Annotated in this window: 50 protein-coding genes, 1 pseudogene and 1 riboswitch; of the genes and pseudogenes, 15 read left to right on the top strand and 36 right to left on the bottom strand. The window is 70.8% G+C overall.

All coding sequences use genetic code 11. The annotated features are described in order from the left end of the window. The 4 genes and pseudogenes from G3I19_RS05745 to G3I19_RS05730 all read right to left on the bottom strand — a co-directional run. A pseudogene (locus G3I19_RS05745) lies at positions 1-254 on the bottom strand (hypothetical protein); the annotation flags it as partial. After that, positions 251-1,000 carry a PIG-L deacetylase family protein gene (locus G3I19_RS05740; protein ID WP_164260159.1) on the bottom strand — a complete coding sequence of 250 codons (750 nt, stop codon included), beginning with the start codon at positions 998-1,000 and terminating at the stop codon, positions 251-253. The gene G3I19_RS05740 and the pseudogene G3I19_RS05745, both read right to left, overlap by 4 nt. A gap of 59 nt (positions 1,001-1,059) precedes the next feature. Next, positions 1,060-1,710 (bottom strand): GntR family transcriptional regulator, encoded by a 651-nt coding sequence (locus G3I19_RS05735; protein ID WP_164260157.1) that lies wholly within the window; start codon positions 1,708-1,710, stop codon positions 1,060-1,062. Positions 1,711-2,288: 578 nt separating this feature from the next. Further along, complete coding sequence (locus G3I19_RS05730; RefSeq protein WP_164260155.1) at positions 2,289-2,732, bottom strand: MarR family transcriptional regulator; 444 nt, start codon at positions 2,730-2,732, stop codon at positions 2,289-2,291. 327 nt (positions 2,733-3,059) lie between these two features. Between G3I19_RS05730 and G3I19_RS05725 the strand changes: the two genes are divergently transcribed. From G3I19_RS05725 to G3I19_RS05710, 4 genes are all read left to right on the top strand, one after another. Then, a complete protein-coding gene (locus tag G3I19_RS05725; protein WP_203599214.1) occupies positions 3,060-3,833 on the top strand; it encodes an SDR family oxidoreductase in 774 nt (257 codons plus the stop codon). A 36-nt stretch (positions 3,834-3,869) separates the two neighbouring features. Then, positions 3,870-4,754, top strand: a complete 885-nt coding sequence (locus G3I19_RS05720) for an NAD(P)H-binding protein (protein WP_164260153.1) — start codon at positions 3,870-3,872, stop codon at positions 4,752-4,754. A 281-nt stretch (positions 4,755-5,035) separates the two neighbouring features. Continuing rightward, positions 5,036-5,317, top strand: coding sequence for a hypothetical protein (locus tag G3I19_RS36805; RefSeq protein WP_203599213.1), 282 nt, complete (start codon positions 5,036-5,038; stop codon positions 5,315-5,317). Between the two features lie 184 nt (positions 5,318-5,501). Then, entirely contained in the window at positions 5,502-6,257 is a 756-nt protein-coding gene (locus G3I19_RS05710) for an SDR family oxidoreductase (RefSeq protein WP_164260151.1), read from the top strand. A 395-nt stretch (positions 6,258-6,652) separates the two neighbouring features. Here the strand turns inward: G3I19_RS05710 and G3I19_RS05705 are convergent, their stop codons facing one another. Further along, a complete protein-coding gene (locus G3I19_RS05705; RefSeq protein ID WP_164260149.1) occupies positions 6,653-7,981 on the bottom strand; it encodes a TRAM domain-containing protein in 1,329 nt (442 codons plus the stop codon). A gap of 126 nt (positions 7,982-8,107) precedes the next feature. Beyond that, positions 8,108-10,240 (bottom strand): APC family permease, encoded by a 2,133-nt coding sequence (locus tag G3I19_RS05700; protein WP_164260148.1) that lies wholly within the window; start codon positions 10,238-10,240, stop codon positions 8,108-8,110. Positions 10,241-10,474: 234 nt separating this feature from the next. Here G3I19_RS05700 and G3I19_RS05695 point away from each other — a divergent pair, with 234 nt between their 5' ends. Further along, a complete protein-coding gene (locus G3I19_RS05695; RefSeq protein WP_164260146.1) occupies positions 10,475-11,143 on the top strand; it encodes a TrkA family potassium uptake protein in 669 nt (222 codons plus the stop codon). Continuing rightward, positions 11,143-11,820: a TrkA family potassium uptake protein gene (locus tag G3I19_RS05690; RefSeq protein WP_164260144.1), complete on the top strand. Its 678-nt coding sequence runs from the start codon at positions 11,143-11,145 to the stop codon at positions 11,818-11,820. The genes G3I19_RS05695 and G3I19_RS05690 overlap by 1 nt, the downstream gene beginning before the upstream one ends. A gap of 112 nt (positions 11,821-11,932) precedes the next feature. Here the strand turns inward: G3I19_RS05690 and G3I19_RS05685 are convergent, their stop codons facing one another. From G3I19_RS05685 to G3I19_RS05635, 12 genes are all read right to left on the bottom strand, one after another. Next, positions 11,933-12,682: a DUF3159 domain-containing protein gene (locus G3I19_RS05685; RefSeq protein WP_164260142.1), complete on the bottom strand. Its 750-nt coding sequence runs from the start codon at positions 12,680-12,682 to the stop codon at positions 11,933-11,935. Positions 12,683-12,685: 3 nt separating this feature from the next. Next, complete coding sequence (locus G3I19_RS05680) at positions 12,686-13,036, bottom strand: OB-fold nucleic acid binding domain-containing protein (protein WP_203599219.1); 351 nt, start codon at positions 13,034-13,036, stop codon at positions 12,686-12,688. 70 nt (positions 13,037-13,106) lie between these two features. After that, on the bottom strand, positions 13,107-13,805 hold the full coding sequence (locus G3I19_RS05675) for a response regulator (RefSeq protein ID WP_164260138.1): 699 nt from the start codon (positions 13,803-13,805) through the stop codon (positions 13,107-13,109). After that, a complete protein-coding gene (locus G3I19_RS05670) occupies positions 13,802-16,378 on the bottom strand; it encodes a sensor histidine kinase KdpD (RefSeq protein ID WP_164260136.1) in 2,577 nt (858 codons plus the stop codon). The genes G3I19_RS05675 and G3I19_RS05670 overlap by 4 nt, the downstream gene beginning before the upstream one ends. Positions 16,379-16,569: 191 nt before the next feature. Next, a complete protein-coding gene (locus G3I19_RS05665) occupies positions 16,570-17,235 on the bottom strand; it encodes a potassium-transporting ATPase subunit C (RefSeq protein WP_164260134.1) in 666 nt (221 codons plus the stop codon). A gap of 5 nt (positions 17,236-17,240) precedes the next feature. Beyond that, positions 17,241-19,337: a potassium-transporting ATPase subunit KdpB gene (gene kdpB / locus G3I19_RS05660; RefSeq protein WP_164260133.1), complete on the bottom strand. Its 2,097-nt coding sequence runs from the start codon at positions 19,335-19,337 to the stop codon at positions 17,241-17,243. Next, entirely contained in the window at positions 19,334-21,013 is a 1,680-nt protein-coding gene (gene kdpA / locus G3I19_RS05655; protein ID WP_164260131.1) for a potassium-transporting ATPase subunit KdpA, read from the bottom strand. The genes kdpB and kdpA overlap by 4 nt, the downstream gene beginning before the upstream one ends. A 5-nt stretch (positions 21,014-21,018) precedes the next feature. Continuing rightward, complete coding sequence (gene kdpF, locus G3I19_RS05650) at positions 21,019-21,102, bottom strand: K(+)-transporting ATPase subunit F (protein WP_164260163.1); 84 nt, start codon at positions 21,100-21,102, stop codon at positions 21,019-21,021. 11 nt (positions 21,103-21,113) lie between these two features. After that, positions 21,114-21,248 carry a hypothetical protein gene (locus G3I19_RS38020; RefSeq protein WP_275402695.1) on the bottom strand — a complete coding sequence of 45 codons (135 nt, stop codon included), beginning with the start codon at positions 21,246-21,248 and terminating at the stop codon, positions 21,114-21,116. Between the two features lie 225 nt (positions 21,249-21,473). Beyond that, a complete protein-coding gene (locus G3I19_RS05645) occupies positions 21,474-22,244 on the bottom strand; it encodes a DUF3710 domain-containing protein (RefSeq protein WP_164260129.1) in 771 nt (256 codons plus the stop codon). 1 nt (position 22,245) lies between these two features. Then, positions 22,246-22,761, bottom strand: coding sequence for a dUTP diphosphatase (dut, locus tag G3I19_RS05640; protein WP_164260127.1), 516 nt, complete (start codon positions 22,759-22,761; stop codon positions 22,246-22,248). Beyond that, a complete protein-coding gene (locus G3I19_RS05635) occupies positions 22,758-23,342 on the bottom strand; it encodes a PaaI family thioesterase (RefSeq protein ID WP_164260125.1) in 585 nt (194 codons plus the stop codon). The genes dut and G3I19_RS05635 overlap by 4 nt, the downstream gene beginning before the upstream one ends. A gap of 58 nt (positions 23,343-23,400) precedes the next feature. On the opposite strand from G3I19_RS05635, the gene G3I19_RS05630 reads away from it, so the two are divergent. Beyond that, positions 23,401-23,853: a DUF3093 domain-containing protein gene (locus G3I19_RS05630; RefSeq protein WP_164260123.1), complete on the top strand. Its 453-nt coding sequence runs from the start codon at positions 23,401-23,403 to the stop codon at positions 23,851-23,853. A gap of 100 nt (positions 23,854-23,953) precedes the next feature. Here G3I19_RS05630 and G3I19_RS05625 read toward each other — a convergent pair whose 3' ends face one another. From G3I19_RS05625 to G3I19_RS05610, 4 genes are all read right to left on the bottom strand, one after another. Next, positions 23,954-24,970 (bottom strand): hypothetical protein, encoded by a 1,017-nt coding sequence (locus G3I19_RS05625; protein WP_164260121.1) that lies wholly within the window; start codon positions 24,968-24,970, stop codon positions 23,954-23,956. A gap of 11 nt (positions 24,971-24,981) precedes the next feature. After that, positions 24,982-25,278, bottom strand: a complete 297-nt coding sequence (locus G3I19_RS05620) for a DUF4193 domain-containing protein (protein ID WP_164260119.1) — start codon at positions 25,276-25,278, stop codon at positions 24,982-24,984. 395 nt (positions 25,279-25,673) lie between these two features. Further along, on the bottom strand, positions 25,674-26,906 hold the full coding sequence (locus tag G3I19_RS05615; protein ID WP_164260117.1) for an ATP-binding protein: 1,233 nt from the start codon (positions 26,904-26,906) through the stop codon (positions 25,674-25,676). A gap of 7 nt (positions 26,907-26,913) precedes the next feature. Next, positions 26,914-27,567 carry a response regulator transcription factor gene (locus tag G3I19_RS05610; RefSeq protein WP_164260115.1) on the bottom strand — a complete coding sequence of 218 codons (654 nt, stop codon included), beginning with the start codon at positions 27,565-27,567 and terminating at the stop codon, positions 26,914-26,916. 309 nt (positions 27,568-27,876) lie between these two features. Here G3I19_RS05610 and G3I19_RS05605 point away from each other — a divergent pair, with 309 nt between their 5' ends. Continuing rightward, positions 27,877-28,086 carry a hypothetical protein gene (locus G3I19_RS05605; RefSeq protein WP_164260113.1) on the top strand — a complete coding sequence of 70 codons (210 nt, stop codon included), beginning with the start codon at positions 27,877-27,879 and terminating at the stop codon, positions 28,084-28,086. A 132-nt stretch (positions 28,087-28,218) separates the two neighbouring features. On the opposite strand, the gene G3I19_RS05600 is transcribed toward G3I19_RS05605, so the two are convergent. Then, complete coding sequence (locus tag G3I19_RS05600) at positions 28,219-29,019, bottom strand: inositol monophosphatase family protein (RefSeq protein ID WP_164260111.1); 801 nt, start codon at positions 29,017-29,019, stop codon at positions 28,219-28,221. 56 nt (positions 29,020-29,075) lie between these two features. After that, complete coding sequence (locus tag G3I19_RS05595) at positions 29,076-30,188, bottom strand: ferrochelatase (RefSeq protein WP_164260109.1); 1,113 nt, start codon at positions 30,186-30,188, stop codon at positions 29,076-29,078. 159 nt (positions 30,189-30,347) lie between these two features. On the opposite strand from G3I19_RS05595, the gene G3I19_RS05590 reads away from it, so the two are divergent. Both G3I19_RS05590 and G3I19_RS05585 read left to right on the top strand, forming a co-directional pair. Next, positions 30,348-31,625, top strand: a complete 1,278-nt coding sequence (locus G3I19_RS05590; RefSeq protein WP_164260107.1) for an MFS transporter — start codon at positions 30,348-30,350, stop codon at positions 31,623-31,625. Then, positions 31,552-32,904 (top strand): D-arabinono-1,4-lactone oxidase, encoded by a 1,353-nt coding sequence (locus G3I19_RS05585; protein WP_164260105.1) that lies wholly within the window; start codon positions 31,552-31,554, stop codon positions 32,902-32,904. Before G3I19_RS05590 ends, G3I19_RS05585 begins: the two co-directional genes overlap by 74 nt. 128 nt (positions 32,905-33,032) lie before the next feature. Here G3I19_RS05585 and G3I19_RS05580 read toward each other — a convergent pair whose 3' ends face one another. Beyond that, positions 33,033-34,022: a hypothetical protein gene (locus G3I19_RS05580; RefSeq protein WP_239073989.1), complete on the bottom strand. Its 990-nt coding sequence runs from the start codon at positions 34,020-34,022 to the stop codon at positions 33,033-33,035. 476 nt (positions 34,023-34,498) lie between these two features. Between G3I19_RS05580 and sepH the strand changes: the two genes are divergently transcribed. Next, the gene (gene sepH, locus G3I19_RS05575; RefSeq protein ID WP_164260103.1) at positions 34,499-35,557 is read left to right on the top strand and encodes a septation protein SepH; all 1,059 of its coding nucleotides are present in this window, start codon (positions 34,499-34,501) and stop codon (positions 35,555-35,557) included. 55 nt (positions 35,558-35,612) lie between these two features. Here the strand turns inward: sepH and G3I19_RS05570 are convergent, their stop codons facing one another. Beyond that, positions 35,613-36,449: a sulfurtransferase gene (locus tag G3I19_RS05570; protein WP_164260101.1), complete on the bottom strand. Its 837-nt coding sequence runs from the start codon at positions 36,447-36,449 to the stop codon at positions 35,613-35,615. A gap of 205 nt (positions 36,450-36,654) precedes the next feature. Here G3I19_RS05570 and G3I19_RS05565 point away from each other — a divergent pair, with 205 nt between their 5' ends. Next, positions 36,655-37,428, top strand: a complete 774-nt coding sequence (locus tag G3I19_RS05565) for a VOC family protein (protein ID WP_164260099.1) — start codon at positions 36,655-36,657, stop codon at positions 37,426-37,428. A gap of 134 nt (positions 37,429-37,562) precedes the next feature. Here the strand turns inward: G3I19_RS05565 and G3I19_RS05560 are convergent, their stop codons facing one another. From G3I19_RS05560 to G3I19_RS05545, 4 genes are all read right to left on the bottom strand, one after another. Continuing rightward, positions 37,563-38,213: a thymidine kinase gene (locus G3I19_RS05560; RefSeq protein ID WP_164260098.1), complete on the bottom strand. Its 651-nt coding sequence runs from the start codon at positions 38,211-38,213 to the stop codon at positions 37,563-37,565. Between the two features lie 70 nt (positions 38,214-38,283). Then, positions 38,284-39,480 (bottom strand): nucleotide pyrophosphatase/phosphodiesterase family protein, encoded by a 1,197-nt coding sequence (locus G3I19_RS05555; RefSeq protein ID WP_164260096.1) that lies wholly within the window; start codon positions 39,478-39,480, stop codon positions 38,284-38,286. Then, positions 39,480-40,067 (bottom strand): DUF5998 family protein, encoded by a 588-nt coding sequence (locus tag G3I19_RS05550; RefSeq protein WP_164260094.1) that lies wholly within the window; start codon positions 40,065-40,067, stop codon positions 39,480-39,482. Before G3I19_RS05550 ends, G3I19_RS05555 begins: the two co-directional genes overlap by 1 nt. A 79-nt stretch (positions 40,068-40,146) precedes the next feature. Beyond that, a complete protein-coding gene (locus G3I19_RS05545) occupies positions 40,147-43,182 on the bottom strand; it encodes a bifunctional GNAT family N-acetyltransferase/acetate--CoA ligase family protein (RefSeq protein WP_164260092.1) in 3,036 nt (1,011 codons plus the stop codon). Positions 43,183-43,310: 128 nt separating this feature from the next. On the opposite strand from G3I19_RS05545, the gene G3I19_RS05540 reads away from it, so the two are divergent. Then, on the top strand, positions 43,311-43,592 hold the full coding sequence (locus G3I19_RS05540; RefSeq protein ID WP_164260090.1) for an HPr family phosphocarrier protein: 282 nt from the start codon (positions 43,311-43,313) through the stop codon (positions 43,590-43,592). A gap of 199 nt (positions 43,593-43,791) precedes the next feature. Here G3I19_RS05540 and G3I19_RS05535 read toward each other — a convergent pair whose 3' ends face one another. The 4 genes from G3I19_RS05535 to G3I19_RS05520 form a co-directional block, all read right to left on the bottom strand. Further along, positions 43,792-44,469, bottom strand: a complete 678-nt coding sequence (locus tag G3I19_RS05535) for a GntR family transcriptional regulator (protein WP_164260088.1) — start codon at positions 44,467-44,469, stop codon at positions 43,792-43,794. Between the two features lie 175 nt (positions 44,470-44,644). After that, entirely contained in the window at positions 44,645-45,418 is a 774-nt protein-coding gene (locus G3I19_RS05530) for a M23 family metallopeptidase (protein WP_164260086.1), read from the bottom strand. Positions 45,419-45,430: 12 nt separating this feature from the next. After that, a riboswitch (cyclic di-AMP (ydaO/yuaA leader) is annotated at positions 45,431-45,590 on the bottom strand. A 216-nt stretch (positions 45,591-45,806) separates the two neighbouring features. Next, on the bottom strand, positions 45,807-47,174 hold the full coding sequence (locus tag G3I19_RS05525; protein WP_203599215.1) for a pitrilysin family protein: 1,368 nt from the start codon (positions 47,172-47,174) through the stop codon (positions 45,807-45,809). Positions 47,175-47,194: 20 nt separating this feature from the next. After that, positions 47,195-48,580, bottom strand: a complete 1,386-nt coding sequence (locus G3I19_RS05520) for a pitrilysin family protein (RefSeq protein WP_164260082.1) — start codon at positions 48,578-48,580, stop codon at positions 47,195-47,197. Positions 48,581-48,761: 181 nt separating this feature from the next. Here G3I19_RS05520 and G3I19_RS05515 point away from each other — a divergent pair, with 181 nt between their 5' ends. Further along, positions 48,762-51,209: a DNA topoisomerase IV subunit A gene (locus tag G3I19_RS05515; protein WP_164260079.1), complete on the top strand. Its 2,448-nt coding sequence runs from the start codon at positions 48,762-48,764 to the stop codon at positions 51,207-51,209. Positions 51,210-51,217: 8 nt separating this feature from the next. On the opposite strand, the gene G3I19_RS05510 is transcribed toward G3I19_RS05515, so the two are convergent. Then, complete coding sequence (locus tag G3I19_RS05510) at positions 51,218-52,369, bottom strand: CobW family GTP-binding protein (protein WP_164260077.1); 1,152 nt, start codon at positions 52,367-52,369, stop codon at positions 51,218-51,220. A 41-nt stretch (positions 52,370-52,410) separates the two neighbouring features. Next, positions 52,411-53,550, bottom strand: coding sequence for a citrate synthase/methylcitrate synthase (locus G3I19_RS05505; RefSeq protein ID WP_164260075.1), 1,140 nt, complete (start codon positions 53,548-53,550; stop codon positions 52,411-52,413). Positions 53,551-53,682: 132 nt separating this feature from the next. On the opposite strand from G3I19_RS05505, the gene G3I19_RS05500 reads away from it, so the two are divergent. Continuing rightward, the coding region (locus G3I19_RS05500; protein WP_164260073.1) for a citrate/2-methylcitrate synthase at positions 53,683-54,515 on the top strand (833 nt) is incomplete at its 3' end.

Genomic DNA, 54,515 nt, shown 5'->3' with positions numbered 1-54,515 from the left:
TGCGGGGCGGCCCGGATTGCGGTGCCGACGGCCACACCCCGTGCCGCGTGGGCCATCAGGCTGCCGCCAGGCCGCCGCCGTACGGTCACCGCCGTGCCCACGGTCCGTACGTCCCGCTGGGCCGGGCGCGGCCCGGGGCCGGAGTTCCCGGTGCGGCCCATCGCGTCGGGCACCGTGGCAGTGCCGTGGCCGGGCCGTGCTTCCACGTCCTTCGCGGCCGCTTTCGGCGGCCCGGTGACCGAGCCGCCGCTCATGCCAGCTCCACGGCGACCTGCGGGTAGGGACGCATGTACGCCTCGGCCCAAGTGGTGTGCGGCAGACCGAGGTTGGGACCCGCATTGCGCTTGAGCTGGACGCCGCGCCGCCGGCCGAGATCCGTGTAGTACTCCCACAGGTGCTGCTGGGCGGCCAGGCACTCCATGGCCTTGCGCTTGGTCTCCCAGACCTCGGTGATGTCGAGCAGGACCTCGGGCCTGAAGCCGCACATCTCGGGCTGGTGCGGCTCGAAGAGGAACACCGGCGGGGCTCCGATGATCTCGCCCTCGGCCGGGTAGCCGACCGCCTGGGCGAGAACGCGCGCGTCGAGGGCCATGCGGGCAGCGGCCGGATGGTCACCGTTGTACGGGTCGTCGAGGGGATGGGTGAGGACGACGTCGGGCTGCACGGCACGGCAGAGCGCGACCAGACGGTCGGTCAGTTCGGGCGTGGCGGTCAGCGGGTAGTCTCCGGCGTCGAAGAAGACCACCTCAGCGCCGAGCGTCGCGGCGGCCCGCTCGGCCTCGCCGCGTCGCATGTCCTTGATCTCGTCGAGGGATTTGCCCTCGCGCCACGCCTTCGCCGACTCACCGCGCTCACCGAAGGTCAGGCACGCGACGGTGACGCTCTCACCACGGGAGGCGGCCAGGGCGATGGCTCCGCCGGCACGCCAGACGAAGTCTCCGGCGTGGGCGGTGACGACCAGTGTCGACCGCGGAGCAGTGGGCTCTTTGCCAGGTGTCATGGACTGGGTCTCCTCGCTGGACAGGAAGGTCGGCCCACCACTGCGGACGGCGTTACCCGTTACTCGCGCAACGCGTCGATCACGCCCGACAGGTGGGCACGGACGGCCGCTTCGGCCGCCTGCGGGTCCCTGGCCGTGATCGTGTCGATCATGGCCAGGTGTTCACCCAGTGACTGCTGCGGCCGCCCCGGTCGCAGCGCGAGCTGGAAACGATGGCGCACCAGCTGCGCGTTGAGCCGCTCCAGCAGCTCCACGGCCACCGGCTGGCCGGAGAACTCCCGGATCAGGGAGTGCAGTTGGTGGTTGAGCTCGGAGTACGTCACCGGCTCGCCCTCGGCGACGGCCTTGGTCATCGCCGCGCCCACACCGGCCAGCTCGGCCAGCTGCTCGTCGCTGGCCGCGACAGCCGCCTTGGCCGCGCACAGCCCTTCCAGAGCCATGCGGCACTCGGTGATGGCGACGGCTTCCTCGACCGTCACGACCCGCACGCGCGACCCGCGGTTACGGATGCGCTCGACCAGCCCCTCGGCCGCCAGATCGATCAACGCCGCCCGGACACTGGCCCGCGTCACACCGAACCGCTCGGCCAGCTCGTTCTCCACCAGCCGCTGGGCCGGCGCCATGTCGCCACGCAGGATCGCCTGCCTGAGCTGCGCCAGAGCCTGCTGTTTCGCCTGCTCTCCGGTGCCTGAACGGGATCGGTCCGGCATCGTCGCCCTCCCTGGGTGAGTGCTTGCCGAACCTAAATCTAGGGCAAGAGGATTGTCAACAATTTTGTCCAAGATACTGACTGAACGCCGGACCGTGAGCGCCGCCCGCCCGAGCACCTGGACCGGCCGGTCGCCATCCCCGTACGCCGCCGGCATCCGCTCACCGACAGCCGGATCATGCGGCACAGGACACCGACGACGGAGACCATGTGCACGCCGGCCACCCACAGGAACGGGCCCCCCGAAACCGGCCGCGCGATCAACCCTGGCCACGGGGTCGCAGGTCAGGCCCCGGTCTCCCCGGCCCCCCACAAGGTCGCGACCACTGCGGCCAGCGCCCACACCTCATCTCCCTGATCTTCCAGTAGGGCCACTGGATCACTCTGCTCCACGTCGTCGTTCACGCCTCACTCTGATTCCGAAAGATCGCGTTGCACGTCGTTCGCGCGGCCCATCGTCCAAATAACTGACGAACAAGTCAATTACATTGACCATAGAAGACGGCGTCGAAGCCCGTCGGCGGCCCTGGCGGCTCGGAGTGAACGGGGATCGGGGCGGATGACTCGGTACGGCCGGGTCTACCGCGCGTAGCGGTCGGTGATCTCGCGGAGTTGATCCAGGATCTGCTGCAACAACGCGAAGTTGCGGGTGCCCAGGTAGGTCTTCCACTCCGAGAGGATCTCGTCGAGTGTCGCCGAGGCCACCTCGACCGCCCGCCTGCCGCGTTCCTCGATCACGATCAACCGGGCACGGCCGTCCGTAGGGTCGGGGACCCGGCGGACATAACCCAGGCGTTCCAGTTGGTCGACCAGCACACCGGCGCCCTGCTTGCTCATTTGCGCCTGTTCAGCGAGGTCAGTGAGGCGCGAACCGTCCGGGGCGACGCGTTGGAACACCCGGCACTGGGCGAGGGTCCAGTCGTCGAACCCCGCCCCCTGCAGGGCACGGAACATCCGGTCCTCGGCGTACCGGTACGGGATGAACAACGCCACCCCTAGATCAACCCGCTGCTCGTCGTCCATACAGCCCTCGGCTCCGTCGCCCACCTGACCCAACGAGGTTCACACCGTACGTCAATGCCGCCGAACCGGATCGCCATCGGCCCCGGCCGCGATGGCGTGCATGCGGCTCCGGTCCCACCGCGTTCCGCACGCGCCGTCCACCCGCGGCGGCCTTACATCGGGCGCTGTTGCCGTCGACGTTGCCACATGAGTACAGTAGTCAATGTTCCTGACTAGTTGAGAGGGTGGCTCGACGAAGGACGGGCAGTGAGACCCAGGAACTGTGCACATCCGCCCGTTCACATCCGCAGAACACAGCGAGAACCCAGAGAGAGCGCAGGTAGCGCGATGACATCGACATCGAGCCTGGCAGGCAAGCGGGTCCTGATCACCGGAGGCAGCAGCGGAATCGGCGCCGCGGTCGTCCGGCGGCTCGCCGCCCAGGGAGCCACGGTCGCCGTCAACTATCGGTCCGATCAGGAGGCGGCCGAGGCGCTCGTCGGCGAACTCCGCGACAGTGGCTGTGCCGCGTCGGCCTTCCCGGCCGATATCGGCGAGAGGACACAGACCCACGAGCTCGTCGGCGCGGTGGTGTCCGAGTTCGGTGGCCTGGACCTGCTGGTCAGCAATGCCGGGATCGAGCACTTCGGAGCGCTGGAAACCATCACTCAGGCCGACTTCGACCGCCTTTTTCAGACCAACGTGGCCGGGCAGCTGTTCATCACCCAGGCTGCGGTGGCCGCGATGACCGACGGCGGCCGGATCGTGCTCAGCTCCTCGGTCAGTGCGCGCCTGGCGGTCCGTCAGCACGCCCTGTACGCGGCAAGCAAGGCCGCCATTCCGGCCATGGTGCGCAATCTCGCTCCCGAGCTGGCCGAGCGGAACATCGCCATCAACGCGGTCGCCCCCGGCGCCACCGCCACGCGTATGGCCGGCTATGCCCCCAACTACGTCCATCCCGCCCTGGCCGATGTGCCCTTTCCCGCACTCATGCGCTCCATGAGCGCACTGGGCCGGTTGGCCCAACCTGACGAAATCGCCGCCACGGTCACGTTTCTGCTCTCCCCCGAAGCGTCCTTCATCACCGGCACCACCATCGAAGCCGACGGCGGCTGGAACTAGACACGGCACACCGCACCTGTGTCGAAGGGAAACACCATGTCCACTGTCATCACCGGAGCCTCAGGTCATCTCGGCCGGCTCGTCGTCGATCAACTCCTCGCTGCCGGGACGCCGCCGGAGCAGGTCGTGGCCACCGGCCGGGACACCGGCAAGCTCGCCGGCCTCGCGCGGATCGGGGTCACGGTGCGGCGCGCGGACTTCGCCGACCCGGGCAGTCTCGACGAGGCTTTCGCGGGAGCCGACACGATGCTGCTGGTTTCCACGACGACGGTCGGCGAGCGGTTCGACCACGCCCGCAACGCCATCGACGCGGCGCGCCGGGCGGGTGTCTCCCGCATCGTGTACACCAGCATCCTCAACGCCTCGACCGCGCGAATGACGCTGGCTGACGAACATCGCCGTACCGAGGAGTATCTGCGGGCCGGCGGTTCGGGGTTCGTCATCCTGCGCAACGGGTGGTACCTGGAGAACTACACCGACCAGCTCCCGATGATCACGCAGTACCACGCACTGCTGGGCAGCGCGCACGACGGGCGGGTCAGTGCGGCCGCCCGGCGTGACCTGGCGGCCGCCGCGGCCGCGGTGCTGACACAGGACGGACACCTCGGAGCGACCTACGAACTCGGCGGAGCACCGTTCACGCTGGCCGAACTCGCCGCCACGTTCAGCGAGGTCCTGGGCACCCACATCGACTACCGGGACATGCCGGTCGCCGACTACACCACGACGTTGACGGGTGCCGGGCTGCCTCCGGAGATGGCCGCCGCGGTGGCTGATGCCGATGCCGGGCTGGCCCGCGGAGAGTTGTTCACCGACCGTGACGACCTGGTCAAGCTCATCGGCCGACCCGCGACCACGGCGCACGAAGCCATCCGGAACGCCACGGGCACCGAGGAGTCACGCACCGAGGAGTCACGGTGACTGCTTCCGGGCCCGGCGTCGACACCCACGGAGATGGTGCTGATCCCCCGAGTCCTCCGCCGCGAGTTCGCGCAGCTTCCGTGGTTGTTCCGCGCCGCGGCCGGTGACCGCGCGCGAGCCGAGGTCACCGGTGCGCACGCCCAGGAGATGCTGACTTTCCTCCCCACACCACACCAGCGAGGACAAACTGCTCTTTCCGCTGCTGCGCGAGCGAGCTGTGCTCGACCCGGAGCTGATGGACCGGATGAACCGGGCGAGCGGATGGCCGCTCGCACGACACCATGAGGCCGACCCTGATCGAGCACCCGGCCGACGAGGAGCAGGAAATACTGCCGATCGTCTCCGCCACACTCACGCAGGGCGAATGGGACGCACTCGGCAAGCACGGCATGAGCGCGATCCCCCTCACGCGGCGGCTGGTCATCCTCGGCCACATCACCGAGGAAACCGATGACGCGGAACGGCAAAGCTTCATGAAGGCCCTGCGGGCCCCGGCTCGTATCGCCTACAAGCTGATCGGCCACCGCCAGTTCACCCGCGAGACCAGCAAGATCCGCGGCTGACCCGCCCCACCCCCCGGCACCACACCACACCGCACCACACCGCACCACACCGCATTGCCGAGCCTCCGCAGCACCACCAGCGGACCGGTGGGCCGGCACATCGACCGTACGAAACACCTTCAAGACCCCAAAACCAGACGCTCACTGGCACACCCGACGTCAACGGCATCAACAAGGAGAGCCAATGGCAGAGCAGGACCTCTCGGGGCGCACGGCACTCGTGACCGGTTCGACCAGCGGGATCGGCGAGGCCACGGCCAAGCAACTCGCCGAGCACGGGGCGCACGTGATCGTGGTCGGCCGTCGCCAGGAACTCGGCGACGGCGTCGTCGCGGCGATCCGCGCGGCCGGCGGCACGGCCGACTACGTTCGCGCTGAACTCAGCGACGCGGCGTCGGCCCGCGACTTGGCCCAGCGGGCGCTGGAGACTTCCGGGGGCCAGATCGACATCCTGATCAATAACGCCGGGACGGCGGTGTTCGGCCCGACGGCGGAGACGCTGGAGGAGAACTGGGAGATGATGTTCAGCACGAACCTCAAGGGTCACTTCTTCCTCGTCGCGGAGCTCGCGCCGATGATGGCCGCTCGCGGCAAGGGCGTGATCGTCAACACCTCGACGATGGTTGGCCAGTTCGCTGTTCCGGGCATGGGGGTGTACGGCGCGACCAAGGCCGCACTGAACCTGCTCACCAAGTCCTGGGCTGCGGAGTTCGGCCCGGCCGGTGTCCGCGTCAACGCGGTCAGCCCTGGAACCACCAGCAGCCAGCACGTCGTCGACGCCATGGGCGACGGACTCGACGAGCTCGGCAAGCAGGCCCCGCTTGGCTACGTCGCCGACGCCGACGAGATCGCCAACGCCATCGTGTACCTGACCACGGACAAGTCCAGTTACATCACCGGCACGATCCTCAACGTCGACGGCGGCCGCACCGCCATCTGACCACGCCGCCTCCGCACAGCGGGCGCCGTCACGGGCCGGCCGGGTCTCGCGAATCCCTCCCCACCCGGCCGCCCCGGCACTGGTACACCCCAGGGCCTCAGGGCCTCAGGGCCTCAGGGCCTCAGGGCCTCAGGGCCTCAGGGCCTCAGGGCCTCAGGGCCTCAGGGCCTCAGGGCCTCAGGGCCTCAGGGCCTCAGGGCCTCAGGGCCTCAGGGCCTCAGGGGAATCCCACCGCTTCTGCAGGAATAGGACGATGGCCGGCAGAGCGAAGGCAAAGGGCCCCCTGGACTCCTTGAACTTCAACGGCCTGACGCAGACCACATTCGGCCGGGGAAGTCAGGAAATCGCCCGTAACGCCCACACCGCAGATAACGCACACCACTCAAACCCGCAGGTCAGGCGCCCTTTTCGGCCGGTTCAAGGATCGCCACGCACTCCACATGATGCGTCATCGGAAAGAGATCAAAGGCCCGCAGCACCCGCACCCTGTACCCGCCATCGCGGAAGTACGCCAAGTCCCGTGCCAGCGCCGCCGGGTCGCAGGCCACGTACGCGATGCGGCGGGCGCCCAGGGACGTCAGGTGTTTGACCGTCTGCTTGCCCGCGCCCGCCCGGGGCGGGTCCAGGACGATCAGGTCCGTCTCCGTGATGCCCGTGCGGGGCAGGGCTGCCTCGACCTTGCCGTGTTCGATGCGGACCCTCGGCAGTTCCTTCAGGTTGTGCCTGGCGTCCTCGCACGCGCGCTTCGAGGACTCGATACCGAGCACCGCGCCCTGTTCGCCGACCCGTTCGGCGATGGCGCCCGCGAACAGGCCGACGCCGCAGTACAGATCGAGCGCCGAGTCGCCCTTGCGGGGCATCAGGCCCTGCATCACTGCCTTCAGCAGGGTGTCGGCCGCCTGCGGGTGGACCTGCCAGAAGCCGCCCATGCCGACGCGGTACGTACGGCCGTCGGCCCGTTCGCGGACGAAGGGGCGCCCGTGGACCCGGTGCACTCCCCCGTCGTGCTCCTCGACGCGCAGCACCGAGACCGGCTTGTCCAGCTCGACCAGGGGCAGCCGGCCGCCCGGCTTCGGGGTGAGGACCACCTGGCGGTCGCTGGAGCCGGTGGCCGCGATGGCCTCGACGGATGCCAGCTGCGGCCATTCGCGCTTCTCGATGCCCAGTTCCGTGACGCCCGGCGCCGCGATCATGCAGTGGTCGATCGGCTCGACCTCGTGCGAGCGGTGCTTGCGCAGGCCCGCCCGGCCCTGGTCGTCCACCGTGTACTGGACCCGGGTGCGCCACGCGGGCACCTCGCCCGGCGGCAGTTTGTCACCGGCGGCCGGCATCACGGTGCCGTCCCAGCCCGCTTCCTCCGGGGTCAGGCCCGCCAGCCGCTGGAGCTGCTCAGTGATCACTTCGCCCTTGAGCCTGCGCTGCGCGCCCGGCTTGGCGTGCTGCCAGTCGCAGCCGCCGCACCGGCCGGGGCCGGAGAAGGGGCACGGGGCCTCGACCCGGTCCTTGGACGCCTCGATGATCCGGACGGCGTCGGCCCGCAGGAAGCGTGAGCTCTCCTCGCCGTCGGTCACCCGGGCGACGACCTTCTCGCCGGGCAGGGTGTGCCGTACGAAGAGGACCCGGCCCTCCTCGGTGCGGGCGATGCAGTGGCCGCCGTGCGCGACGGGGCCGACCTCGACCTCGTACTCCTCCCCGACCAGCGATGACGTGGGTTCTGTCTGCATGGCGGGGGGACTCCAGAAGATCAAAAGGGAACAGCCGGACAACGACCCACCAGTCTACGTGGGTGTTGCCCGGCCGTTCACCAGTCGGACAGCGGCTCATTGCCGCCGGGGGTAAGCCGGTTTCCCTCAGCTCTTGTCCTGTGGACCCTGCGGCCCCTTCGAACCCTTGGCGCCCTTACCGCCCGACGCGCCCTGCCCGCGCGACGCCCCCTTACCGGCGGCCACAGGCTCCTCCGGCCGCCTCGTCACCGGGCCCCGGCGCACCGCGCCCGGCGCGTTCCAGTCGGCCCGCTTCCTCGCGCGCTTCTTCGCGAGTTCCGAGGACTCCAGCTGGTACGGGACCGAGGTGACCATGACACCGGGCGTGAAGAGCAGCCGGCCCTTCAGGCGCAGGGCGCTCTGGTTGTGCAGCACGTGCTCGTACCAGTGCCCCACCACGTACTCGGGGATGTAGATGGAGACCACGTCCCGCGGGCTCTCGCGCCGCAGGCCCCGTACGTACTCGATGATCGGCCGGGTGATCTCGCGGTACGGGGAGTCCAGGATCTTCAGCGGCACATTGATGCCGCGCCGCTCCCAGTCGTCCTTGAGCGCCTTCGTCTCGGCCGGGTCGACCCCGATGGAGAGCGCCTCCAGATGGTCGGAGCGCATCAGCTTCGCGTAACCGAGCGCGCGCAGCGTCGGCCGGTGGACCTTGGAGACCAGCACGATCGAGTGGACGCGCGAGGGGCGCAGGCTCTCCTCGGACGGCTCGTCCGGCGCCGCGATCTCCTCGGCGACCCGGTCGTAGTGCTTGCGGATCGCGGTCATGGTCCCGAAGAAGATCACCATGCCGAGCAGCGCGACCCAGGCGCCATGGGTGAACTTGGTGGCCAGGACGACGACCAGCACCAGTCCGGTGAAGAAAGCGCCGAAGGTGTTGATGGCGCGCGAACGGATCATGTGGCGGCGCTTGTTCGGGTCCTTCTCGGTCGCCAGGTGGCGGTTCCAGTGCCGGACCATGCCGGTCTGGCTGAGGGTGAAGGAGACGAACACGCCCACGATGTACAGCTGGATCAGCCGCGTCGAGTCGGCTCCGTAGATGACCACCAGCAGCACGGCCGCGCCCGCCAGCAGCACGATGCCGTTGGAGAAGGCCAGCCGGTCGCCCCGGGTGTGCAGCTGGCGCGGCAGGTAGCGGTCCTGGGCGAGGATCGAGCCGAGCAGCGGGAAGCCGTTGTACGCGGTGTTGGCGGCCAGGAAGAGAACCAGCGCGGTCGCGGCGGCGAGGACCACGAAGAAGAAGGTGCCGTTGCCGAAGACGGCGGCGGCCACCTGCGAGATCACCGGGTCCTGGTTGTAGCCGGCGCCCAGCGGCACCCCGTGGTTGAGCAGGTCGGTGCCGGGGTTGGACGCCATCCGCACCTTGGTGGCCATGGCGAGGCCGATGATCCCGCAGAACATCGTGACGGCCAGGATGCCCATCAGGGCCAGCGTGGACGCGGCGTTCTTGCTCTTGGGCTTGCGGAAGGCCGGTACGCCGTTGCTGATCGCCTCGACGCCGGTGAGCGCCGCACAGCCGGAGGAGAAGGCCCGCAGCAGCAGGAAGACCATGGCGAAGCCGCCGAGGCCGCCGCGCTCGGCGTGAATGGTGAAGCCAGCGGTCGGGGCCTTCATGGTGTCGCCGAGTACGAGCCCGCGGAAGGCGCCCCACGCGATCATGATGAAGACACCGGCGACGAAGACATACGTCGGAATCGCGAAAAGCTTCCCCGATTCCTTCACACCGCGCAGATTCATCAGGGTCAGCACAACAATCGTGCCGACGGCGCAGAGCACCTTGTGCTCGACCACGAAAGGAATCGCCGAGCCGAGGTTCTCGACGCCGGAGGCAATCGACACGGCGACGGTGAGTACGTAGTCGACGAGCAGGGCACTCGCCACCGTGAGCCCGGCCTTCGGCCCCAGATTGGTGGTGGCGACCTCGTAGTCACCGCCGCCGCTGGGGTAGGCGTGCACGTTCTGCCGGTAGGACGCCACCACGGTGAACATCAGCACCACGACGGCGACCGCGATCCACGGGCTGAAGTGGTAGGCCGACACACCCGCGACAGAGAGGACGAGCAGCACTTCTCCCGGGGCGTACGCCACCGAGGACAGAGGGTCGGAGGCGAAGACGGGAAGCGCGATGCGTTTGGGGAGAAGGGTCTCGCCCAGCTTGTCGCTGCGCAGCGCCCGGCCGATCAGGATGCGTTTGGGCACGTCGGTCAGTTTGGACACGGTGAGGATCGTAAGCGTTCGATATAGGGAGCGCGCACCCCCCACCCCCTCATCCGTGCAGTGTCATCACGACGGAATCCCGCGCTCCCCCGTAGAGGCCCCTGTACAGGGCTCCCCACCCGCACCGTGCGTGTGTAGCTTGGCCGCACGTCTGAGAGTCTTTATTCCTCGGCCGGGGCATTTTCCGGTGGAACAGTTATGACCGAAAATTTACGGACGTGTGGAAGGACGGTCGTGCACATCGTCATCATGGGCTGCGGGCGAGTGGGAGCCGCTCTCGCGCAGACCCTGGAACAGCAGGGGCACACGGTCGCAGTCATCGACCAGGACCCCACGGCCTTCCGCCGTCTGGGCGCCGGGTTCGGCGGCCGCCGGGTCACCGGAGTCGGTTTCGACCAGGACACCCTCCGTGAGGCGGGTGTCGAGGAGGCCGGTGCGTTCGCCGCGGTGAGCAGCGGGGACAACTCGAACATCATCGCGGCGCGGGTCGCCCGGGAGATGTTCGGGATCGAGAACGTCGCCGCCCGCATCTACGACCCCCGCCGTGCCGAGGTCTACCAGCGCCTGGGCATCCCGACCGTCGCGACGGTCCGCTGGACCGCCGACCAGATGCTGCGGCGGCTGCTGCCGTCCGGCGCCGAACCGCTGTGGCGCGACCCGAGCGGCGGTGTACAGCTCGCGGAGGTCCATACGTCGGCGGCCTGGATCGGCCACCGGATCAGCGAGCTCCAGGAGGAGACGGGCGTGCGCGTCGCGTTCCTCACACGTCTGGGGGAGGCGATGCTGCCCACGTCCCGGACGGTGCTCCAGGAGGGTGATCTGGTGCACGTCATGATGCACACGGCCGAGGTCGAAAAGGTCGAGGCGGCCTTCGCCCGAGGTCCCGAGGAGGGCGGTCACTGATGCGTGTCGCTATTGCCGGGGCCGGCGCGGTGGGGCGTTCCATCGCGGGCGAGCTGCTGGAGAACGGGCACGAGGTCCTGCTGGTCGACAAGGCGCCCACCGCCATCTCGGTGGAGCGGGTGCCGCTGGCCGAGTGGCTGCTCGCGGACGCCTGCGAGATCACCTCGCTGGACGAGGCGGCGCTGCAGCGGTGCAACGTGGTGATCGCCGCGACCGGGGACGACAAGGTCAACCTGGTGGTCTCGCTGCTCGCGAAGACGGAGTACGGGGTGCCGCGGGTGGTGGCCCGGGTGAACAACCCCAAGAACGAGTGGCTGTTCAACGAGTCCTGGGGTGTCGATGTCGCGGTCTCCACACCGCGGCTGATGTCGGCGCTGGTCGAGGAGGCGGTGAGCGTCGGCGACCTCGTACGGCTGCTGCGCTTCAGCCACGGCGACGCCAACCTCGTCGAGCTGACGCTGCCGCCCGAGTCGGCGCTGGCCGGCACCCAGGTCAGTGAGGTCGCGTGGCCCGAGGACACCTCGCTGGTCACCATCATCCGCGGCACACGGGTCCTGACGCCGAGCCCGGAGGAGACCCTGGAGCCGGGCGACGAGCTGCTGTTCGTGGCGGCGCAGGCGCGCGAGGAGCAGCTGGAGGACCTGCTGTCGGTACGCCGGCAGGGTGCGGCCGGGTAGCCGCCCCGGCGGAGGCGAGCAGAGAACGAGAAGACGCCGTACCGAATCTCCGGTACGGCGTCTTCTCTGTCCGCGGACGGTGCGGAAGCACGAAGAGCGGGGGCGGCTGGTTTTACGCCTCGCCGCGCTGCGCCTCGGCGGCTGCGGCCGCCCTGCGGGCCTTCTCGGCCTTCTCCGCCTGCTCCTCGGCCTCCATCTCCGCGAACACGTCGATGGGCGGCGGCGCCTTCGCCAGGAAGACCCAGGTGAGGTAGACCGCGAGCAGGAACGGCGGGATCTTCAGCGCGATCAGCACCCAGCCGAACTGGGTGGTGTCGGCCCACCAGTACAGCGGGAAGAGGATCGCGCACTTGGCGAGGAGGATCAGCCCCCACGCCCAACTGGACTTGGCGTACGCCGACTTGCGGCCGGGGTTCCGGTTGCGCCAGGAGAGGTTCTCCTTGAAGACCGGGCCGAGGATCACCCCGATCAGCGGGAAGCCGACCGCCGCCGTGACGATGTAGGCGAGAGCCAGCCCCAGCGTGTAGAGCATGCCGGGCAGATAGAAGTCCTTGGCGTTGCCGGTCATCATCGCGAAGACCACACCGAAGGCGACGCCGAAGACACCGCTGAAGGCGTGCTTGACGGTGTCCCTGCGGACCAGCCGCACCACGACGAGCACCAGGGAGACCGCGACGGCGGCGATCGCGGAGGTCTTCAGGTCCTTGTTGATCGTGAAGATGGTCACGAACAGCAGGCCCGGGAGCACGGTCTCCACCATGCCCCGCACTCCGCCGAAGGCTTCGAAGAGAGCGGCCTCCGTGACGGCTCTGCCGGCGGCGGTGTCCTGGTCGGTTGTGGTCGGCTTGTCGAGAGACGTCACCGGCTACTCCTGTCCGAGCGGTCGCAGTTCGTATTTGGGGTTGAACAGCACCCGCCGGCCGTGGCTCATGGAGATCCGGCCGGAGGCGATCAGCTTGCGGCCGGGCTCTATGCCAACGATCGAGCGCCGCCCCAGCCACACCACGTCCAGCGGGGCCGTGCCGTCGAACAGCTCGGCCTCCAGGGCGGGCACACCGGCCCGGGGACGCAGGGTGACCGTGCGCAAGGTACCAGTCACCTTGACGATCTGGCGGTCGGTGCACTCGGAGATCCGGGTGCACCCCGTGGCCTGCGTGTCCTCCTGCAGCTCCGCGGAGTGCAGATCCTCCTGCGAGGTCGACAGCCGGTCGATCATCCGGCGGAAGCGGCCGGTCGGCTTAACACTCATAAGTGAAGGGTACCGGGGCCCCGCTCACGGACGCCCGTCAGTGCTCGAAGCGGTACCCCATGCCCGGCTCCGTGACGAAGTGTCTGGGGTGCGAGGGATCGGCCTCCAGCTTGCGGCGCAGCTGGGCCATGTAGACGCGCAGATAGTTGGTCTCCGTGCCGTACGAGGGGCCCCAGACCTCCTGGAGCAGCTGCTTCTGGCTGACCAGCCGGCCGGTGTTCCGTACGAGCACCTCCAGCAGGTGCCACTCGGTCGGTGTCAGCCGTACGTCACGGCCGGCGCGCTGGACCTTCTTGGCCGCCAGGTCCACCGTGAACTCCGCGGTCTCCACCAGCGAGACGTCCTCGCCGCCCCCGCCGGACTCCGGTCCGACGGGCTCGGCCCTGCGGACGGCGGCGCGCAGCCGGGCCAGCAGCTCGTCCATGCCGAAGGGCTTGGTGACGTAGTCGTCGGCTCCCGCGTCCAGCGCCTCGACCTTCTCGTCCGATGTGTGGCGTGCGGAGAGCACCAGGACCGGCACCCGGGTCCAGCCGCGCAGCCCCTTGATGACCTCCACACCGTCCATGTCGGGCAGCCCGAGGTCCAGGAGGACCACATCAGGGTGGCGGGCCGCGGCCAGCCGGAGTGCGGTGGCCCCGTCCGGGGCTGCGTCCACCTCGTACTTGCGTGCCTTCAGGTTGATCACAAGGGCGCGCACAATCTGCGGATCGTCCTCGACCACGAGCACCCGGGTCATAGCTGGGTCTGCCTTTCTGCCGATGAGGTGGGAGCGGTGGAGCCGGAGTGCGGTGCGGTGTCCGTGCCCGCCGGTCCGCCGGCCGCTCTCAGGGTGAGGACCATGGTCATGCCGCCGCCGGGGGTGTCCTCGGCGCCGAGCGTGCCGCCCATGGCCTCGGCGAAGCCGCGGGCGACCGCGAGTCCGAGTCCGACGCCCACACCGCGCGGGGCGTCGCCGAGGCGCTGGAAGGGCTCGAAGATGCGTTCCTTGGCCTCGTCGGGGACGCCCGGCCCCCGGTCCGCGACGCGCAGCTCCACCCGGTCGCCCAGTGCGCTGGCGGCCACGGTGACGGGCACGTCGCCCGGGTTGTACTTGACGGCGTTCTCGACGATGTTGGCGACGGCCCGCTCCAGGAGGCCCGGGTCGACGGCCACCATGGGCAGCGTCTCCGGGATGTCCAGCTCGGCGCTGCCCTCGGGGACCCCGCCGAGCGCCATCGGGACGACCTCGTCCAGGTCGATCTCGCGGATCAGCGGGGTCACGGTGCCGGTCTGGAGCCGGGAGACGTCCAGCAGGTTGCCGACGAGGTGGTCGAGGCGGTCCGCGCCGTCCTCGATGCCTTCGAGCAGCTCCGCCTCGTCCTCGTCCGACCAGGAGACGTCGTCGGAACGCAGTGAACTGACGGCCGCCTTGATGGCGGCGAGCGGGGTCCGCAGATCGTGGCTGACGGCGGCGAGCAGCGCCGTACGGATGCGGTTGCCCTCGGCCAGCCTGCGGGCTTCCTCGGCCTCGCCCACGAGGCGCTGGCGGTCCAGTACGACGGCGGCCTGGGCGGCGAAGGCCCCGAGCACCCTGCGGTCCTCGGCGGGCAGCATCCGGCCGGTGAGCGCCAGCGCCATATGGTCGCCGATCGGCATGTCCACATCGGCGTCCTCGGGGCGGGCGAGCGGGCGGGGCCCGACGCTGCCCGCGCAGATCCACGGGTCGACATCGCTCTTCCGTTCGAGGAGTGCGACGGACTCCATGGCGAACGTCTCCCTCACCCGTTCGAGCAGGGCATCCAGCGTGGTCTCGCCGCGCAGGACACTGCCGGCCAGGAACGAGAGGATCTCGGACTCGGCGCGCAGTCTCGCGGCCTGATGGGTGCGGCGGGCCGCCTGGTCCACGACGGACGCCACCGCGACGGCCACCGAAAAGAAGATCACGATGGCGACGATGTTCTTGGAGTTGGAGATCGTCAGCAGATGGAGCGGCGGCGCGAAGTAGTAGTTCAGCAGCAGCGAGCCGAAGGCCGCCGACGCGAGTGCGGGCAGCAGCCCGCCGAGCAGCGCGGCCGCCACCGTCAGCGACAGGAAGAGCAGCATGTCGTTGGCGAGGCCCAGCTCGGCGTCGATGTTGGTCAGCAGCACGGTGAGGACGGCGGGCCCGACCACCCCGGCCAGCCAGCCCCAGATGATCCGCGCCCGCCCCAGGCGGGCCCCGCGCGCGACCGGCAGCCCGCGCCCCTTGGCGGCCTCCTCGTGCGTGACGATGTGGACGTCGAGATCGGGGCCCGAGTCCCGTGCCACGGTCTGTCCGACGCCGGGGCCGAAGATGTACTGCCAGGTCTTGCGGCGGCTGGAGCCGAGCACGATCTGGGTGGCGTTGACCCCGCGGGCGAACTCCAGCAGCGCGGAGGGGATGTCCTCCCCTATGACGTGGTGGAACGTACCGCCCAGGTCCTCGACCAGCGTCCGCTGGAACGCCAGCTCCTTGGGCGAAGCGGAGGTCAGGCCGTCGCTCCGGGCGATGTAGACGGCGAGGATCTCGCTGCCCGACCCCTTGGCGGCCATCCTGGCCGCGCGGCGGATGAGCGTACGGCCCTCGGGGCCGCCGGTGAGTCCCACCACGATGCGCTCGCGGGCCTGCCAGGTGGAGCGGATGTTGTGCTCGCCGCGGTACTGCTGGAGGTACTCGTCCACCCGGTCGGCGACCCAGAGCAGCGCCAGCTCGCGCAGGGCGGTGAGGTTGCCGGGGCGGAAGTAGTTGGAGAGGGCTGCGTCGACCTTGTCGGGCTTGTAGATGTTGCCGTGGGCCATCCGGCGACGCAGCGACTGGGGCGACATATCGACAAGTTCGAGCTGGTCGGCCCGGCGGACCACTTCGTCGGGGACGGTCTCGCGCTGGGCGACGCCCGTGATCGACTCGACGACGTCGCCGAGTGACTCCAGATGCTGGATGTTGACGGCCGACACGACGTCGATGCCTGCCTTGAGCAGCTCCTCCACGTCCTGCCAGCGCTTGGTGTTGCGCGAGCCGGGGACATTGGTGTGGGCCAGCTCGTCGACCAGGGCGACGGCGGGCGCGCGCGCCAGGACCGCGTCCACGTCCATCTCGGTGAAGACGCCGCCGCGGTAGCCGATCTCACGGCGCGGGATCTGCTCCAGGCCGTGCAGCATCACCTCGGTGCGCGGCCGGTCGTGGTGCTCGACGAAGGCGATGACGCAGTCGGTGCCCCGCTCCACCCTGCGGTGGGCCTCGGACAGCATCGCGTACGTCTTGCCGACGCCCGGCGCCGCGCCGAGGAATATTCGAAGCTTGCCTCGTGCCATGGCCCCATTGTCTTTCGGAGTCTTTCGGAGAGCTGAGCACCCTTCGTCGACCTTACGGCCAGAGATTCCGGCACAACGGACGGGAGGCCACCCGAGCTGGTGTCTTGACACGATCCTGATGGACCGCGCCGGCCCACGATCCGCCCTGGTCAGCCCTGATACGCCCGGGCCGGCAGGGCGGATCGGGCCGCTCACCGTCCTGTCAGCTGCTTCAGCGCCACATTGAGCTCCAGGACATTGACCCGGGGCTCCCCGATGAAGCCGAGCGTACGGCCGGTGGTGTGGTCGGCGACCAGCCGCTCCACCCGCGCGACGGTGAGATGGCGGCGCGCGGCGATCCGGTGCACCTGGAGCTCCGCGTACTGCGGGGAGATGTCCGGGTCGAGACCGGAGCCGGACGAGGTGACGGCGTCGGCCGGCACATCCGACGGCCGCACCCGGTACCCGGCGGTCGAGTTGTCCTTGACGACGGCGGACCTGGCGTCCTTGACCCACCGGATCAGTTCGGCGTTGTCCCCGGACAGGTTGGTCGCGCCGGACACCAGCAGCTTGTACCGGGTGTTGACGCTGTTCGTGCCGAGCCCGTTGGAGGGGCGCGGCTGGAACCACCTGAGGTCGGGCGCCGGGGTCCGCTGCCCCTTCTTCAGCGGCAGGGTGTAGCTCTGCCCGATGAGGGAGGAGCCGACGACCTTGCCGCCGTCCTTGATCTCCGAGCCGTTGGCCCGGTGGCCCATGACCGCCTGGGCGACGCCGGTGACGGCGAGCGGGTAGACCACACCGCAGACGACGGTCAGGACGAGAAGGGCGCGCAGACCGGCCCAGAGCAGGCGGCCCGTACCGCTCACGGAGTTGTTCATGGTGGTCACCCGATGCCAGGTATGAGGGAGATGAGCAGATCGATGATCTTGATGCCGACGAACGGGGCGACCAGGCCGCCGAGCCCGTAGACGCCGAGGTTGCGGCGGAGCATCCGGTCGGCGCCGGCCGGCCTGTACCGCACGCCCTTCAGCGCCAGCGGCACCAGCGCGACGATGACCAGCGCGTTGAAGACGACAGCCGACAGGATCGCCGTCTCGGGCGACGAGAGCCGCATGATGTTCAGCTTGTCGAGGCCCGGGTACGCCACCGCGAACATCGCGGGGATGATCGCGAAGTACTTGGCGACGTCGTTGGCGATCGAGAACGTCGTCAGCGCGCCCCGGGTGATGAGCAGCTGTTTGCCGATCTCGACGATCTCGATCAGCTTGGTGGGGTTCGAGTCCAGGTCCACCATGTTCCCGGCCTCCTTGGCGGCCGATGTCCCGGTGTTCATGGCCACCCCGACGTCCGCCTGCGCGAGCGCCGGGGCGTCGTTCGTCCCGTCGCCCGTCATCGCGACGAGCTTGCCGCCGGCCTGCTCACGCTTGATCAGCGCCATCTTGTCCTCGGGGGTGGCCTCGGCGAGGAAGTCGTCGACACCGGCCTCCTGGGCGATGGCCCGGGCCGTCAGCGGGTTGTCGCCCGTGATCATGACGGTCCTGATGCCCATCCGGCGCAGCTCGCCGAACCGCTCCCGCATGCCTTCCTTGACGACGTCCTTGAGGTGGATGACGCCCAGCACCCGGGCGCCGTCCCGGTCCTCGACGGCGACGAGCAGCGGGGTGCCGCCCGCCTGGGAGATCGCGTCGGTGAGCGTCTGCGCGTCCTGTGACACCTGGCCGCCCTGCTCCCGTACCCAGGCCACCACGGAGCCGCTCGCGCCCTTGCGGATCCGGCGGCCGCCGGTGTCCACACCCGACATCCGGGTCTGCGCGGTGAAGGAGATCCACTCGGCCCCTGCCGTCTCACCGCGGCTGCGCTCGCGCAGCCCGTACCGCTCCTCGGCGAGTACGACGACCGAGCGGCCCTCCGGTGTCTCGTCGGCCAGTGAGGAGAGCTGCGCCGCGTCGGCGAGCACCGCCTCCGTGACGCCACGGACGGGGACGAACGCGGCGGCCTGCCGGTTGCCCAGCGTGATGGTGCCGGTCTTGTCGAGCAGCAGGGTCGACACATCGCCGGCGGCCTCGACCGCGCGTCCGGACATGGCCAGCACATTGCGCTGGACGAGCCGGTCCATGCCCGCGATGCCGATCGCGGAGAGCAGCGCCCCGATGGTGGTCGGGATCAGACAGACCAGCAGCGCGGTGAGGACGGTCATCGACTGCTTCGCACCGGCGTACGTCGCGAACGGCTGGAGGCTCACGACGGCCAGCAGGAAGACGATGGTGAGCGAGGCGAGCAGGATGTTCAGGGCGATCTCGTTGGGCGTCTTCTGCCGGGCGGCGCCCTCCACCAGTCTGATCATCCGGTCGATGAAGGTCTCGCCGGGCTTCGTCGTGATCCTGACGACGATCCGGTCGGAGAGGACCTTCGTACCGCCGGTGACGGCCGAGCGGTCACCGCCCGACTCCCTGATGACGGGGGCCGATTCGCCGGTGATCGCGGACTCGTCGACCGAGGCCACCCCTTCGACGACGTCGCCGTCCCCGGGCACGGTGTCACCGGCCTCGCAGACCACCAGGTCGCCGATGCGCAGCGCGGTCCCCGGCACCTGCTCCTCCACGGCGCCGTCGAGGCGCCGGGCGACGGTGTCGCTCTTGGCCCTGCGCAGCGTGTCGGCCTGGGCCTTGCCGCGGCCCTCGGCGACCGCCTCCGCGAGATTGGCGAAGACCGCGGTCAGCCAGAGCCAGCCGGTGACGGCCCAGCCGAACCAGTCCCCGGGATCCTTGAGGGCGAACCCGGTGGTGACCACCGAACCGACCTCGACCACGAACATCACCGGCGACTTGACCATGATCCGCGGGTCGAGTTTGCGCAGCGCGTCGGGGAAGGAACTGAGCAGCTGCCGGGGGTCGAACAGGCCGCCGCCGACGCGGCCTCCGGGCTTCGGGCCCTGCGGTGCGCCCTGGTGCGGGGCGCGGGCCGGGGTGAGGGTACTCATGACGCCAGCCCTTCAGCGAGCGGTCCCAGCGCGAGCGCCGGGAAGTAGGTCAGACCAGCGATGATCACGATCGTGGAGACGAGGAGCCCGGCGAAGAGCGGCTTGTCGGTGCGGAGGGTCCCGGAGGTCTCGGGGACCTGGCGCTGCTCCGCGAGCGAGCCGGCGAGGGCCAGGACGAACACCATCGGCACGAAACGGCCGAGCAGCATCGCGAGTCCGATGGTGGTGTTGAACCACTGGGTGTCGGCGCCGAGACCGGCGAAGGCCGAGCCGTTGTTGTTGGCGCCTGACGTGTAGGCGTAGAGGATCTCCGAGAAGCCGTGCGCCCCGGAGTTGGCCATCGAGTGGCCGGGGGTCGGGAGCGCCATCGCGGCCGCGGTGAAGCAGAGCACGAGCGCCGGGGTGACGAGGATGTAGCAGGCCGCGAGCTTGATCTCCCGGACGCCGATCTTCCTGCCCAGGTACTCGGGGGTGCGGCCGACCATCAGGCCCGCGATGAACACCGCGATGACCGCCATGATCAGCATGCCGTAGAGGCCGGAGCCGACACCGCCGGGCGCGATCTCGCCCAGTTGCATCCCGAGCAGCGTGATGCCCCCGCCGAATCCGGTGAAGGACGAGTGGAAGGAGTTGACCGCGCCGGTCGAGGTGAGCGTGGTCGCCACCGAGAAGATCGAGGAGCCGCCGGTCCCGAAGCGGGTCTCCTTGCCCTCCATCGCACCGCCCGCGATGTCGAAGGCGGGGCCGCCGTGGTGGAACTCGGTCCACATCATCAGGGCGGTGAAGGCGATCCAGATGGTCACCATCGTCGCCAGGATCGCGTAGCCCTGCCGGACGGAGCCGGCCAGCCGGCCGAAGGTGCGGGTCATCGCGAAGGGGATGACCAGGATCAGGAAGACCTCCAGGAGGTTGGAGAGACCGTTCGGATTCTCGAAGGGGTGGGCGGAGTTGGCGTTGAAGTAGCCGCCGCCGTTGGTGCCCAGCTCCTTGATGGCCTCCTGGGAGGCGACGGCGCCGCCGTTCCACTGCTGCGATCCGCCGCCGAACTGGCCGACCTCGTGGATCCCCGCGAAGTTCTGGATGGCGCCGCACGCCACCAGGACCAGTGCGCCGACGACGGCGACGGGGATCAGGATGCGGACGGTGCCACGGACCAGGTCGGCCCAGAAGTTGCCCAGTTCACCGCCGCCGGACGCGGTGGTACGGGAGCGGGCGAAGCCCCGTACGAGGGCGATGGCTACGGCCATGCCGACGGCGGCCGAGACGAAGTTCTGCACCGCGAGGCCGCCGGTCTGCACGACGTGGCCCATGGCCTGCTCGCCCGCGTACGACTGCCAGTTGGTGTTGGCGACGAACGAGGCGGCGGTGTTGAACGCCTGGTCCGGGTCGATCGACCGGAAGCCCAGCGAACCGGGCAGCGCGCCCTGCGTCCGCTGGAGCAGATAGAGGAAGAGGATGCTCGCCAGCGAGAAGGCGAGGACCCCGCGGAGATACGCCGGCCAGCGCATCGCGGAGTCGGGATCGGCGCCGATGGCCCGGTAGATCCACTTCTCGACCCGCAGATGCCGGTCGGAGGAGTAGACGCGGGCCATGAAGTCGCCGAGGGGCCGGTAGACCAGACCGAGCGCCACGATGAGCGCGAGCATCTGGAGCGCTCCGGCGAGTACGGGGCTCATCAGGCTCAGAACCTCTCCGGGTGGACAAGGGCGAGGACGAGATAGCCCAGCAGGGCGACGGCCACCACGAGGCCGATCACCGCTTCCACGGCAGAACCGGTCACAGCTTCGACACCCCCTTGGCGATGAGCGCCACCAGCGCGAAGACCGCGGCCATGGTGACGACGAAGGCCACATCGGCCATCGTGAGCTCCTGAAACAGTTCGAGGATCGGAAGTGCGGACTCCCTGAGCAAACCCCCTCGAAAGGCGCCTCAGCCGTTCGTTGACGCCACCCATACGGCGAGGGGCCCGCCCTTGACGCGATCCCTACGCACCCCCGTGTGACCGGGCGCACACGGCTGTGACCAGCAGAAAGGCCGGTGGCCCGCACCCCCGTCGGGGAGTGCGGGCCACCGGCCCTGCTGTGCTGTGCGCGCTGTCTCCGTGTGTGGGACGGGGCTCAGCGGGTGGGACGGAGGTCAGCGCACCTCGGTGATCTCCGGGCCGCGCTGGAGCTGGCCCATGCCACCGGAGAAGCGCGAGCCCTCCTGCTCCTCCTGCTGGACACCGTCAGGCATCATCTGCGCGTCGTCCGGCAGCTTGAGGACGATCGGGTCACGGGGAGCCATCGGCCCCTCACCCCGGACGACCACGGTGTCCCGGAAGATCTGCTCCAGGACCCCGGCCGCCTCGGGCTGGACCGCGCCCTGCCCGGAGATGACCCCGCGCAGGAACCAGCGCGGGCCGTCGACGCCGACGAAGCGCACCAGCTGCACGCCGTTCGTACCGTCGGGGAGCTGGACGGGCACCTGGGCCCGCAGCTCCCAGCCGAGGGGGCCCTCGACCTCGTCGATGATGCCGCCCTGCTGGGTGATGCCCGAGGCGATCTCCTCGCGCACCTCACCCCAGATGCCTTCCTTCTTCGGTGCCGCGAAGCCCTGGAGCTGGACGGCACTGTCGCGCAGGACGACCGTCGCCGCGACGATCGCGTCGCCCGCGACCTCGACGCGCAGCTCCATGCCCTCGACTCCGGGGACGAACAGACCGCCCAGGTCCACCCGCCCCTCGGCCGCCTCACGGACCTCGGAGATGTCCCAGGGACCGTCCGGCCGGGGAGCGGGAGGCAGCCCGGACCTGTGCGTCTGGCTCACCTCCGCCGACTCATCGCCTGCGGCGTCTTCGCCGTCGAACTGCCCGGCCTCGCCCGCCGCGTCCTCGTCGGAACCGCTGTTCTTGCGACGTCCGAACACGTCACTGTCCTTCCCGGTCGGATACGACCGATGCGTATCGATTCCCACCCTGTGGCCCGCCCACAGCGGCATGTCCGCCGGTGGACCCGAAGCCCCCTCCGGCCCGTGCCGAGCCGGGAAGCTCCGCCACCTCATGGAAGCGCACCTTCTCGACCTGCTGTACTACCAGCTGGGCGATCCGGTCGAAGCGCTCGAACCGCACCGTCTCGCGCGGATCGAGATTCACCACGATCACCTTGATCTCTCCACGGTACCCGGCATCCACCGTCCCCGGGGCATTCACCAGGGCAACTCCGCAGCGGGCGGCGAGCCCGGACCGCGGGTGCACGAACGCGGCGTACCCGTCGGGCAGCGCCACCGAGATCCCGGTGGGCAGCACGGTCCGCTCCCCCGGCGCCAGCTCGGCGGCCTCGGTGGTCATCAGGTCGGCGCCCGCGTCGCCCGGGTGCCCGTAGGCGGGGAGCGGCACATCGGGGTCGACGCGGTGGATCAGTACGTCCACGGGGGCACGGGTCATGGGTTCACCTCGAAGGCGCGGGCGCGCTTGATCTGGTCGGGGTCGTCCATCGCGGCCCTGATCTCCTCCGGCCGCCCGTTCTCGGTGAAGTGGTCGACCTTGACCTCGATGAACAGGGCGTCGGCGCGGACCGCGACGGGCCCGTCGGGGCCGCCGATCCGGCCGGTCGCGGTGGAGTAGATCTTCCGGCCGCTCACCGCGGTGACCCGGGCCTGCAGGTGGAGCGCGGTGCCCACCGGGACGGGCCGCACGAAGTCGGTCTCCAGCCGGCCGGTCACCGCGATGACCCGCAGCAGCCAGTTCAGCGATCCGAGCGTCTCGTCGAGCGCGGAGGCCAGGACACCGCCGTGCGCGAGGCCCGGTGCGCCCTGGTGGGCGGGTTTCACGGTGAATTCGGCGGTGACGGTCACACCTTCGCCGGCCCGCGCCTGGAGGTGCAGCCCGTGCGGCTGTCCCTCGCCGCAGCCGAAACAGTGCGCGTAGTGCGCTCCGAGGAGCTCTCCGGGGGCCGGGGCATCGTGGTGGCGCACGGGCGCTATGGCGTCGGCCGGGGGCGTCAGCCCTGAAGATGTTCGTGTCACAGCCGCAGACATTACCCGCGCGGCAACCCGGGGACGCCACCATGCCAAGCTTGGCTTTATGCAGCCTTACGAAGAACGTCTCACCGCGCCCCGTTCCTGGTGGCTCATCGCCCTGCTCGTCGGGGTCGCGGGCGCGCTGATCACCCTGCCCCTCGGCACGCTGCCGATGCTCGGCGGCCTGGTCGGCGGGGCGGCAGTGGCGGGCATCATCGTGAGTTCGTACGGCTCGGTCCGTATCCGGGTCGTCGCCGGGTCGCTCGTCGCGGGCGACGCGAAGATCCCGCTGTCCGCGCTGGGCGAGGCCACGGTGCTGGACGCCGAGGAGACGGTCGCCTGGCGCTCGTACAAGGCCGATCCGCGCGCTTTCATGCTGATGCGCAGCTATGTGCGGACGGCTCTGCGGGTGGAGATCACGGACCCGGCCGACCCGACGCCGTACGCCTACCTCTCGACCCGCGATCCCGAGGCGCTCAAGGCCGCCCTGACGGGTGTGACCGCCGCCCAGGGCTGACGCGGCCTGCGGGCGCTACAGCTCCGCCGTCGTTCCTGCTCCGCGGTCTTTCCTGCTCCGCGGTCTTTCCTGCTCCGCGGTCTTTCCTGCTCCGCGGCCGTTACGGCTCCGCGGTCTTTCCGCCGGGAAGCTCCTTCGGCTTCTCGCCGGGAAGCTCCTTCGGCTTCTCCAGGGGCGGCAGCTCGGGAAGGGCGTCCCACGGGACCTGGCGCTTGCGCATGTCCTTGCGCACCTTGTCGGCGAGTTTCCTGGTGTCCCTGCGGTTCATCACGGCGCCGACGGTGGCGCCCACCATGAACGGCATCAGGTTCGGCAGGTCGCGGACCGTGCGCTTCATGATCTGCTGGCGCATTTCGCGCTTCATCTGGCCGCCGAGCGCGGTGAAGGTGGCGGGCTTGGTGATGTCGAAGCCGCGCTCGCCCGACCACGCGTGCAGATAGGCGGTGGAGCGCTCCTTGAGGCCGCCCGGCGGGCGCATCCCGTAGACCTCGTGCAGTTCGGCGATGAGCTTCAGCTCGATCGCCGCGACCCCGGTGATCTCCGCGGCGATCTCGGCCGGCATGGCGAGCGGTACGGGCAGCATCGCGGCCGCTCCGATGCCAGCGCCGACGGTCGATGTCGCGTTGGCGGCCCCCGCGACGAGCCGGTCGGCGATCTCCTCCGGGCCGAGCCCGGGAAAGTGCTTGCGCAGTGTCGTGAGATCGCGGACCGGGATCCGGGGTGCGATGTCGATGATGCGGTCGGCGATGTACGCGAACCCCGCTTTCGCGCCTGCCCCGCCCTTCTGGATGCCGTGCTGTATCCCGTGCTGTATTCCCTGCACGCCGTTCCTGAGAGCGCCCAGCCGACGGGCCCCGGTCGTGGGTCCGTCCTGCACGCCCCGCGCCACCGCAGCGAAGGGCGCCGCTTCGTCGAGCGAGGCCGGAAGGCCCCGCTCGTCGTCACGTGCGCTGCTGACGAGCGCGCTCGCCCCGTGGTCGTCCTCCTCCGGGGGCCGGAGGGCGGGGGGCTCGGCGGGCGCTTCCGCACCCTCTGCCGGGCCCGTACGGCCCTGCTGGTCCTCGGGGGAACCCTTCCGCCGGAAGCGTCGCTTCCGGGACGGTGTCGCGCCTGCCACGGCCGGCTGCCTCAGTCGCAGTCGCGGCAGATGGGCTGGCCGTTCTTCTCGCGCGCCAGCTGACTGCGGTGGTGCACCAGGAAGCAGCTCATGCAGGTGAACTCGTCGGCCTGGCGGGGCAGCACCCGCACCGACAGCTCTTCGTTGGACAGGTCGGCGCCGGGCAGTTCCAGGCCCTCGGCCTGCTCGAACTCGTCGACGTCGACAGCGGCTGTCGACTTGTCGTTCCGACGTGCCTTGAGCTCTTCCAGACTGTCCTGGTCGCTGTCGTCGTCGGTCTTGCGTGGAGTGTCGTAATCCGTAGCCATGTCGCGCTCTCCCCCTCTGGGTATTTGCGGTGTCTCCAGCGCACGTAACGCGTGAGAGGCCGGACTTGTGCCCGACCCGAGGCGGAGATTTTGCCTCACATCAAGGTCTGTTACTCAATCGACACCCAACCGGATCCCCGGGGAGAGATCGATTTGGATGGCGATCGGGACCGTACACGGTCCCGGGGTGGCGCTTTGCGGGCGCCACCCCGTGTACTTCCCGTGATCGCACCCCCTGGAAACCCAGGGTTTTCCCGGGTTTTCGGGGATTTGCGGATAACGGAGAGTAGGTGGACGGAAAATCGCCCCTGTGACCGATCGCACATCTGTCTTACGGGAACGCGTCCCGAAAATTCCGCGCAAAGCGAACATCCGGCCTACCCCCGCCGACCGGCTCAGACAGGCAACGTGACACGCATCACCAGGCCGCCACCCTCGCGGGGCTCCGCGATGATACGGCCTCCGTGGGCGCGGGCGACGGAACGCGCGATGGACAGACCGAGTCCGACGCCCTTGTCGCTGCCGGTCCGCTCGGTGCGCAGGCGCCTGAACGGCTCGAAGAGGTTGTCGATCTCGTAAGCGGGAACCACGGGGCCCGTGTTCGAAACCACCAGCAGCGCCTGGCCCGGCTGCAGTTCGGTGGTGACCTCCACCCAGCCGTCCTCCGCGATGTTGTACCGCACGGCGTTCTGGACGAGGTTGAGGGCGATCCGCTCCAGCAGGATGCCGTTGCCCTGCACGACCGCGGGCGACTGCTCCCCGCGGATCTCCACCCCCTTCTCGGTGGCCTCCGCCAGGGTCTGGTCGATGGCCCTGGTGGCCACTTCGGCCAGGTCGACCGGCTTGCGCTCGACGATCTGGTTGTCGCTGCGGGCCAGCAGCAGCAGCCCCTCGACCAGCTGCTCGCTGCGCTCGTTGGTGGCCAGCAGCGTCTTGCCGAGCTGGGTGAGCTCGACGGGCGCGCCCGGGTCGGAGAGGTGCACCTCCAGCAGCGTGCGGTTGATCGCCAGCGGTGTGCGCAGCTCGTGCGACGCGTTGGCGACGAACCGCTGCTGCGCGGTGAAGGCACGCTCCAGCCGGTCGAGCATCTCGTCGAAGGTGTCGGCGAGCTCCTTGAGCTCGTCGTCAGGGCCGTCCAGCTCGATCCGCCGGGTCAGGTCCGTGCCCGCCACGCGGCGGGCCGTGCGGGTCATCCTGCCCAGCGGGGACAGCACCCGCCCGGCGACCGCGTAACCGAAGGCGAAGGCGATGATGCTGAGGCCCACCAGGGCGTACAGCGAGCGGGCCAGCAGATGGTCGAGCGCCTGCTGGCGCTGGTGGTTGACGCAGGAGTTCATCGCCTCGTTGAACTGGTCGGCCGACCCCCCCTTGGGCAGGTTGCACACCTCGCTGGTGACCGAACCGGTGACGATCTTGAAAGGCAGCTGGCCACCGACGTTGAGCGCCTGCGCCGCCAGCATGTAGATGATCGTCAGCAGCAGGATGCCGGCGATCAGGAACATCCCGCCGTAGAGCAGCGTCAGACGTATCCGGATCGTCGGCCGCAGCAGCGGGGAGAGGGACTCCGAGCTCTTCGGGTCCCAGGTCGGTTTGGGCGGTGCCGGTGGCGCCGCCGGGCTGGTGGCCACGGGGCGCTCAGATCCGGTAACCCGAGCCCGGCACGGTCACGATGACCGGGGGCTCACCGAGTTTCCGGCGCAGCGTCATGACGGTCACCCGTACGACGTTGGTGAACGGATCGGTGTTCTCGTCCCACGCCTTCTCCAGGAGCTGCTCCGCCGAGACGACGGCGCCCTCGCTGCGCATCAGCACTTCGAGCACGGCGAACTCCTTGGGGGCCAGCTGGATCTCGTGGCCCTCCCGGAAGACCTCACGGCGGTTGGGGTCCAGCTTGATGCCGGCCCGCTCAAGGACGGGTGGCAGGGCGACCGTCGTACGGCGCCCGAGTGCCCGGACCCGGGCGGTCAGCTCGGTGAAGGCGAAGGGCTTGGGCAGATAGTCGTCCGCGCCCAGCTCGAGCCCCTCCACGCGGTCGCTGACATCGCCCGAAGCCGTCAGCATCAGGACCCGGGTGGGCATGCCGAGTTCGACGATCTTGCGGCAGACGTCATCACCGTGGATGACCGGCAGGTCCCGGTCGAGGACCACGACGTCGTAGTCGTTGACCCCGATCCGCTCCAGGGCCGCGGCGCCGTCGTACACGACGTCGACGGCCATGGCCTCCCGGCGAAGTCCGGTGGCCACCGCATCGGCGAGCAGCTGCTCGTCCTCGACGACGAGTACGCGCACGGCGCTTGTCCTTCCGTTACAGCCCGTGTCCGGGCAGGGTCTGGCCTGGGGTGTGTACTTCCATCCTGCCCCGTACGGCCATAAACCGGCTGTAAGGCAGTGCCCGGCACCGGACGGCGGGGAATTCAGGGATTCCCGGTGCGGTTGAGGTTTCTTCGAGGCGGAGCAAGGGGAGGACGACTGCACACCCGCCGATCACGCCCTGTACGGGGCGCGCCACACCTCGCTCCGCCACCACCGGGGACGCGTGATCAGTTGATGACCCTCGGCACACCCCCGTGCCACCGACCCACGACGAGGGGGCGCACCATGGACGCATTCACCGCAGGTCTGCTGCAGCGGATAAAGGCCACCCAGACCGACCTGACGCGTGCCCGCGAGTCCGGCGACGACTTCCTGGCGGAGGTCGAGCAGGGCGAGCTGGACGATCTTCACCGCCTCGCGGCCGAGCACGGCGTGACCGTCGGACCGGCCCTGACCGCCGAGTCCGGCGCGGACATCCGCACTGCGGGCGTCTGACCCGCACGGCTCACTCACGGAGCCCCCCGGCACCACGGAACGGTGCCGGGGGCTCCGTATGTCCGGACCCCGTGCGGAGCCAGGCGCGTGCGGCGCCGCCGGGCGTGTGCGGCGCCGGGCCGCCGTAGGCGCTCAGTCGTGCCAGGCGCCGTACTCCTCCAGCAGCGCCTGGAGCGGCTCGAAGACGCCCGGCGACGCGGCGACCGTCAGATCGTCCGTGGGGCGCTCCCCCGGGCGTCCGCCGGTCAGTGCACCCGCCTCGCGGGCGATCAGGTCACCGGCCGCCCGGTCCCACGGGTGCAGCCCCCGCTCGTAGTACCCGTCGAGCCGGCCTGCCGCCACATCGCAGAGGTCGATCGCCGCCGAGCCGCCGCGCCGGATGTCGCGCAGCTGCGGGATGAGCCGCTGGGCCACGGCCGCCTGATGGGTGCGCACCGTCGCCACGTAGTTGAAACCGGTCGACACCAGGGCCTGGTCGAGCGGGGGCGCGGGCCTGCACCGCAGCCGCGCTCCGCCGAGGTGGGCGCCACCGCCGCGCACCGCGTGGAAGGTCTCGCCGCGCATCGGTGCGGCCACCACCCCGGCGACCGTCTCGCCGTCCTGCTCGGCTGCGATGGAGACGGACCAAGTGGGCAGCCCGTAGAGGTAGTTCACGGTGCCGTCCAGCGGGTCGATGACCCAGCGGACACCGCTGCTGCCCTCCGCGCTCGCGCCCTCCTCGCCCAGGAAGCCGTCGTCGGGGCGGAAGTCGGTCAGGTAGCCCGTGATGAGCTTCTCGGCCGCGATGTCCATCTCGGTGACGACGTCGATGGGGCTGGACTTGGTGGCCGCCACCCCCAGGTCGGCGGGGCGTCCGTCACGCAGCAGCGCCCCGGCGCGCCGGGCGGCCTCCAGGGCCAGTTCGAGCAGTTCGGTGTGGAGCGGGTCGGTCACGGTTCTCCCTCGGATCGCGCGTACGGGCATGCCGCACGTGGACGGGCGGACAGGTCCTAGACGTACGGGCTGTCGGCGCCCGCGGCCGCGGGCCTGGCCGTACGGGCCGGGCAGCAGCCGACCGGGCAGACGTCGTGCGAGGGGCCCAGCGCGCCGAGCGCGCACCGCTCCACCGGGCGGCCCTGCTCGGCCGACGCCCGTTCGAGCAGCAGGTCCCGGACCGCCGCGGCGAAGCGCGGGTCGGCGCCGACGGTCGCCGACCGTGCGACCGGCAGGCCCAGTTCGGCCGCCTTCGCGACCGCCTCGGTGTCCAGGTCGTACAGGACCTCCATGTGGTCCGACACGAAGCCGATGGGCACCATGACGACCGCGGGCACCCCCGCCCCGTGCAGCTCCGTGAGGTGGTCGCAGATGTCGGGTTCCAGCCACGGCGTCTGCGGGGAGCCGCTGCGCGACTGGTAGACGAGCTGCCAGGGGTGTGCGACACCCGTCTGCGCACGGACCTTCTCGACGATGACCCGTGCCACGTCCAGGTGCTCGGCGACGTATGCCCCGCCGTCGGGCCCCGAGCCGGCGGCGGCGGCCGTCGGGATGGAGTGGGTGGTGAACGCCAGGTGGGCGCCGGACCTGACCGTGTCGTCCAGCTCCGCCAGGGACTTCAGTACGCCATCGGCCATGGGACCGATGAAGCCCGGGTGGTTGAAGTAGTGCCGGAGCTTGTCGACGCGCGGCAGTTCCAGGCCCTCCGCCTCCAGCGTGGCCAGCGCGCCCGCGAGGTCCTCGCGGTACTGCCTGCAGCCGGAGTACGAGGCGTACGCGCTGGTGGCCAGGACCGCGATACGGCGGTGCCCGTCGGCGGTCATCTCGCGCAGGGTGTCCGTCAGATACGGCGCCCAGTTGCGGTTGCCCCAGTAGACCGGAAGGTCGAGGCCGTGCCCTGCGAAGTCCTTGCGGAGCGCGTCGAGGAGGGCGCGGTTCTGGCCGTTGATGGGGCTGACCCCGTCGAAGAGGAAGTAGTGCTGACCCACCTCCTTGAGCCGTTCCTTCGGGATGCCGCGGCCGCGGGTCACGTTCTCCAGGAACGGGACCACGTCGTCCGGGCCCTCGGGGCCGCCGAAGGAGAGCAGCAGGAGGGCGTCGTAGGGAGCTGGATCGCGCTGATCGGACATGCCTCAGATCCTGCCACCCGGGTCCGACAGCCGCCGGGACCCCCCACGGAACGCCTGGTCGGAGCTGCCCCCGGATGCTCTGCGGGGATCTTCGCCCGAACGGCCCCAGGCGAGGCCGTAAGCTGCGCACACCATCAGTACGCCTTACCGGAGCCCTTCTTGACCAGTCCTTACCGTGCGATCTTCGCCGCCCCCGGCACCAAGGGGTTCTCGGCGGCCGGACTCCTCGGCCGGATGCCGCTGTCCATGCTGGGCATCGGTGTGGTGACCATGATCTCGCAGCTCACCGGGCGGTACGGACTGGCCGGCGCGCTCTCGGCGACGCTCGCGCTGTCGGCGGCCGCGATCGGCCCGCAGATCTCCCGGCTCGTCGACCGGTACGGGCAGCGGCGGGTGCTGCGCCGGGCGACCGTCGTCTCCGCCGTCGCCGTCGCGGGACTGCTGGTCTGTGCGCAGCAGCGGCTGCCGGACTGGACGCTCTTCGTCTTCGCGGCCGGAGCGGGCTGTGTGCCGAGCGTCGGCTCGATGGTCCGGGCCCGCTGGGCGGCGATCCACCGGGGCGATCCGCGCAAGCTGCACGCGGCGTACTCCTGGGAGTCGATCGTCGACGAGGTGTGCTTCATCTTCGGCCCGATCCTCTCCATCGGGCTCTCCACCGCCTGGTTCCCGGAAGCGGGGCCGCTGATGGCGGGCGGCTTCCTCGTGGTGGGGGTGTGCTGGCTGACGGCGCAGCGCGCCACCGAACCGGCCCCGCATCCGCACGCGCACGGCCCGGGCGGCTCCGCGCTGGGCTCCCCCGGACTGCGGCTGCTGGTGCTGACGTTCGTGGCGACGGGCGCGATCTTCGGGTCGATCGACGTCGTGACGGTCGCGTTCGCCGACGAGCGCGGCCACAAGGCGCTGGCCAGTCTGGTCCTCGCGGTGTACGCGCTGGGATCCTGTCTGGCCGGGGCGGTCTTCGGGCTGCTGCACCTGCGCGGGGCCGCTTCGCGCAGGTGGCTGGTGGGGGTGTGCGCGATGGCCCTGAGTATGATCCCCCTCCAACTGGCCGGGAACCTGCCGTTTCTGGCCGGGGCGCTCTTTGTCGCGGGGCTCTTCGTCGCACCGACGATGGTGACCACGATGGCCCTCGTCGAGCAGCACGTACCGCGCAGCAGGCTGACCGAGGGCATGACCTGGACGAGTACCGGTCTCGCTGTCGGGGTGGCGCTCGGCTCGTCGGCCGCCGGCTGGGTGGTCGACGCGGGCGGGGCACGCCAGGGGTATCTGGTGCCGCTCGTGGCGGGAGCGCTCGCGGCCGTGGTGGCGTTGCCCGGGTACCGCCGGCTCAATGTGCCGGTGCCACTAGACGGGAGCGGGGCGGATGAGCGGTACACCAAGGACACCGGCTGCGGCACGGACGGCGACGGCGGTACGGGAGACGGGGCCCTGGCGTAACTGGGCGGGTAACGTCACCGCGCGCCCGGCGCGTGAGGTGACCCCGGCGTCCACCGCCGAACTGGCCGACGCCGTCCGGCGGGCGGCGGACGAGGGCCTGAAGGTGAAGGCCGTCGGCACCGGCCACTCCTTCACCGCGGCGGCGGCGACCGACGGGCTGCTGATACGCCCCGGTCTCCTCACCGGCATCCGGCGGATCGACCGCACGGCCGGCACGGTGACCGTCGAGGCCGGGACCCCGCTGAAGCGGCTCAACCAGGCGCTGGCGCGTGAGGGGCTCACCCTCACGAACATGGGCGACATCATGGACCAGACGGTGGCGGGCGCCACCAGCACCGGCACCCATGGCACCGGCCGCGAGTCCGCCTCGATCTCCGCGCAGATCCGGGCGCTCGAACTGGTCACGGCCGACGGTTCGGTGCTGACGTGCTCGGCGACCGAGCACCCCGATGTCTTCGCGGCCGCCCGGATCGGCCTCGGCGCGCTGGGGGTCGTCACCGCGATCACCTTCGCGGTGGAGCCCGTCTTCCTGCTGACGGCCCGCGAGGAGCCGATGGCCTTCGACCGGGTGACCGCGGACTTCGACCAGCTCGTCACCGAGAACGAGCACTTCGAGTTCTACTGGTTCCCGCACACCGGCAACTGCAACACGAAGCGCAACAACCGCAGCGCGGGCCCGGCCGCCCCGCCCGGCAGGGTGGCCGGCTGGATCGAGGACGAGCTGCTCTCCAACGGCGTCTTCCAGGCGGCCTGTTCGCTGGGCCGGGCGGTCCCCGCGACGATCCCCGCGATCGCGAAGATCTCCAGCCGGGCGCTGTCCGCCCGCACCTACACGGACATCCCCTACAAGGTCTTCACAAGTCCGCGCCGGGTGCGCTTCGTGGAGATGGAGTACGCCCTCCCGCGCGAGGCCGCGGTGGAGGCGCTGCGCGAGGTCAGGGCGATGGTGGAGCGCTCGCCGCTGCGGGTGAGCTTCCCCGTCGAGGTCCGTACGGCACCCGCGGACGACATCGCGCTCTCCACGGCCTCGGGCCGGGAGAGCGCGTACATCGCGGTCCATCTGTACCGGGGCACTCCGCACCGGGCGTACTTCACTGCGGTGGAGCGGATCATGACCGCGCACGGCGGGCGGCCGCACTGGGGCAAGCTGCACACCCGCGACGCGGCGTATCTGGCCGGGGTGTACCCGCGCTTCGCCGAGTTCACGGCGGTACGCGACCGGCTCGACCCGCAGCGGCTGTTCGGCAACGACTACCTGCGCCGGGTCCTGGGCGACTGACGGCAGGCCGCGGCCCCCCGGGGAGCCTGGCTCCCCGGGGGGCCGCGTACCCACCGGGCTCTGCTGTTCGGCCGGACTCTGCTGTCCCACCGCGTGTGCTGTCCCGCCCGTAGCCGGGCTTCTGTCCGCTATCCGGCCGGGCTCTGCGCGCCGGTCTCCGGCGCGTTGTCCTGCTTGGCTCCGGTGCCGTCGTGCCCCGATGTGGAGCCCGAGCCGTCACCCGAACCGTCGGACGGTGTCGGGTCCGGGGTCTGCCCGCCGCCCGTCGCCGGCTGCGAGGGGGTGGGCGTCGGGTCGGTCGACGTGCCGGTCCTGCCCGGGTCGGGCTTCGACTCGCCGGTGTCGCCCGAGCCGGACCCGGCGCCGGTGGACGGCGAGGGGTCGGGTCCTGTGCTCTGCTGCCCGTCGTGCCGCTGCGGATCCTGGCTCTGCCGCGGGTCGTCGGAGACCGCGGGCGCGGGCGAGTGGTGCCCGGTCCCGCTGCCGCCCTGGACCACCGAGCCCACGGTCGTCCCCGAGCCGCCGCTGAGGCCGTGTCCGGAGAGCAGCTCGAAGCCGGTGATCCCCGCCATCGCCACGAGGAACACGACCAGGGCGGCGAGTGAGGAGCGCTTCCAGCCCCGCACCCGTGTCCCATGGGTCGTGGCCTCGGTGAACCCTTCGTCCGCGACCGGCGTCAGCAGCCGCGTGGCGTCCGGCTCCCCGTCGGCGGGGAGCGTCGCGGTCCACTCGGTACGGTCGGCGTCGGACCGCCCGGGCCACGGCGCCGCGATCGTCGGCGGCGCGTCCCCCGGGCCCCGCGCCCCCGGCACCTGCCGCACCGGGACCTTCAGGACCTTGGGTTTGACCTGGACCGTCACCTCGCGGATCTGCTCTCCCGTGCGCCGGAAGAGATGCTGGAAGACCGTGCCGCCACAGGTGGCGATCACGCTCACCAGGCCCGCGCCGATGATCGTTCCGTACACGCCGAGCTGCGAGGCCAGCACGGCCGCCACCACAGCGGCGAACGCACTGCCCGCGACCTGCGGGACGCTCAGATCGAGCTGTCTCCTCTTCCCGCTTCCGGCCTCTGTGCCGCCGTCCGGCTTCTGCTCCATCACCAGCCCCTGTTTGCCCATCTGGTTACACCCTGCACCAGAAAGGGACATTTGAGCGAAGTAGATAGTTCCGGTTCGGAAGATTGTGTGAAGCACAACACCCACGGGCATACGCTGACGGCACATACAGGGCTCCCCCGCCGCCGGACCCCGGGAAGTTCAGCGGCGAGCCGTCCACCCGCTTGGCCCGAATGGAGTACTGTGGCGAGCCCTGGGCCCGGCCTCCCTCAGGGGTGTCCGGACCAACGGGAGGGGGCCTAAGGCGGCACTCGAACCGGCAGCACCATGGCACTGCACCGGCGCCTTGCTGCACAGAGTGACCGACGGTCGCTCTGCGTCGCAAACAGGTAACCGTGCCATAACGGCGTTTCAGGGCCGAGGCCCGACACGCCGGATAACTCGGCAAGGTTGTGGCGTGCTGTACCCGGGCAGGCCACACTCGACTAGCGGAAGCAGCGACGCACGTGACGTCGGCAGGCACCACCCGGGAGGTTCCCATGCCCGAACTGCGTGTCGTGGCCGTCTCGAATGACGGCACACGACTGGTGCTCAAAGCTGCGGACAGTACGGAGTACACGCTTCCGATCGATGAGCGGCTGCGTGCGGCGGTCCGTAATGACCGCGCCCGCCTCGGCCAGATCGAGATCGAGGTGGAGAGCCACCTCCGTCCCCGTGACATCCAGGCGCGTATAAGAGCAGGCGCCTCCGCCGAAGAGGTCGCCCAGATGGCCGGGATCCCGGTCGACCGGGTCCGCCGCTTCGAGGGGCCCGTGCTGGCGGAGCGTGCCTTCATGGCCGAGCGCGCCCGCAAGACCCCCGTACGGCGCGCCGGTGAGAACACCGGCACAGGACCGCAGCTCGGCGAGGCCGTGAACGAGCGGCTGCTGCTGCGCGGCGCCGAGCGGGACACCGTGCTCTGGGACTCCTGGCGCCGCGACGACGGGACCTGGGAGGTCCTGCTGGTCTACCGGGTCGCCACCGAGACGCACTCGGCGAGCTGGAGCTACGACCCGCCGCGCCGCCTGGTGCAGGCCATGGACGACGAGGCACGGTCGCTGATCGGCGAGTCCGACGACTCGCTCGCGGCGCCCGAGCCGAGCTTCCCGTTCGTACCGAGGATCGCCAGGCTGCCCCGCGACCGGCCGCTCGACCGCGCGCTGGACCGGCAGATGGAGCGCCCCACCGCGCCGGTGCCCGCCCCTCCCGAGCCGGAGGAGAGCGGCAGCGGCGAGCGTGACTCGCTGACCAGCCTGCTGGAGGCCGTCCCGAGCTTCCGGGGCGACATGGTCGTTCCCGAGCGCCCCGCCCCGCCCGAGCTTCCGCCGTCCGAGCCCGCGCAGGAGCCGGAGACCGAGGAGCCGCCCGCGGCGTCCGCCGGGGCCGGTTCGGCGTACGCGGACGTGCTGATGCCCCGTGCGGTGGCAGGCCACCGTGACCGGCTGACCGGGACGACGGACCGGCAGGCCGAGGCGGACGGTGTCCGTCCGGGCCGGCGTGCGGCCGTGCCGAGCTGGGACGAGATCGTCTTCGGCACCCGGCGCAAGAAGCAGGAGTAGCAGGAGCAGTGGCACGGGGCCCGTACGCGGTGCGTACGGGCCCCGTGCCGTGCGCTCAGCCGCCGTCGGGGGTGGGCCCGGTGGCGACGGGGCGGGACTCGTCCGACGACCACTGCGACCAGGAGCCCGCGTAGAGCGCGGCCCGGATGCCCGCGATCTCCAGGGCCAGCACCTCATGCGCCCCCGACACGCCCGAGCCGCAGTAGACGCCGACCTGCGCGCCCCGGTCCGCCGCACCCAACGCGCTGAACCGCGCGGTCAGTTCACCGGTCGGGAGGAAGCGCCCGTCCGCCGCGGTGTTCTCGGACGTCGGGGCCGACACCGCGCCTGGAATGTGCCCGCCGATCCGGTCGATGGGCTCCACGTCACCCCGGTAGCGTTCTGCGGCGCGGGCGTCCAGCAGTACGCCCTTCCTCGCCAGCTCGGCCGCACCGTCCGCGTCGAGGAGCGGCAGCGCCCCGGGGGCGGGTACGAAGTCGCCCGGCTCGGGCTGCGGGGTCCTGGTGGAGAGCGGCCCGGTCCAGGATGCGAGACCCCCGTCCAGTACCCGGACGTGCGGATGTCCCGTCCAGCGCAGCAGCCACCAGGCGCGCGCCGCGGCCCAGCCCTGGCCGCCGTCGTAGACGACGACCGGGGTGTCACGGGAGACGCCCGCGCGGCGGAGCACCGCGCCCAGCTCCGCCGGTTCGGGCAGCGGGTGGCGGCCGCCCGCGCCGGGAGGCCCCGCCAGCTCCGTGTCCAGGTCGACGAAGACCGCGCCGGGAATGTGGCCGGCCTCGTAATCGGGGCGCAGGTTCGGGCCGCCGAGCTGCCAGCGGATGTCGAGGAGCACCGGCGGACGGGGTCCGGCCGACTCGCTCGCGAGATCGGATGCGGTAATGATGGGTGTCATGACTGCCATCCTCGCCCAGAGTCCGGCCCGCACGTAACGCCGTAGAAAAGGACGAGGAGTGCCAAAACCGGCATCCTCCTGCTGGAACATGCAAAATGCGGCGCGGCCGGGGCGCGCCGCGCGGCAGGTGGTGGAAGCATCTGGGCGGGGGGCGGCACACCGACCCCCGCACGGCCACCACCGATGGTCCGAGGAGAGAGCGAAAATGACCGAGGCAGCCTCGCGGCGCAGGCCCGGAACCCCTTGCTGGGTGAGTCTGATGGTGCACGGCCTGTCGGAGACCCAGGAGTTCTACGGCGACCTGTTCGGCTGGGAGTTCCGGCCGGGTCCCGAGCAGCTGGGCCCCTACGTACGAGCGCTGCTGGGCGGCCGTGAGGTCGCGGGGATCGGGCAGATGCCCCCGGACCGGCATCTGCCGATCGGCTGGACGACGTATCTGGCCTCCGACGACGTCGACGCGACAGCGGAGGCCGTCAGGCACTGCGGCGGGACGGTCGGGGTGGGCCCGCTCGACGCGGGAGAGGCGGGCCGGCTGGCCATAGGGTCGGACCCGGACGGCGCGGTCTTCGGTATCTGGCAGGCGGCGGCCCATCTGGGCACCGCCGAGTACGGCGCGCCCGGAACGCCGGTGTGGAACGAGCTGGTGACCCGGGAGACCGGGTCGGTCGGCAAGTTCTACGGGGCGGTGTTCGGCTACGAGACGGAGGCGGTCGTCTCGGCCGACTTCGACTATCTGACGCTGTATCTGGAGGGGCGGGCCGTGGCCTCGCTGCACGGGGTCGGTCAGGCGCTGCCCCGCGACAGGGGCGCGCACTGGATGACGTACTTCGAGGTGGCGGACGTCGACGCGGCCGTGCACCGGGTGACCGAGCTGGGCGGGCAGATGCTCCGGCCGCCGCGCCAGGGCGAGACGGGGCGGCTGGCCACGGTGGCCGACCCGGAGGGTGCGGTCTTCACCGTCGTCAGGACGGAGCGCTGACATCCCTGCGGGCCTCGGGCGCCTGAGGCGGGGCGGTCACATCGCGGACGGTGCGTCAGCGTCGCCGGCGGGCGCCTCGCGGCCACGGATCCGGCCGGCGGGGAAAGCTCTGCCCGGCGTGGGGAGGCGCCCGATCAGGCCGGGTTGGACGGCAGCACGTCGGGAGAGAGCGCCGCGGCCCTCACGGCGCCGCTCGTCATGCGCCGACGGTGATGCTGCCGGCAGAGGACCTCGTAACCGACGTCCTCGGCAGAGCGGTCGACGTCGCCCACGACGACCTGCTCGCCCTCCACGACCATCTCCCCGCCCACCGTACGGGCGTTGTGGGTGGCCCGGGCGCCGCACCAGCACATCGCCTCGACCTGGAGGGACTCGATGCGGTCCGCGAGTTCGATCAGCCGCTGTGAGCCGGGGAAGAGCTTGGTGCGGAAGTCGGTCTTGATGCCGAAGGCGAAGACGTCCAGGTTCAGGTCGTCCACGACACGGGCCAGCTGGTCGATCTGCTCGGGCGCGAGGAACTGCGCCTCGTCCACGATGACATGGTCGACTCTGCCACCCTGCGACATCAGGCCCACCAGATAGGCGTAGAGGTCCATCCCGGGCGCCGCCTCGACCGCGTCGGTCACCAGGCCGAGGCGGGAGGAGAGTTTGCCCTGGCCGGCGCGGTCGTCGCGGGTGAAGATCACGCCCTGCAGACCGCGCGCGGAGCGGTTGTGCCCGATCTGGAGCGCCAGTGTGCTCTTCCCGCAGTCCATCGTTCCGGAGAAGAAAACCAGCTCGGGCATGAGAGGTCGCGGGCCTTTCGGGTCTGCGGAGAGTTCGGGTCCGCGGCGCGGGGGAACGCGCCGGGCGCGGTTACGAGCGTACTTCGAGCAGCGGGACCAGTTGCTCCGCGGGGGTCATCGAGCCGTGCATGCCGACCATCGCCGATTCGTGGGGCTCACGGCGGGACGCGGTGATCACCACGTCGGCGTGGGCCGCGGCGACGACATCGCCGATCCGGCCGTACACCCGCTCGTCGACCGCCGGGCCGAACCAGCCCGCGGCGATGGCCTCGTCGCGGCTCGCGACCCAGAACTGCTCGCCGAGCACCTCGCGCCAGACGGCCAGCACATCGCTCTGCGCGCCTGGTACCGCGTAGACGTGCCGGGCTCTGCCTTCGCCGCCCAGCAGGGCGACGCCCGCGCCCAGTTCCCAGTCCTCGTCGAAGTCGATGCGCGACTCCTCGTCGAAGGGGATGTCGATCATGCCGTGGTCCGCGGTGACATACAGCGCCGACCGGGGCGGGAGCTGCTCGGCGAGGCGCTGGACGAGCCGGTCGACGTACATCAACTGGCCGCGCCAGGCGTCCGATTCCATACCGAAGCGGTGGCCCTTGCCGTCCACCTCGCTGTAGTACGTGTAGATCAACGAACGGTCGGCTGCGCCCAGTTGGGCGGCGGCCAGATCCATCCGGTCCTCACCGGTGAGTTTGCCGCGGAAGGTGCCGCCGCTGAGCGCGATCTTGGTGAGCGGGGTGTTCTGGAAGTCCGGCGACGAGACCTGCGCGGTGTGCACGCCCGCCGCGTCGGCGAGCTGGAAGACCGTGGGGTACGGCTGCCAGATGTGCGGGTCGGTCCAGGGGCGCCAGCGCAGCTGGTTCATCAGCTCGCCGGTCTCCGGGTTCCGGGTGGTGTACCCGGTGAGGCCGTGTGCGCCGGGCGGCAGTCCGGTGCCGACCGAGGCGAGCGAGGTCGCCGTGGTGGCGGGGAAGCCGGCGGTGAGCGGACGGCCGGTGCCGCCGCGCGAGGTCGCCAGCAGCGAGTGGAGGTACGGGGCCTCCTCGGGGTGGGCGCGGATCTGCTCCCAGCCGAGGCCGTCGATCAGGAAGACGCAATTCCGGTCGGCGGGCGCCAGTTCCGGGATCGCGGAGGTGCAGCCGGGGACTCCCAGCCCGGCGGCGAGCGTCGGCAGCAGGTCGGCGAGCGAACCGGAGCCGTACTCCGGCACCGGGGCGCTGGAGAGGGCGAGCGGGGCGGTGTCGTCCTCGTACGGCCAGTCGGGCAGAGCCATCAGCGGCCGGCCGCCGCGGTCGCCTCGGAGAGCGCCTGCGAGAAGGCGAGGGTCTGGCGGACGGTGTCCGGGCCGTCGCCCGCCTCGCTCACACGCAGGCTCAGGTCGTCGGCGGTCGAGCTGCCCGTATAGCCGTGGTCCGCCTCGCAGTTGGGGTCGCCGCAGGCCGCGGGCTCCAGGTCGAGCCGGGCGACCGCGCCCCAGCCGATGGTCAGGACGACCTCGCGGGGCAGGGTGCCGGGAACGTACTTCTCCGGGTTCGCCACGACCCGGCTGAGCACCACGGAGGAGATCCGGCCCAGCTTCACCGACTCGGTCGACGTGGTGGCGAACGGCGTCGGAGAGCTGCCGTCGGCGGCCTGCTCGTCGGTGTGGCTGACGATGAAACGGTTGCCCGTCAGGACGAGGACCGTGACATGGCGGCGGACCTCGTTGGAATCGAACGTGGTCTCTTGATGCACCAGGTACGAAGAAACCGGTTCGCCGCCGACAGCGGCCTCCACCGCCTCGGCCACGAGGGCCGGGTAGTAGCCGCTGCGCTCGATCGCCGCGCGGAGCCCCTGGGTCGTTGTACCGGTCTTCGCCATGGGCTCCATCTTAGACCGACGGCTGCGGGGCGAGAGGCCGCCGGAGCAGCGCCCGCACGGGGCCCGGCCGCGGGCCGCCTCAGTAGCTGGGGAGGCGGCGCGGGCCGAGGTCGCCGAGCGCGTTCGCGGGGGCGAGCCGTACCGCGGCGCCGAGCACCGAGAGCCCGCTCTGCCCGACCACCACCGGTTCGAGAGCGACGGACACCACTTCGGGGTGGTCGTCCACCAGCCGCGACACCCGCAGCAGCAGCTCTTCGAGAGCCGCGGTGTCGACGGGTGCCGAGCCACGCCAGCCGAACAGGAGGGGGGCGGTCCTGATGCTCCTGATGAGCCCTGCGGCGTCCCGGTCGGTGGCCGGGACGAGGCGGTGGGCGGTGTCACCGAGCAGCTCGGACGGCGCCCCGGCCAGGCCGAAGGAGAGGACGGCCCCGACGGCGGGGTCGATCGCGGACCGTACGACGGTGTCGACGCCGCGCCCCACCATCGCCTGCACCACGGGCCGGACCTCGGCCGGGCTGCCGAGGTCACCGGAGAGTTCCGCGTAGGCGCGGCGCAGCCCCGCCTCGGTTCCGATGTCGAGGCGCACACCGCCGAGGTCGGGGCGGTGGCGGAGGTGGGGGGCCGTGGCCTTGAGCGCGACGGGGTAGCCGAGACGCCCGGCCGCCGCGACGGCGGTGTCCGCGTCCGGGGCGGGCTGGGCGGGCAGGACGCGGATGCCGTACAGACCGAGGAGTTCACAGGCGTCGTCGGACGGAAGTGCGAGGCCGCGTGTGACGTCGACGCGGGCGGTGGCGAGCAGTTCCTCGATCCGGGTGGCGGCGGCGTTCTCGTCGATGTCGTCGTACTCGGGGACCCGGCCGGGCTCGGCGGACTCACGGCGCCACTGCGCGTACCGGACGGCCTGGGCGAGCGCGCGGACGGCCCGCTCGGCGGCCGGGTAGGCGGGGATGCCACGGGTACGGAGGGGCGGGGGCACGGTGTCCTCGGACGGGGCGGCGGTGCTGATGGGGTCGGTGCCGGTGTCAGCCGCATGGGCGGTGCCGGTGCCGGTGCCGGTGCCGTTGCCGGCGCCCGTGCCTGTGTCGTCCGTGCCTGTGTCCGTGTCAGCCGCGTGGGTGGTGCCGGTGCCCGTGCCTGTGTCCGTATCAGCCGCATGGGCGGTGCCGGTGCCGGTGTCCGTGTCCGTGTCAGCCGCCGGTGCGAACGGTGCCTCTCCCCCGTCGCTGTCCGGGGCCGCCGTGGCCGTGCCGCGCGGGCGCACCGTGCCGCTGGCTTCGGCCAGCGCCTCGGCGAGGCCGCCGATCTCCAGATGCACCACGGCGACCGGCTTGGCGGGGGCGCCTGCTGCCGCCTCGCGCAGGGCAGCGGCCAGCACCTCGCCGTCGCCCGACTCGGTCACGCCGTTCTCGCCCACCCAGGGGATGGCCGTGACCAGCACCGCGTCGCAGCCGTCGTCCGCAAGGGCCCGGCCGAGCGCGTCGCGAAAGTCCCTCGGGGTCGCGTCGGTCGTCAGGTCGACGGGCGACAGCGGGCGCAGCCGCTCGGTGAGGCAGGCGTCGTAGGTGAGCAGGCCGAGCGACTCGGAGTTGCCGAGGATCGCGACGCGCGGTCCTGCGGGCAGCGGCTGGTCCGCGAGCAGCAGACCTGCGTCGACGAGTTCGGTGACGGTGTCGACCCTGACCACCCCGGCCTGCCGCAGCAGCGCCGAGACGGTGGCGTCCGGGACACGCGTGACCGGGACCGCGTGGCCGGGTGGGGCGCTACCGCTGTGCCGGGCGCCCTTGACGACCACGACCGGCTTCACCGCCGCGGTACGCCGGGCGAGACGGGTGAACTTGCGGGGATTGCCGATCGATTCGAGGTAGAGCAGGGCGACGTCGGTGTCCGGGTCGTCGTGCCAGTACTGGAGGAAGTCGTTGCCCGACAGATCGGCGCGGTTGCCGGCCGAGATGAAGGAGGAGAGCCCGGCGCCGCGCCGGTGCAGCGCGGAGAGCAGGGCGATGCCGATCGCACCGGACTGGGTGAAGAGGCCGATCCGGCCCCGTGCCGGGGACTCGGGGGCCAGCGAGGCGTTCAGCCGGACGGCTTCCGCGGTGTTGATGAGGCCGAAGGCGTTCGGCCCGATGACGCGCATGCCGTACGAACGGGCGCGGCGCAGCAGTTGGCGCTGGCGCAGCAGTCCTTCGGGCCCGCTCTCCGCGTAACCGGCGGAGATCACGACGAGCCCCTGCACCCCGCTCGCCCCGCAGTCGTCGACCACGTCGGACACCTGGGCGGCCGGGACGGCGACGACCACCAGGTCGACCGCGTCCCCGGTGGCGGCGACGGACGCCACCGAGCGGTGGGCCGGGGCGCCGTCCACTTCGGTGAGGCTGTCGGGGAAGGCGCGGTTCACCGCGTAGGTGCGCCCGGTGAAACCGGAGCCGTGCAGATTGCGCAGGACGGCGCGCCCGACCCCGCCGGGTGCGCGCCCCACTCCGACGACGGCGACGGAACGGGGCGAAAGGAGTCGCTGCACCGACCGCGCCTCAGCTCGCTGTTCGCGGGCGCGCTGGACGGCGAGGGACGCCTCGGTGGGTTCCAGGTCGAAGGTGAGGTGGACCGAGCCGTCCTCGAAGCTGCGCTTCTGCTCGTAGCCGGCGTCCGTGAAGACCTTGATCATTTTGTTGTTGGCGGGCAGGACTTCGGCGACGAAGCGGCTGACCTCGCGCTCCCTGGCGACCGCGGCGATATGTTCGAGCAGCGCGGAGGCCACACCCCGCCCCTGGTGGGCGTCCTGGACGAGGAAGGCGACCTCGGCCTCGTGGGCGCCGATCCGGTCGTAGCGGACGGTCGCGATGAACTCGCCGTTGACGGTCGCGGCGAGACCCACCCGGTCGACGTAGTCGTGATGGGTGAAGCGGTGGACGTCCTTGGCGGAGAGCCGGGGGTACGGAGCGAAGAAGCGGTAGTACTTCGACTCGGGCGAGACCAGCTCGTAGAAGCTGACCAGCCGGTCGGCGTCCTCGGTGGTGATCGGCCGGATCCGCGCGGTACCACCGTCCCGCAGCACCACATCCGCTTCCCAGTGGGCCGGGTACTCCTGGTGTCGGTTCTCCTCCAGCGGGGGCTGCATGCTGAAAGCGTACGGGTCGCGGTGGTACGGCGGGCGGTGCAGTGTGGGATCCGGCAGCGCCCTCACCACGCGCCCCACGCATGCAAGAATGGTCTAGACAACAGTCGCAGAACTCGAAGGGCAACACCATGGCTGAGCGTCGCGTCAAGGTCGGCTGGACCGAGGGCCTGCACGCCCGTCCGGCCTCCATCTTCGTCCGTGCCAGCACGGCTTCCGGCGTCCCGGTGACGATCGCGAAGAACGGCAGCAAGCCGGTGAACGCGGCGTCGATGCTCGCCGTCCTCGGCCTGGGCGTGGAGGGCGGCGAGGAGATCGTGCTCACCTCGGACGTGGACGGCGCCGACGCCGCTCTGGACCGGCTGGCGAAGCTGGTCGCCGACGGGCTCGACGAACTCCCCGAGACCGTCTGAGGCATCCCCGCCGCACACAGCGCCCCTGCTCTGCAGCGGGCCCTTGCTGTACACCGGGCCGCAGTGATCCGAATTCGGTCACTGCGGCTCTTCGTTTTCCGTCTTTCCTGGAATCGGAAAAGCAGAACATAAAAAGACACGCAGGGCCGCACGGAAAGGCTGCACCAAAAATGCTTCCTCTCTGTATACGGCAGCGGTGTTAATCGCTGATGCCCGCGATGTTTACAGCATGTTGCGAATCGCTCACGCGGCCCTGCCTCCGCAGCCGGTGCGCCGCCGTGGCACGCTCACCGTGCAGCGCGGTCAGGGCGCGGGCCCGCTCCGCGTCGCCGCGCGCCACCGCGTCCACGATCGAGCCGTGCTCGGCCCAGGACGCGACCGGAAGGACCGGCTGTTCGACGGCGTACATCCAGCTGATCTTCTGCCTCAGCTGACCGAGCAGCGTGGTCAGCGCTGAGCTGCCCGACGCCTGCGCGAGCGTCTCGTGGAACCATCCGCCGAGCGACCGCAGATCCTCGCCCTGACCACGCCTGGCCCGCTCCTGGCCCAGCCTGACCAGGCCACGGAGCACCTTCAGATGCGCTTCGGTCCGCCGCTGCGCGGCGCGCGCCGCACCCATCGGCTCCAGCAGCATCCGTATCTCCAGCAGGTCGGCCGCCTCCCGCTCCGTCGGTTCGGCGACACAGGCCCCGGCATGGCGGCGGGTGACCACGAACCCCTCGGACTCCAGGGTCCGCAGGGCCTCACGGACCGGGACACGGGAGACACCGTAACGGCGCGCGAGCACCTCTTCGGTCAGCCGGCCGCCCCGCTCGTACACCCCCGAGATGATGTCGTCACGGATTGCCGTGCATACCGAATGCGCGGGAATGCGCATGACCGAACCTCCGCATCGACGCCCGCATATCGCGGTCTGTCCACACCTGTGCGGCGACTCTATGGCAGGGCAGCCGAATTCCGGAGGGCCCCCGGTAAATCATGGATATCTTTTGGCCAGGTAAAAACCGGCCGCGAGCACAGCACGCGGGACAGCGGCGCTGCGGACAGCGGGGTCAGACGTGGACGCCGTGCGAGCGCAGATACGCGACGGGGTCGATGTCCGAGCCGTAGTCGGGGCCGGTGCGGGCCTCGAAGTGGAGGTGCGGGCCCGTGACATTGCCGGTGGCGCCGGAGAGCGCGATCCGCTGGTCCGATGTGACGGTCTGGCCGACCGAGACGCCGATGGACGAGAGGTGGCCGTACTGCGTGTACGTGCCGTCGTGCATCCGGATGACGATGTTGTTCCCGTACGCGCCGCCCCAGCCGGCCTCCACGACCGTGCCAGCGCCGACGGCGTGGACCGGGGTGCCACTGGCGGCGTGGAAGTCGATGCCGGTGTGGCTGCCGGACGACCAGAGACTGCCGCCGGTCTTGTAGCCGGTGGAGACGTACGAGTGGGCGACCGGGGCCACGAAGGCGTTGAGACGCTTGCGGGCGGCGTCCCGGGCGGCGCGCTGCTTGGCCGCCTCGGCCTTGCGCTCCCGCTCGGCCTTCGCCTTGGCGGCGGCGGCCCTGGCTTTCGCGACGGCCTCGGCGTGGGCGGCCTCGTGCTGCTGTGCGGTGGCCTGGGCGGCTATCTCGTCGGCGAGGGTGTCACCGACGAGGATGGTCCGGTCGAGACGGGCTTCCTGTGCGGTGGAGACCTGCGCGCCGTCGGCCATCGCCGGGGAGGCGAGGGTGCCGATGACGCCGGCTGTGGCGAGGGTGACGACTCCGGCGACGCCCGCGGTCCTGCGGGCCGGACGGTTCGGGGCACGGTGCTTACCGGTGGGGCGGCTGAACGCCATGAAGAAGCGGATCCTTTCCTTCCCTCTCGCCTACCGGGTTAGCTGACGGGTTCGGAGCAGGAAGGTCTCCTACGGGCCCACCCCGGCGGGGCGGTCCCGATTCACCCCAGGGACTGCGTGGGTCCCCGGCTCCCCGGGCTCGCGCCTGACGGGGACTCGGCGATCGCTGCCCGGCGCCGCGGTTGCGGCTTACGTCCGACGGACAGCGGTGTGACGCTAAGTGGTGGGCCGTCGTCACGCCAAACAGACAGCGGGTTTTGTCGCACATCCCACAGGGAGCGCCGGGCCGGGGAGCGTTCAGCGAGCGGGGTCCGGCGGGCGCACCGCCCACCGGACCCCTGCCACGCACGGGCCCCCTGACCCCGCACGACGATCCGGACGAAAGCCCTCAGCTCGCGACCACGGTCACGTCGCCGATGCCCAGCGCCCTGACCGGCTCCACGATCTGCGCGGCGTCGCCCACCAGCACCGTCACCAGCCGGTCGTCGGGGAAGGCCGAGACCACGGCGGCGGTCGCCTCGACCGTGCCGGTCGCGGCCAGCCGCGCGTACAGCTGCGCCTGGAAGTCGTCCGGCAGATGCTGCTCGACCTGGTCGGCGAGCGTGCCCGCCACCGCGGCCGCCGTCTCGTACTTCAGCGGGGCGACGCCCACCAGATTCTGTACGGCGACGTCCCGCTCCGCGTCGGTGAGACCGCCCGCTGCGAGCGTCCTCAGCACCTTCCAGAGGTCGTCCAGCGCCGGCCCGGTCGACTCGGTGTCCACCGAACCGCTGATGGCGAGCATCGCGGCGCCCGTCCCGTCAGGGGCCGAGCGGAGCACCTGGCTGAAGGCACGGACGCCGTAGGTGTAGCCCTTCTCCTCGCGCAGGACACGGTCGAGACGGGAGGTGAGCGTGCCGCCCAGGCAGTACGTGCCGAGGACCTGCGCGGGCCAGACACGGTCGTGCCGGTCGGCGCCGATCCGGCCGATCAGCAGCTGCGTCTGGACCGCTCCGGGGCGGTCCACGACGACCACCCGGCCGGTGTCGTCGGCGGTGATCGCGGGCACCGGGCGTGGCGTGCCCGCGTTGCCCTTCCACTCGCCGAGGGTCTCGGCGAGCACCGCGTCCAGGTCCGTCCCCGTCAGGTCGCCGACGACCACGGCGGTGGCGGTGGACGGCCGCACGTACGCGTCGTAGAAGGCGCGGACGGCGGCCGCGTCGATACGCGCCACCGTCTCCTCGGTGCCCTGACGCGGACGCGACATCCGCGCGGTGGCCGGGAACAGCTCCCTGGAGAGCTGCTTGGCGGCCCGGCGGGCCGGGTTGGCCAGCTCGTGCGGGATCTCGTCCAGCCGGTTGCCCACGATCCGCTCGACCTCGCTCGGCGCGAAGGCGGGCGCCCGCAGCGCGTCGGCGAGCAGGCCGAGGGCCTTCGGCAGCCGGGACACCGGCACTTCGAGGGAGACCCGGACACCGGGGTGGTCCGCGTGCGCGTCGAGGGTGGCGCCGCAGCGCTCGAGCTCGGCGGCGAACTCCTCCGCGCTGTGCTTGTCGGTGCCCTCCGAGAAGGCCCTCGCCATGATCGTGGCGATACCGTCGAGCCCCTCGGGCTCGGCGTCCAGCGGGGCGTCGAGGCTGATCTCGACGGCGATCACCTGCTGTCCGGGACGGTCGCAGCGCAGCACCGTCAGGCCGTTGGGCAGGGTGGAGCGCTCGGGGGCCGGGAAGGCCCAGGGCCTGGGGGCACCCGCCTGGGGCTGCGGGTGGAAGGTCATCATCACGGCCGCGGGGTCGGTCACTGGTCCGCCTCTGTGCTCTCGGTGGCTGCGGTGGCCTCGTCGGATACGCCGTCCGCACTGGTCTCTTCGGGCTCATCGGCGGTGACGGGCTCGTACACCAGCACAGCCCTGTTGTCGGGGCGCAGCCGGGCCTTCGCGACCTCCTGCACCTCGGCGGCCGTGATGTCCAGCACCCGGCCCACCGCGGTCAGCGCCAGCTGCGGGTCGCCGAACAGCACGGCGTACCTGCACAGTTCGTCGGCGCGGCCGGCGACCGTACCGAGCCGGTCGAGCCACTCCCGCTCCAGCTGGGCCTGTGCGCGCTCCATCTCCTCGGCCGTGGGGCCTTCGGCGGCGAAGCGGGCCAGCTCCTCGTCGACGGCCGCCTCGATCTGCGGGACCTCGACACCGCCCGACGTCTTGACGTCCAGCCAGCCGAGCGAGGGGGCGCCGGAGAGCCGCAGCAGACCGAAGCCCGCGGCGACCGCCGTGCGGTCCCGGCGCACCAGCCTGTTGTGGAGCAGCGACGACTCGCCGCCGCCCAGGATGGTCAGCGCGATGTCCGCCGCGTCACACGCACGGGTGCCGTCCTCGGGGAGCCGGTAGGCGGCCATCAGGGCACGCGACGGCACCTCCTCGTACAGCTCCTCGCGCACCTCACCGCCGAGGGTGTCGGGCAGGGAGCCGTCCCGCGGCGGCTGCTTGCCGTCGTGGGAGGGGATGGTGCCGAAGTACTTCTCGACCCAGGCGAGGGTCTGCTCCGGGTCGATGTCGCCGACGATCGACAGCACCGCGTTGTTGGGGGCGTAGTTCGTACGGAAGAACGCTCGGGCGTCCTCCAGCGTCGCCGCGTCCAGGTCCGCCATGGAGCCGATCGGCGTGTGGTGGTACGGGTGGCCCTCCGGGTAGGAGAGGGCGGTCAGCTTCTCGAACGCCGTGCCGTACGGCACGTTGTCGTAGCGCTGGCGGCGTTCGTTCTTGACGACGTCCCGCTGGTTCTCCATGGACTCCTCGTCGAGCGCGGCGAGGAGGGAGCCCATCCGGTCGGCCTCCAGCCAGAGCGCCAACTCCAGCTGGTGGGTGGGCATCGTCTCGAAGTAGTTGGTGCGCTCGAAGCTGGTGGTGCCGTTGAGCGAGCCCCCTGCCCCCTGCACCAGCTCGAAGTGGCCGTTGCCCTCGACCTGTCCCGATCCCTGGAACATCAGGTGCTCGAAGAGGTGGGCGAGCCCGGTGCGCCCCTTGACCTCGTGGCGTGAACCGACGTCGTACCAGAGGCAGACCGCGGCGACCGGGGTCAGGTGGTCCTCGGAGAGCACCACCCGCAGGCCGTTGGCCAGCCGGTGCTCGGTCGCTGTCAGGCCGCCGGAACCGGCCTCGGCTGTGGCCGTGTGACCCATGGGCATGTACGTCCCTTCGATCGCGTGTGTTGACCGCGTTGAAATGCAGTCCTGCCACTGTATGCAAGCGCGCCGACAGCCGGGAGCCATCCCGGTGTGCACGGGTCGCGGTCGGTGTTGTCAGTGGGACAGTCCACAATGGTCGGCGTCAGTACCGGACCAGGCACGTGAAGGAGCCGCAGCAGCGATGGCCCGCCGCAGCACGAAGACCCCGCCTCCGGAGGACTTCGAGGAGAAGATTCTCGACATCGACGTGGTCGATGAAATGCAGGGCTCCTTCCTGGAGTACGCGTACTCGGTGATCTACTCACGGGCCCTGCCGGACGCCCGTGACGGTATGAAGCCCGTACACCGGCGCATTCTCTACCAGATGAACGAGATGGGGCTGCGCCCCGACCGCAGCTATGTGAAGTGCGCCCGGGTCGTCGGCGAGGTCATGGGCAAGCTGCACCCGCACGGCGACGCGTCGATCTACGACGCCCTGGTGCGGCTCTCGCAGTCCTTCTCGATGCGGCTCCCGCTGGTCGACGGGCACGGGAACTTCGGTTCGCTCGGCAATGACGACCCGCCGGCCGCGATGCGGTACACCGAGTGCCGGATGGCTGACGCCACGTCACTGATGACGGAGTCGATCGACGAGAACACCGTCGACTTCGAGCCCAATTACGACGGTCAGGAGCGCGAGCCCGTCGTGCTCCCGGCGGCCTATCCGAACCTGCTGGTGAACGGCTCGTCCGGGATCGCGGTCGGGATGGCGACCAATATGCCCCCGCACAATCTGGGCGAGATCATCGCGGCGGCCCGCCATCTGATCAAGCACCCGGGCGCCGACCTCGACACCCTGATGCGCTTCGTGCCGGGCCCCGACCTGCCCACCGGCGGCCGGATCGTGGGTCTCGACGGGATCAGGGACGCGTACGAGCGCGGCCGCGGCACCTTCAAGATCCGCGCGACGGCCACCGTGGAGAACGTCACTCCGCGCCGCAAGGGCATCGTCGTCACCGAACTACCCTTCGCGGTCGGCCCGGAGAAGGTCCGTGCCAAGATCAAGGACCTGGTGGCGTCGAAGAAGCTCCAGGGCATCGCCGACCTGAAGGACCTCACCGACCGGGCGCACGGGCTGCGGCTGGTCATCGAGATCAAGAACGGCTTCGTGCCCGAGGCCGTGCTGGAGCAGCTCTACAAGCTCACCCCGATGGAGGAGTCCTTCGGGATCAACAACGTGGCGCTGGTCGACGGGCAGCCGCTGACGCTGGGCCTCAAGGAGCTCCTTGAGGTCTATCTCGACCACCGCTTCTCGGTGGTCAGACGGCGCAGCGAGTTCCGCAGGACCAAGCGGCAGGACCGGCTGCATCTGGTCCTCGGGCTGCTCGTGGCGCTGCTCGACATCGACGAGGTCATCCGCCTCATCCGCTCCAGCGACAATTCGGCGCAGGCCAAGGAGCGGCTGATCTCGCACTTCTCGCTGAGCGAGATCCAGACCCAGTACATCCTGGACACTCCGCTGCGCCGGCTCACCAAGTTCGACCGGATCGAGCTGGAGAGCGAGCGCGACCGGCTGAACCAGGAGATCGAGGAGCTGACCCGGATCCTGGAGTCGGACGCGGAGCTGCGCAAGCTGGTCTCCTCCGAACTGGCCGCGGTGGCGAAGAAGTTCTCCACCGACCGCCGCACCGTACTGCTGGAGTCGGCGGGCACCCCGGTCGCCGCGGCATCCCTGGAGGTCGCCGACGACCCGTGCCGGGTGCTGCTGTCCTCCACCGGGCTCCTGGCGCGTACGGCGACCGCGGAAACGCTCAGCACGGAGGGGCAGAAGCGCACCAAGCACGATGTGGTGGTCTCGGCCGTTCCCGCGACGGCGCGCGGCGACATCGGTGTGGTGACATCGGCCGGCCGGCTGCTGCGGCTGGCGGTGATCGACCTGCCGCAGCTGCCGGACACGGCGTCCGCGCCCAGCCTGGCGGGCGGTGCGCAGATCGCGGAGTTCGTCTCACTCGCCGACGGTGAGCGGGTCGTCTGTCTCACCACGGTCGACGAGTCGTCACCGGGTCTGGCGATCGGTACCGAACAGGGCATCGTCAAGCGGGTGGTGCCCGACTACCCGGCTCACAAGGACGAGTTGGAGGTCATCGGTCTGCGCGACGGCGACCGGATCGTCGGCGCCGCCGAGCTGCGCACCGGCGACGAGGACCTGGTCTTCATCACGGACGACGCACAGCTGTTGCGCTATCCGGCCGGGCAGGTCAGGCCGCAGGGCCGGCCCGCGGGCGGTATGGCGGGCATCAAGCTGGCCGAGGGGGCCAAGGTGATCTCGTTCACCGCGGTGGATCCGGCGGCCGGTGCGGTGGTGTTCACGGTCGCGAGTTCGCACGGCACCCTGGACGACTCGGTGCGCACGGCGAAGCTGACCCCGTTCGACCAGTATCCGCGCAAGGGCCGGGCGACCGGCGGGGTGCGCTGCCAGCGCTTCCTGAAGGGCGAGGATCTGCTGGTGCTGGCCTGGGCGGGCGAGACCCCGGTGCGGGCCGCCGCCGCGAACGGCGCCCCGGCCGAACTGCCGGAGCCGGACCCGCGCCGCGACGGCTCGGGCCTGCCGCTCACCTCGGCGGTGGCGAAGCTCGCGGGCCCGGTGTAGCCCGCGGCTCAGTACGGCAGCCCGGCCTCTTCTTCGGTCCCGTCCGGTTCGGCGGGCCCTTCGGAGAGGCCGGGCACATACCGCAGGACACCCCACATGGCTTCGGCGGGGACGTCCCGCGGTGCGTACTCCCGGCAGCCGTCGAGCCGTTCACGTACGGCTTCGGCGTCGATACCCGACCCGATGAGAACCAGCTCGGTACGGGGCTCGTCGGTCCCGGGCCCAGCTGCCCGGGGTGCGGGATAGAAGCGCAGGAAGCTGCCCACCGCGTGCAGGGTGTATTTCTCCGGGTGGCCGGGGACCCCGAAGTGGACGAATCCCTTGATGCGGTAGAGGCCGTCGGGGCGGGCGTCCAGGAACTCCATCAGCCGCCGGGGGTTCATCGGCTCGGCCGAGACGAAGCCGACGCTCTCGTAGTGCGCGTGCAGATGACCGCTGTGATCACCGCTATCCCTGTGGTCACCGCCGCCGCTGTGATCACCGTCCCCGCTGCGATCACCGCCGCCGCGCTCCGTGTCATCGCGCAGGTCGTCGAAGGAGAGCTGGCCGACGCGCTCACCGGCCGGTCTGCGGTCGATCAGCAGCCCCGGGTCGATCTGCCCGTACTCGGCGGTCACCACCGGCACCCCGACGGCATGCTCGCCGACCGCGGCGCGGATACGGGCGCGGTCCGCCTCGTCCACCCGGTCCGCCTTGTTGAGGACGACCAGGTCGGCGAGGGTCAGATGGCGGTCGGTCTCGGGGTGGCGGCTGCGGGTCGCGTCGAACTCGGCGGCGTCGACGACCTGGACGAGCCCTCCGTACACGATCTCCGGATTCCCGCTCGCCAGGATCATCCTGATCAGCTCCTGCGGCTCCGCGAGACCGCTCGCCTCGATGACGATGACGTCGATCCGCAGGTCGGGGCGGGAGAGGCGGCCCAGATACTCGTCGAGTTCGCTGGTGTCGACGGCGCAGCACAGACAGCCGTCGCCGAGCGAGACCATCGAGTCGACCTGTCCCGCGACGGTCATCGCGTCGATCTCGATGGCGCCGAAGTCATTGACGACGGCGCCGATCCGGGTGCCCCGGCTCTGCCGGAGCAGATGGTTGAGCAGCGTGGTCTTGCCGGAACCGAGGAATCCCGCGAGGACGACGACGGGCACGGGTTTCCTGGACATGGGCACCGATCCTAATCGAGCCGCACACCGGCCCCGGCAGGTCAGCCGATGGCCGGCACCGGCTGCGGCGGGGGCGGCCCCACATAGCGGGCCGCAGGCCGGATGATCTTGGAGTCGGCCGCCTGCTCCAGGATGTTGGCGCTCCAGCCGATCACCCGGGCCACGCAGAAGGTCGGCGTGAACATCTCGCGCGGCAGCCCGCACTGCTCCATGACGACCCCGGCGTAGAACTCGACGTTGGTGTGCAGTTCACGGCCGGGTTTCAGTTCGGCGAGCAGTGCCTCCACCCGCTCCTCGACCTGGACGGCGAAGTCCACGAGCGGTCCGCCGAACCCCTGGGCGATCTCCCGGAGCATCCGCGAGCGGGGGTCGTCGGTGCGGTAGACGGGATGTCCGAAGCCCATGATCCGGTCGCCGGCCAGCACCCTCTCCCGTATCCACGGGTCGATGCGGTCCGGTGTGCCGATCGCGTCGAGGGTGTCGAGCGCCCGGCTCGGCGCCCCGCCGTGCAGCGGCCCGGAGAGTGCACCCACCGCGCCGACCAGGCAGGCCGCCACATCGGCGCCGGTGGACGCGATGACCCGGGCGGTGAACGTGGAGGCGTTGAAGCCGTGGTCCACGGTCGAGACGAGGTACTGCTCGACGGCGCGCGCCCGGTCCGGGTCCGGCTCCGAACCGGTGATCATGTAGAGGTAGTTGGCCGCAGCGGGCAGGTCGTCACGCGGCTCGACGGGCTCCAGGCCCTGACCGATGCGGTACAGCGCGGCCAGCAGCGTCGGCACGACCGCGCAGGCGGTGAGGGTGTCGTCGACCCGGCGCTCCGCGTCGATGTCGTAGACCGGCCGGAAGTCCGCGTCGGCGCCGAGCAGGGAGAGCGCGGTCCGCAGCCCGGCGAGCGGACCGGAGCCGGCGCGGGCGATGGCGGGCAGCGCCTCCCGGACCGCGGCGGGGAGCCGGCGGAGCCCGGCCGTCCTGGCGGTGAATTCCGCACGCCTAGCGGCGTCGGGGAGTTCGCCGTGGACCATCAGATACCAGACGTCCTCGAAGGTGCGGAGGCGGGCGAGCTCGACCGCCGAGTACTGCCGGTAGTGGTAGAAGCCCTCACGGCCGCGCACATCGCCCAGTTCGGTGTCCGTGACGACTACGCCCGCGAGCCCTCGTGGGGCGGTGATGGTGGACATGGCTGTCTCCTTGGTCAAGCGCGCCTCCCCAGACGGGTCCGGTGACGCGTCCCCTCTTCATTGATTCGACTGTCCATGATTGACTTTGATCCTGTCAATATTGATTGAATCAATGTAGATACGGTGAACCACATGAGCGATCAACCAGCGGCAGCGGAACCCCGGCGGCTGACCACCAGGGAGGCGGCCGACCGCCTCGGGGTGAAGCCGGAGACCGTGTACGCGTACGTCAGCCGGGGCCAGCTCGGCAGCCGTCGTGCACCGGGCGGCCGGGGCAGCACCTTCGACGCCGCCGAGGTGGAGGCGCTGTCCGCACGCGGTGCCCGGCGGGAGCCCCAGCCGGCCGGCACCGACCTCGCCTTCCGCACCGGCGTGACGCTGATCGACCCGGAGGCCGGCCGCTACTACTTCCGCGGGGTGGACGCGGCGGAGCTGGCCGGGCGGTACGGCTACGAGGAGGTGGCCGAATGGCTGTGGACCGGAACGCTCCGCCCCGGTGTGCGCTTCACCGCTCCCCCGGAGACACTGGCGGCCGGGCGGCGGGCGGTCGGCGCGCTGCCCCCGCACAGCACGGCGATGGACCGGCTGCGGGCGGCGGCCGTCGCTGCTTCGGCGGCCGATCCGCTGCGCTTCGATCTCTCACCGGACGCCGTACTCGGGACGGCACGCGCCCTGATCCCCACCCTGGTGGGCTCATTGCCGGTGGCAGGGGCACGGGACGGGGGCGACGGGACCGGGCAGGGGCAGGAGGCCGGCGGCACCGGAGGTGCGGGGCTCGCGCCCCGGTTCTGGCGCCGGCTCACCGCGCGTACCCCTGACGCGCCCTCACTCGCCGCACTGGAAGCGGCGCTTGTGCTGCTGATCGACCACGACCTGGCGGCCTCCACACTCGCGACGCGGGTCGCGGCATCCGCCCGCGCCCATCCGTACGCCGTCGTGTCGGCCGGGCTCGGCGCCCTGGAGGG

This window comes from Streptomyces sp. SID10853, assembly GCF_010548145.1.
Taxonomy (GTDB): Bacteria; Actinomycetota; Actinomycetes; order Streptomycetales; family Streptomycetaceae; genus Streptomyces.
Note: the sequence above shows the minus strand (reverse complement) of the source record. Positions and strands in the feature narration are given on the sequence as shown.

Coding starts and splice junctions, on each gene's coding strand:
- G3I19_RS05580 (WP_239073989.1), bottom strand. CDS start 34,022: ATGGGCAAACAGGGGCTGGTGATGGAGCAGAAGCCGGACGGCGGCACA.
- G3I19_RS05675 (WP_164260138.1), bottom strand. CDS start 13,805: ATGACCCGGGTGCTCGTGGTCGAGGACGATCCGCAGATTGTGCGCGCC.
- G3I19_RS05525 (WP_203599215.1), bottom strand. CDS start 47,174: ATGACCTTCCACCCGCAGCCCCAGGCGGGTGCCCCCAGGCCCTGGGCC.
- G3I19_RS05520 (WP_164260082.1), bottom strand. CDS start 48,580: ATGCCCATGGGTCACACGGCCACAGCCGAGGCCGGTTCCGGCGGCCTG.
- G3I19_RS05560 (WP_164260098.1), bottom strand. CDS start 38,213: ATGCCCGAGCTGGTTTTCTTCTCCGGAACGATGGACTGCGGGAAGAGC.
- G3I19_RS05710 (WP_164260151.1), top strand. CDS start 5,502: ATGGCAGAGCAGGACCTCTCGGGGCGCACGGCACTCGTGACCGGTTCG.
- G3I19_RS05665 (WP_164260134.1), bottom strand. CDS start 17,235: ATGAACAACTCCGTGAGCGGTACGGGCCGCCTGCTCTGGGCCGGTCTG.
- G3I19_RS05620 (WP_164260119.1), bottom strand. CDS start 25,278: ATGGCTACGGATTACGACACTCCACGCAAGACCGACGACGACAGCGAC.
- G3I19_RS05680 (WP_203599219.1), bottom strand. CDS start 13,036: ATGATCGACCGGCTGTCGACCTCGCAGGAGGATCTGCACTCCGCGGAG.
- G3I19_RS05530 (WP_164260086.1), bottom strand. CDS start 45,418: ATGGCGTTCAGCCGCCCCACCGGTAAGCACCGTGCCCCGAACCGTCCG.
- kdpA (WP_164260131.1), bottom strand. CDS start 21,013: ATGAGCCCCGTACTCGCCGGAGCGCTCCAGATGCTCGCGCTCATCGTG.
- G3I19_RS05515 (WP_164260079.1), top strand. CDS start 48,762: ATGGCCCGCCGCAGCACGAAGACCCCGCCTCCGGAGGACTTCGAGGAG.
- G3I19_RS05595 (WP_164260109.1), bottom strand. CDS start 30,188: ATGTCCGATCAGCGCGATCCAGCTCCCTACGACGCCCTCCTGCTGCTC.
- G3I19_RS05630 (WP_164260123.1), top strand. CDS start 23,401: ATGCAGCCTTACGAAGAACGTCTCACCGCGCCCCGTTCCTGGTGGCTC.
- G3I19_RS05605 (WP_164260113.1), top strand. CDS start 27,877: ATGGACGCATTCACCGCAGGTCTGCTGCAGCGGATAAAGGCCACCCAG.
- G3I19_RS05540 (WP_164260090.1), top strand. CDS start 43,311: ATGGCTGAGCGTCGCGTCAAGGTCGGCTGGACCGAGGGCCTGCACGCC.
- G3I19_RS05545 (WP_164260092.1), bottom strand. CDS start 43,182: ATGCAGCCCCCGCTGGAGGAGAACCGACACCAGGAGTACCCGGCCCAC.
- G3I19_RS05735 (WP_164260157.1), bottom strand. CDS start 1,710: ATGCCGGACCGATCCCGTTCAGGCACCGGAGAGCAGGCGAAACAGCAG.
- dut (WP_164260127.1), bottom strand. CDS start 22,761: ATGACCCGTGCCCCCGTGGACGTACTGATCCACCGCGTCGACCCCGAT.
- G3I19_RS05505 (WP_164260075.1), bottom strand. CDS start 53,550: ATGTCCACCATCACCGCCCCACGAGGGCTCGCGGGCGTAGTCGTCACG.
- G3I19_RS05570 (WP_164260101.1), bottom strand. CDS start 36,449: ATGACACCCATCATTACCGCATCCGATCTCGCGAGCGAGTCGGCCGGA.
- G3I19_RS05585 (WP_164260105.1), top strand. CDS start 31,552: ATGAGCGGTACACCAAGGACACCGGCTGCGGCACGGACGGCGACGGCG.
- kdpB (WP_164260133.1), bottom strand. CDS start 19,337: ATGAGTACCCTCACCCCGGCCCGCGCCCCGCACCAGGGCGCACCGCAG.
- G3I19_RS05690 (WP_164260144.1), top strand. CDS start 11,143: ATGCGTGTCGCTATTGCCGGGGCCGGCGCGGTGGGGCGTTCCATCGCG.
- G3I19_RS05740 (WP_164260159.1), bottom strand. CDS start 1,000: ATGACACCTGGCAAAGAGCCCACTGCTCCGCGGTCGACACTGGTCGTC.
- G3I19_RS05670 (WP_164260136.1), bottom strand. CDS start 16,378: ATGGCACGAGGCAAGCTTCGAATATTCCTCGGCGCGGCGCCGGGCGTC.
- G3I19_RS05730 (WP_164260155.1), bottom strand. CDS start 2,732: ATGGACGACGAGCAGCGGGTTGATCTAGGGGTGGCGTTGTTCATCCCG.
- G3I19_RS05550 (WP_164260094.1), bottom strand. CDS start 40,067: ATGGCGAAGACCGGTACAACGACCCAGGGGCTCCGCGCGGCGATCGAG.
- G3I19_RS05565 (WP_164260099.1), top strand. CDS start 36,655: ATGACCGAGGCAGCCTCGCGGCGCAGGCCCGGAACCCCTTGCTGGGTG.
- G3I19_RS05535 (WP_164260088.1), bottom strand. CDS start 44,469: ATGCGCATTCCCGCGCATTCGGTATGCACGGCAATCCGTGACGACATC.
- sepH (WP_164260103.1), top strand. CDS start 34,499: ATGCCCGAACTGCGTGTCGTGGCCGTCTCGAATGACGGCACACGACTG.
- G3I19_RS05725 (WP_203599214.1), top strand. CDS start 3,060: ATGACATCGACATCGAGCCTGGCAGGCAAGCGGGTCCTGATCACCGGA.
- G3I19_RS05510 (WP_164260077.1), bottom strand. CDS start 52,369: ATGTCCAGGAAACCCGTGCCCGTCGTCGTCCTCGCGGGATTCCTCGGT.
- G3I19_RS05705 (WP_164260149.1), bottom strand. CDS start 7,981: ATGCAGACAGAACCCACGTCATCGCTGGTCGGGGAGGAGTACGAGGTC.
- G3I19_RS36805 (WP_203599213.1), top strand. CDS start 5,036: ATGAGGCCGACCCTGATCGAGCACCCGGCCGACGAGGAGCAGGAAATA.
- G3I19_RS05555 (WP_164260096.1), bottom strand. CDS start 39,480: ATGGCTCTGCCCGACTGGCCGTACGAGGACGACACCGCCCCGCTCGCC.
- G3I19_RS05720 (WP_164260153.1), top strand. CDS start 3,870: ATGTCCACTGTCATCACCGGAGCCTCAGGTCATCTCGGCCGGCTCGTC.